We start from the raw sequence: 53,963 nt of genomic DNA on the forward strand, positions 1-53,963 counted from the left end.
CTTCCTTTTAGTTCTTTGTGTGAACTCTTTAGAAACAATCCCCCTGTCGGGCAACCCGGATTTGAACCGGGGACCCCAAGTCCCCCAGACTTGTACGCTGAACCAACTGCGCTATTGCCCGGCAGGGGAATCTGTTTTGTTACAATAACAAAACGGCAGGTTTTTGTCAATGTATCGAAAAATACCGCTTACGCTACATCTTCAACACTGATTTATCGTAATCAGCAGGCGGAATAAATCCTAACAACTGCATGCAGGTTGCCGCTATGGAGCTAATCCCTAAGCCTTCGTTAAGACTGCCGTCTTTTGGCTCACTCTGATATTCGCCCTTGTATTCAGGGTCGTGAATAATGCAGGGTACGGGATTGAGGCTGTGGCTGGTTTTGGGTCTTGGAGTGCCGTCCGCTTTCAGGGAAACAGCGCCCGTCTTTTTGTCATGCTCATACATGTCGTCGCTGTTGCCGTGGTCGGCGGTGATTACCATTACCGCGCCTGCTTCGTCAGCGGCTTTTAAGAGCCTGCCAAGCTGAATGTCCATCGCTTCCATTGAACATACGACCGCCTGATAAACGCCCGTGTGCCCTACCATGTCGCCGTTGGGATAGTTCAGCCTGATAAAATCATACTTGCCCGAACCTACGGCGGCCATTACATAATCGGTAATTTCAGCGCACTTCATCCACGGGCGCTGTTCAAAGGGAAGAACGTCGCTTTTTATTTCAACGTAGTCTTCCAGCTTATCATCGAATTTTCCCGTGCGGTTGCCGTTGAAAAAGTAGGTAACATGACCGTATTTTTGCGTCTCGGAAATGGCGAGCGTTCTTACTCCGCTTGCCGCAAGGTATTCGCCCATCGTGCGGTCGATTGACGGGGGATTGACTAAATACCGCTTTGGAACATGCAAGTCGCCGTCGTATTCCATCATGCCGGAATAGCAAACCTTTGGGCGGCGTTTTCTGTCAAATTTGGTAAAGTTATCTTCTTCAAAAGCCGCCGATATTTCAAGGGCGCGGTCTCCCCGGAAGTTGAAGTATACGACGGAATCACCGTCCTCGATAGTGCCGATTGGTGACGGTTTCCCGTCTTGGCCGTTTTCGACTACAACAAATTCTTTTAAGTCTTGATCGATAATGTCGGGAATTTCTTTTCTGTATGTTTCCACCGCCTCACGAGCCGAGGCAAATTGGCGGGCTGTTCCAAGAACGTGAGTCTGCCAGCCGCGATCCACCATCGACCAGTCAGCGCCGTAACGGTCCATCGTTATCCACATTCGTCCGCCGCCTGAGCCGATTTTTACGTCAAACTTGTCATCACGCAGATCTTTTAAAAATATTTCAAACGGGTCGAGGTATTCAAGGGCGCTTGTCTCTCCTACGTCGCGCCCGTCAAAAAGGGTATGCACCCTTACGCGTTTAACATTTTCTTTTTTAGCGTGGGTAATCATCGCTTTTAAATGATCAATGTGGCTGTGTACGTTGCCGTCTGAAAAAAGGCCGATAAAGTGAAGCGTGGGAATATGCCCGTTTTTTTCAGCGCCGTTTTTTACGTAGGAAACAACCTCTTTCCATGCCGCTCCTTCAAACATCGCGCCCGTATGGATAGAATTGGAAACAAGCGCCGCGCCCTGGTTAAAAACCCGCCCGCAGCCCATCGCGTTGTGGCCGACTTCGCTGTTGCCCATATCGTCGTCTGAGGGGAGCCCTACGGCTTTTCCGTGCGCCTTTAATTTAGTGTGCGGGCTTTTATTAGTAAGCGCCGTAAGATGGTCCATTTTAGAGTCGGCGACAGCGTCGCCCTCTTTGTATTTTCCGTAACCTACGCCATCCATGATGACCAGTACTACGGGTCCGCGTCTGCCTTTCCATGCAGGGTTTTTCTTTAAAGCTTCCATGTTTACTCCTTTTATTGTTATTATAGCAAAGATTTGTAATTTACTCAACGAGCTAATATAGATTTATTCAGTAAAGAATTTTGGTAACAAGTGCGTATACTTTTACTATTGCGTATCCTGCGCCTTTAGTATTTGCACAATATCTCTGCGTGAGTAGATAACCCGGTGAATTTCAATTTTTTTATTATCTACCACATAAAAAAGAGAATAATTGTTAATATGTAAAACCCTGTAATAATATTTCAGTGTTTCTGATAATGGATATAAACGGCAACGAAACGGATTATCCGCTATTTTAAGGACTTCTCTGTCAAGTTTTGAAAGAAAATTTTCCGCCGCCCTCGGCGATTCCAGCGTATTGGCTATGTAGTTTACAATATCCTTTAAATCATCCAACGCCAGAGGAAGATAATGGATTTTATACATTTGGCAGACTTTTCCTGCGGGTTTTTTTTCCTGAAATTGCATTTCGCAGTTCGGTCATTACTTCATCATGGGTGTAACGCTTTTTTACCGCCGCAGCCTGATATTCCGCTTCTTTTAATTTAAGATAAATTTCAGACTCAAAAAGATTCTGTTCATAAGCTGCCAGACTCATCACAACCATATCACCCCGGCCGTTTTTAGTTAAAAAAACCGGCGTATTGGTTTCATGCACCGACCTGGAAATATCGCTGAATTTGTTTCTAAGGTCGGAAACAGGACGAATTTTGGGTATTACCGGCATAGGCTCCTCCTAATGAATGTTTATCATAATCATAGCCGCTATTGTGCTAAATGTCAACATGTCGCTATATTTGAAAGAGTTCACACACGCTCAACAAACGCACGGCGAAGCCGTGTAGATGATTAATGCCGCACAGCGTAGCACCAATGAAAGCCGCTGTCTGTAATAAAAGCAAGGGCACCTTTAGGTGACCGACAGTGCGCAGAACACAAAGAGACAAAGATCACAAAGGGGAATTAGGGGTTTATGTTCGTTAGCTTATCGTGAAGCTTACGCATAACCTTAGGATGCCAAAGGCGTTAACTTGACAGAATATCAATATAAGTCTATTTTAAAAATAGAGGTAATATATGGCTGTTGCTACGATAAACTTGTCATTTGATGATGATTTGGTCAAACAAATGGATTTAATTGCAAACACCGCGTCAATAACTCGAAATCAACTGATATATAATTCTGTAAAAATGTATATAAATGACAGACAAAGATTAAAAGAATTATATGCTTATGGAGAAAGTATAGCCGCAAAAAATAATTTTACGGAAGAAGACGTATTTAATGAAATGTAGATTATATTGTAACCGGCGATAATGATTTATTGGTATTAAAAGAATATAAAACTATAAAAATAATTAATCCAAAGAATTATTTAGAAATAGTCTGAAAAGATGTGGTTATATCTTACTTATTGGACACCTCCTTACTTTTATTACAAACAGCGACATTTATTGGTGTTCTCGCTATGCGGCATTAATCATCTACACGGCTTCGCCGTGCAATTATTTTACGTCCTTAGCGCTCTTTGCGTGAATTTCTTCGCGAATAAAATCACAAATAAACTTTAACAGGCGCTGATATTCCCTTTTCAGAAAACGCGCGGCGCAGAGACGCGGCGCGTTCTTCAAGATAATCGCTTGGCAGTGAAGACGCCAACGGGTCTTCAGGAGCGGAACGCGCTTTGCCGTAAAGCTGTACTTTACGAACACCTGCGTTTAATGTGCCGCTGACACTGTTCGCGCTTTTTTCCGTATTTGCCGCCAATTCGCATACAAGCGATTCCCACGCTTGCTTTTCCGCCTCTGACGGTTGTTCTCCATTTATCGAACAGAGCATTGTCTGTATTGTTACAGCGGCTCAGGAAACAAATTCTTTTATTACCGTAATCAGTTTTTCATAAGGAATAGCACAGCGGTTTATTTTGTTGTACCAGTCCTGAGTCCCGGCGTCAACTTTTAACCAAATATCCGTGGTGGGTAAAAAAGCGTATTCCTTTAAGAGCGAAAAAATTCGCGGTTGTAACAATCCCGCGCCGTTGGTTATAACGACAAGCCGCGCCGAAGCGGCAATTTCCGCGCGGATGTCCTCCGCCAATTTTAGCGCAGAGGGAAAAGCGGGGGAGAGGGTAGGCTCTCCGTTGCCTGAAAAGCAAATGTCTTTAATCAGCGTATTTTGTTTTTGCGCTCCCAAAACGGCGCGGCGCAGATCGTCTTCTAACTGATCAAGAGAAAATTCGGCATTGCTAGAGAAGGGAAACACCTCGCAATACGGACAATCAAATTGGCAACTTTTTTTATCCGTAAATAAATTTATCCCGATAGACAACCCCGCTGAACGCCGCGAATACACCGGGTACACGATTACGCCCTTCTCCCTTTCGCGATGATTTGTAACAGTAGTGATATTTAACATTACAAGTCATTATAATAATACTTTTTAAATTTTTCTATAAGATTTCACACAAAGAACACAAAGTAAGAGAAGATCACAAAGAGGAATCAGAGGTTTTTGTCCGTTATCTTATCGTAAAGCTCACGCATAGCTTTCGGACAATAACCCCCTATTCCCCTTTGTGTTCTTTGTATCTTTGTGATCTTTGTGAGAGGTCTTTAGAATAAATTGTGGTAAGGTCAAGTGATTCATGATATCTTAATGTATGGATAAAACAGCGGTACAGGCGCAGATGTTCGCTAATCGTTTGCAAAAAAGGTTTCGACATCTTAAAAAATGGGCGGCAAGATGCGGCATTGGCGCTTTTAGGCTTTATGACCGTGACATTCCCGAAATACCGCTTGTTTTGGATTTTTACGGTAACTGCGGCATGGTCAATGACGCGGCTCTTTGCGGCGCCCTGTATAAGCGTCCTTATGAAAAAGATGAAAATGAAGAAGATAAATGGCTTTCAGTTATGAGGGAAACCGCATCCGCCGCGCTTGGCATAAACCTTGAGAGAGTGTTTTTAAAACAGCGTCAAAAACAAAAAGGTTTGTCTCAATATGAAAAAATTGGCGAAAAGCGATTTGAAAAGATTGTAAGTGAGGGCGGACTTTCCTTTAAAGTAAATTTATCCGACTACCTTGATACAGGGCTTTTTATTGACAGGCGGCTGTTACGTGAAATGGTACGCAAGGAATCCGGCGGGAAAAGAGTATTAAATCTCTTTTCCTACACCGGCTCTTTTTCAGTATATGCCGCAAACGGCGGAGCGTTGTCAACAGATTCAGTTGATCTTTCAAATACTTATTTAAATTGGGCGCGGGAAAATTTTTCGTTGAATAATTTTTCCGCCGATATGCTTCAGATTTGGGATTTTTTTAAAAGCGATGGCAAGGCTGAGAGCGGAATAAACCGCGCCCACAAACTTATCCGCGCCGATGTTGTTGAGTTTTTAGAAAAAGCGATAATTGCGAAAAAACAGTGGGATATCATCGTGCTTGATCCCCCCTGTTTTTCCAATTCAAAAAAAATGGCGGATGATTTTGACTTACAGCGCGATTTAACGGAATTGCTTTGTAAATGTTTAAAACTGCTTGCTCCAACTGGAAAATTATTCTTAAGCGTAAATATAAAGCGTTCCGCTCCCGCCGCCGCTGAACTTGAAGACAGTTTGCGTCAATACGCGTCAAATTTGCACATAACAGATTTGGGAGAAAAACTAATTGACGAAGATTTTAAAGGTAAGAAACAGCCAAAAGCGTTTCTTATTATGGATTTTATCAGGAATATTCTTTAGACAGATTCTAATATAACCGGTTACTCCACAACAAAAGTGTAGCCGCCGCTTGTACCGCTTCTTGTTGTAATTCTGATAAAGTATGTTGTTCCTGAAGTGGTTTCTTTAGTTAATTTGGCATTATACCCTTCGCCGCTATTATCATCCTCGTTGCCCATATAAGACCAATTATAAGTACTGGCTCCTTCAAAAAATTCCATGTATGTGTCCACAACATTACCCTCAGTCTTAAAGGTTACAGGTTCGCCTGTGCCTTGATAAATAAACCAGTATTCGCCGTTATAACTGATGGTATGGGAAGACGAATATTCCTTAGTAACCTCCATGGCATTGTACCGTGAACTGCCATTGCCGTCGCCATTGCGTACAATAAAAGTGTATGTGCCGCTGTTTCCTGTAATATAGATTAATACGTTGTTCCCAATACTGTAATAAAGTTGACTCCCTTATTACCTTGGGTCTTGCTATAAGAAGATTCCCCGCTGCTTTCAATAAAAATACTTAAGTTTGTGTTTACCACATTCCCCTCGGTTTCAAAAAACACGCGATTGCCTGTTCCCGTGAATATGAACCAATGTTGGCCGCTGGAGTTAATTATTTGGGGAACCGAATATCCCACCGTGACCTGTATAGGATTAGTTCTAATATTTGAAGTAGGAGCCGATATAACAAATGTGTAGTTGCCGTTTGTATCGCTTCTTGGCGTAATTTTTATGTAGTACATTGTATCTAAAGCGGGGGTTTTGCTTAACAGCGCATTATACCCTCCGCCGCTGTTATCGTCCTCGTTGCCCATATAGGACCAATTATAAGTGCTGTCCCCTTCAAATATTTCCATGTATGTGTCTACGACATCACCCGTCGTTTCGAAAATTACAGGATCGCCCGTGCCTAAAAATTTAAACCAGTGTTCACTATTATATCTGATGGTATAAGTTTTTGAATGGCCCACAGTAACCGATATGGCGTTTTCTCTTTTACTGCCGGGATTTTTATTACTGTCTTTTCCGCTGCCATTGTCATTGTTATTATTATTGTTATTATTATCAGAATCATTATCGTTATTACTGGTGAAGCCGCAACCCATTACTGAGAACCCGATTATTGCCGTAATGACGATAATTAAGAGGGAAATCTTCGCGCTACGCGCCCGATTGAGGTTTCTGATGCTCTTAATTAATTTCTTCAATAACAGATATTTACTCCTTAATATTGTATTTCTTCCTGAACCTTTCAATGCGTCCGGCAGTGTCTACAAGTTTTTGTTTGCCGGTAAAGAAAGGGTGGCAGGCTGAGCAAATTTCAACCTTTATGTTCTTTGTGGTGGAACGCGTTTCAATCACGTTTCCGCAGGCGCACGTGATTTTTGTCATCTCGTACTTTGGGTGTATTCCGCTTCTCATATAATCCTCCAAAAAGTTGTCCAACTCCGCCTTGTTTCAGGCAGTTTAAGGACTTAATCCATGCCCCCTGTTCCGGTATTCATGGATTTTAGGAATGCTTCATTATTCTTACTTTTCTTCATTCTGTCAACTAGCAATTCGATAATTTCGATGTCGTCCATAGGATTGATAACTTTGCGTAAAATCCAGATTTTTTGGAGTTCTTCCTCCGTAAGCAGGAGTTCTTCCTTGCGTGTGCCGGATTTCTTGATATTGATTGCCGGGAACAGGCGGCGGTCGGAAATGCGCCTGTCAAGGTTAATTTCCATATTGCCTGTACCTTTAAACTCTTCAAAAATTACTTCATCCATGCGGCTGCCGGTCTCCACAAGGGCTGTGGAAATGATTGTAAGACTGCCGCCTTCCTCAATATTACGCGCCGCGCCGAAAAAGCGCTTTGGCTTGTGAAGGGCGTTAGAGTCAACGCCGCCTGAGAGGATTTTTCCCGACGTGGGGACTGTCTGGTTATACGCGCGGGCAAGGCGGGTAATGGAGTCCAAAAGGATTACCACGTCTCTTTTGTGTTCAACAAGACGCTTGGCTTTTTCAAGCACCATCTCAGTAACCTGAACATGTCTGCTTGCCTGCTCGTCAAATGTTGAGGAAATAACCTCCGCGCGCACGGTGCGCTCCATGTCGGTTACTTCTTCGGGTCGTTCATCTATTAACAGGACGATAAGGTATACTTCCGGGTGGTTTTTTGTAATGGCGTTTGCTATTTTTTGCATCATTATTGTCTTGCCGGTTCTGGGAGGGGCGACGATTAGCGAGCGCTGGCCCTTACCAATGGGGCAGAACAAATTGATGATTCTTTCGCTTACGCCTTCCGTTGACGTTTCTAGGTCTAGTTTGCGGTTGGGGTACAAAGGAGTGAGGTTGTCAAAAGGAATGCGGTTCTGGGCGACGGTGGGGTCGTCGTAGTTTACGGTTTCCACCCTAAGCATGGCAAAGAATCTTTCGCCTTCTTTTGGGCTGCGAATTTGACCGTATACGGTGTCGCCGGTTTTAAGCGCGAAGAGCCTAATCTGGCTTGGGCTGATGTAAATATCGTCGGGACCGGGAAGGTAGGAATTTTGCGGACTGCGGAGAAAACCGTAACTGTCGGGAAGAATTTCAAGGGAACCGTAAGCGTAAATAATACCGCCCCTTTCAGTGTGCGCTTTAAGGAGGGCGAAGACAATTTCCTGTTTTTTCAGGACTACCATGTCGTCGTGCGTGATGTTGTAACAGGCGGCAAGTTCGCGCAGGTCTTTCATGTTAAGCCTGATAAGTTCGTTTATTGTAAGGCGCGGTTTGCCGTTGTCCTGATCCTGCCGGGGAATTGGTTTGCCGTACAGGTCGGGCATGGAGGGCAGTTTTGGCAATGCCGGCAATTCCGCCGGTACGCCTGTCTGCCCATTTGTCTGTTCTTCTGATTCGCCGTTTTTGTAATCAGAACCGTTTTCACCGTATGGCTTTCTGCGGACAACTACGCGTCCCGCTTTACCGCCATTGCCGTTTTCATTGTTTTGTTCCGTTTCTTCTGAATTCACTGTTTCCTCGCCATTGCCCTCTGATGTTGATTCTTCCGGCCTTCTGCCTTTTCTTATAATTGCCATTTTTACCACCCATGGATAGTATATTTTTTGACTGGATTCACATTAATTCTAATTAATAAATTGATTCATTGTTATTGAATGGATACTTCAACTTTAATAATTTCTTTTATTAATGTCAACCCTTAATTTAATTTTTTTTGAATTTCTTCAAGTGCCGCGCAAGCGGCGCGAAGGCGGACTTCATTTCTTGACCCCTTAAAATGAAACGCCTTCGTTTTAATTTCTCCGTCCCGTAAAGCGGCTGCGACCCATACCGTCCCTACAGGGACTCCGCTGCCGTCTCCGCCGGGGCCTGCAAGCCCCGTAACCGCGGCGGCAATATCCGCGCCGCTTTTTTTTAATGCCCCCGCAGCCATTGATTGCGCCGTTTTTTCGCTAACAAGGCCGTCCGCGGAAAGCTGGCTTTTCTTTAACCCGAGCATGGAGACTTTCGCCTCTTTTGTGTAACACACAAAAGAACCCCACAATACAAGCGACGCTCCCGGCACCCGCGCTAATAATGATGAAATTAAGCCGCCGGTACACGATTCCGCCAACGCCAGTTTTAGTGAAACGTCTTTTAGTTTTTTTATCAAGCAGGCCGCCTTTTTTTCGGCCTGTTTAATTAACTTTTCATTTATAGGAGTATCCGCCGAAGTATCCATCGGATACTCCTCCGCGTTATGTTCTGACATTGCTGCGCTGCAAATCCGCTTTTATTTCTTCCGTGGGACGGTGAAAAATTTCCACGTCTTTTTCCACGTTAGTCATCTTGCATTTGCCTTCAAAAAGAACCCCGTCCGCTATACGCAGTCTTGCGGCGCTTACGTCGCCTTGGACTTTCGCGCCGCCCATCATGTCAACCTTGTCCATCGCGTGCACTGTCCCTGAAACATTGCCGTATACCGTAAGAGAATTTACCGTTATGTGATCTGCGTCAACTACCGCCTCTTTATCGACAATTAAATCGCCTGTGGCGTCTATTGTTCCTTTAAAAATTCCCTGAATACGCAGTTTTGTCGCGAATTTAAGAATTCCCGTAAAATTTGTGGTTTTGCCCAGGATTACTGTTTCCGCTTTATCTTTCTTTTTTCCTTCCCGCTTGGACATTTTTATTGCTGCTCCTGATGTAAGAATTTTCGTATTTGGCTTTCAAGCACGGAAAGTCCGATTTCATCTTTCTTTAAATTATCCCATTCGTTTATTGTTTTTTCTATCCTTGCGTCAAGCGCCGCAATATGCTTTCGCACGGAAAGGATTTTTTCGCTCACGGGATTCAAATGCTGAATAAGTGTTTCCTGATTGAAATTTTCGCCGTCTGCCGTATTTTTGCAGATCAGGGCGATAGCCCTGTCCAACTCGTCAATGCTTCCGATAAAGATTGAAAGATTTTCTTTTAAATGCCTGTTTAATTCTTCGGCAAGGGCAAGGCGGGTTTCCCGCGCTTTTATCTGTTCAAATAACGCGCGGTTGCGGAAGACCGCGTTTATGCGCGCCAGAACTTCGGAAAAATTAAATGGTTTTGTTATATAATCATCGGCTCCAGCCTCAAAACCGGCAACCTTGTCTTTTACATCGTCAAGGGCTGAAAGCATGATTATTGAAATATTTTCAAAATTTGGATCGGTCTTAAGGATTTTTGTTACTTCGCGTCCTGTCATTCCCGGCATTATATTGTCAATAATGACCAAATCGGGCATGAATTTTTTAACTTTTTCCAAAACTTCGGGGCCGTTATCGCATTTTTCCACAACAAAACCGAGTTTGGACAGCATTACTTCAAAGAAATCAAGATTAATTGTTTCGTCATCCGCGATCAGTATCTTCTTCTGGACGTTCATGGCTTTATTGTACACCATAGCGCTTTGAAGATCAACAAGGCGGCAGCCATAAAAACAAAGAAAATCGCCAGATAATCGCCGTAAAGCGTGTAAATCGCGGTTTTATTTACAAGCGGTATAGTTACATTAAGATAAGTTTCAGTGAATGACGGCGCCATTGCAGTTACTCTGCCGTTTGGGTCTATGGCGCAGGTTTGGCCCGTGGATGTTGACCTTACCATAGGGCGGTAATTTTCCACGGCTCTGAAGACCGCCATTGAAAGATGCTGGTACTGCGCGGGAAGGCTCTTTGACCACGCGTCGTTTGAAAGGTTTACAAGCGCGTCCGCTCCGCGCCGTACAAAATTTCTTGACAGGTAGCCAAATGTGTCTTCAAAACAAATTGGAGCGGAAAAAGCAAATCCCTGTGCTTTAAAAACGGTTTCCTCCTCACCCTTTTCCCAAAAATGGGTGTCGGCGTTTTCTAGCCATTTATAAATTAACGGAAATTGTTTTTTATAAGGGAAATGCTCGGTAAAGGGAACTAAATGTAATTTCCTGTAAGATGCCGTATTTTGCCCTTTTTCAAAAAGCAATGCCGCGTTGTAGTCTACGCGGAATTTTTCGCTGGGGTCAGGATTTCTTGAACTGTCCATGCGTCCGTCGTCGTTTCCAATTAAGAAGGGAACGTCTTTTGAAGAAAGATACTCTAAAAGTTCTTTTACAATCAGCCATGAATTTTGATCGTCGCGGTATGTCGTATGCCAGTAAATTCTTGGGATAAATGCGGTTTCAGGCCATACTACAAGGAGAGGTTTTGGATTAGTAGATAGGGCTTCATTGGAAAGGCGAATTAATTTTTCAAGGTCATTGCGGTACCCTTGGGTTATTTGCCATGAAGACGGAGATCTGGCTGCTTCCCAAGGGTCGGTGTTGTGCTGGATTAAAGCTACAGGTACATTGGGGTATGAGGAGAAGTCTTTGATGTTTATAAAACCAAAAATTAAAGTCGCGATAAGAGTAGCAAACCAGATAAAAGCGGATATTTTTTCTTTAAAGAAAAACGCCACAAAAGAGGTTTTTAAATCATGCCCTTTTAAATTATTAAGAGCCTGCGCCAACCAGAAAGAGGGAAATGTAACAAGGGCGCTAACACCCCACACGCCCGTGACGCTTGCTATCTGTATTAACGGTATCATGCGCCATTGCGAATAACCTGTTATTCCGTAGGAGTACCCTAAAAATCCTTTTGTACGCAAGTATTCATAGGCAAGCCATACTGCCCATTGAACAATATAACCGCGCTTTGGGAAAAGAATACATGCCAATTTAAGAAATACAAAAGTAACGCATAAATAAACAAGATAGATACTGTAAACGATTATTCCCGCCAGCGGATGAAATTTTCCAAGCCAGTAATTGAATAGGGCATAAGCGATTGTGCCGTAAATTGCGCCAAAGCCCGCGCAAGCCAAAAGATTGTTTTTACTGATGATAATAAGGACTGGTATGTACGCAAACCACGCAAGAAATGGCAAACCGTTTATAAATACTGTGTTTGGAAAAGAGGCGGCAAAAAGAATTGACGCTGAAAAAATAAGCCCCAACTGGATTAAAACATTTTTAATCCGGTTGCTTTTTGTTTCCATTTGTTACTTTTTAGCGGCTTTTTTATCATCGTTTAAAGCCCATACGGCCTGTTTTAATTCACGGCCTGAACGGAAAGAAACTACGCCATGTGAATGTATAACAATGGTTTCGCCTGTTTTGGGGTTTCGCGCCCGCGGACGCGCTTTTCGCACCTTTACTTCAAAAGTTCCAAAACCGCGCAATTCAATAATCTGACGGCGGATAATAGCTTCTTTCATCTCATCAATGAAAAGATCGACAACTCCTCGAATCTCCGTGCGGCTCATTCCCATTTTTTCATAAAGTGCGTCTACAATGTCAACTTTTGTAAATTTTTTCATTGCCATAAAATGTTATTGCGCTGATTTCATCGCGTTATAATAACGCTGCATCCTTGATTTTTTTCTGGCTGCCGCGTTCTTTTTAATTATTCCCTTTCCTGCGGCAGTGTCAATTTTCCTGATCATTTCTTTTAAAGCAGCGTCCGCTCCAGGGTCTTTTTTCTGAGCCAGAACCGTAAATTTTTTTACGCTTGTTTTTACCGCGCTTTTTGCCGATTTATTACGCAAGCGGCGTTCTTCACTCTTGCGGTGCCGCTTTTCCGCTGAATTACTTTTCTTTGCCAAAGAATTCCTCCAAAAAAATTACTTAATTTTAACGCTAGCTCAACGGAAATCGGAAGGGCGCCTTTCCTTTCGTTTGCACTTTTCACATTCCGCTATGCTTTTTAATTTACCGTCTTCAAATAGAGTTTTCATCTTTACTTCTCCGCCGCAACTGGAACACATAAATTTCTGTGTCGTGCTGGAAGTACGGCTGTTTTTACTCTGTGCCATATTTATCTCCTAATAATTAGTATGAGGCAAGAATACTATAAGCACCCTTATAATGTCAATACATTTTGTGCGTTATTGCGCGTCATTCATCTCCGCTTCACCGGGCGGGAAAAGGTATAAATCCGGCAGTTTGAAAGTGCGGTTTAAAGCATAGGACTGCGGATTATGAAATTTACTAATTGATGAAATAGTAAAATGGTGGCTTAAAGGTTCATATTCCGGTGAATTCACCTTTATTGTAAATTTAAATTCTTTTGTAATATCGGGAACATCCGCGACAAAAGGGGTAGGCCAAAAACTGAATATGCTCGGAGTATTAGGAACTATTCTGTACGGGTTTTGCCAGTTGCTGTTCCTCATTTGGACAAGTTCGCCATTGTAGAACAACTCCACGTCAACTCCCACAATCGGCTCAAAACTTATGCCGTGGAAGATTCTGCCCGCGATAGTCGGGATGTCAAACAAGGGGGGCGTGATCTTATGCGTGACGACTCCTGTTCCGTCATGCGGCGCCGTCGGACGCAAATTATGATTTACAAGACGCAAACCCTTGTAAATCAGGGCGTTTATATCAGCCTCGCTTTGCTGTTGATTAATGCCTTCTTGATAAGTTCTTGTAAATCCGCGGTTTGACACTATGTAATTTGGAGAAATGCGGTTAAGCGTGTAACAGATCGTGTCTATTCTGCATTGATAACACATACAGAATTGTTCCGGATTGCCGCTCCGTTGTATTTCGTCAAAAATTTTCTGTACCGATTCAAAGACTAAATCTTCGTTTGTATTATGAATATCCATATCGCTCTCCCCGCTTTTATTACTTAGTGTCCGTTTTTTTAATAGCGGACGCTAATTCATATAGTATACTACATATTTTAGAAAATGTCTTTACTTTTTCTTTATATTTTTGATTAATAAATATTCTGATTGTGTAAAGCGTCCGTATAAAGGCGTTTACCGTCTGAGGCTTAAACGCGCTGGAACTTTCGCTAAAACTGCGTTTTTCATCAATAATAAAAAGCCCTGTTTCAAAAGATACGGGTTCGGGTATATCGATTATTATATCTTCCCCTTTAATTTCAAATCCGCGGCGACGCAGCCCCTCTGCGAGCTTTTCTTCGTACTTTGCCCTGTCCTTGATGCCCCTGATTGCTTGAAAATCGACATTTTCATGAGAAATTTCAGCCGCTGTGGCGTAAAACTTCCCTTCACGCACGGAATTTAAAAGATTTACCCCATTTATTGAAGAATCGCGGTTCTTTTTACTAATTTTTTGCTCAAAAAGGGTAAAAAGGCTTGCGTCGTCAAGGTTATACAGGTCTTCCCCCTTTATTTGACCTGATTCAAGGCCGTTTATCAGCAATTTTTTAAGCATGGCGGTAACCGCGCGTACCTGACGGTGCCAATAAACTGTCCTATACATCAGATATTTAGAAAAAAGCACTGATTCAACGTTGGGAATAAGGCGGGAATCGATGTCTGCGCCGCGTTTTTTATTGGGATGAAGTTTTGAAAGGATAAAATCGACATCCTGGGCACCATAGGGGACTCCGCAATAACGGGCGTCGCGGTTAAGGTAGTCAAGTTTATCAGGATCGAGAGCCCCTGACAGGAGTTTACGGTAAAAATGAAGCTCAGCGCCGGAAACTGCCCTTTCTTTGTCTATTATGGCGGCGGTTAGGGCAGGATCCGCTCCTGTTGCCCCCACAAGGCTTTTCATTGGTTCTTTTAGGATAATTTCGCCTGTAAGCGCCTCATGGGAAGAGAGGGACAGTTCTTTTAAAGAGTGGGTATAGGGAAAGTGACCTAAATCATGGAGCAGGCAGGCGGCAAGGAAGGATTTTATCCCCTCTGCCGTAAGCCAGTCAGCGGCGCCCCGTTCCGCCAAATTCTTTAAAAGCCGCTTGCCCAGGTGGTATACGCCGATTGAATGGCTTGCCCTTGTGTGCGTGGCGCCGGGATAGACAAGGTATACGGGGCCAAGCTGCATAATCCTGCTCAGGCGCATAAAAGGGGCAGATTCTGTCAATTTTGCCTGTTTTTCCGTCATGTAGACGTGTCCCCATAAAACGTCCCTTATGGGGTGGGTAAAATCATCCATCAATGAAATTTTTGTTTTCTTCTTCATTATCTGTGATATTATAGATATAAATTGCTTTTTTTACTAGAATATAAAGTAGTGCGTATTTTTAATATCATGCGCCGGTTGGCGTTAGGTCTATTTTTATTTGTCTCCATCTCCGCCGTGTCTTGGCAGTCGGCGGCCGCTCAAGAGGAGGCTGCTCAAGAGGAGGTTGCTCTGGAGCAAAATGCTCTGGAGCAGAATGCTCCTAGGCAGATGGACGTTGTATCCAGAGGTTCCATACCTGAAGAACTACTGCGTCCAAAAAGGGGAGAATCGCCGCGTTATCCAATTGATACTGTAATTGGAGAGCTTGGCAGGGGAACCGCTTCGGAGGCAGCGTTTACTTTTGCCAATAATATCGGTACCGCTTTGTTATCGGGAGACAAGGCAAGTTCCGCTCTTGCTTCCATTGAAAAGGCTGTAAGAGAGAACCTTTTATCCTCGCTGGAAGCTATTGTTCCGGTAAGTTTTAGGATTGGCGGTGGAAGGGAAGAAGCGGATGGCGCGGTTTCATTTTTAGTGCGGTTTATCGGGAAAGATCAGGGAATTACAGGAGAATTGTATATTAGGCATATAACAAAGCAAACCCAGGGACAGGACGAAGAAGTTAAAACAGTAAGTTACTGGGTATTTGAAGAATTGCTTCTTGAAGAAGCGAAAGATCGTGAGGTTGAGCAAAAGGAGTCGATATACCGTCATGATTTTTATCCGTATGAGAGGTTTTATTGATTTATGGCGACGCCGGTAGGAAGAATAGAAAAGGAATTTCTCTTTAATATTTTATATGAAGAAAAAATTCCTATAATGTATATAAGGGACAGAATAGAATATAAATTTATACTTGAGCAGCCTGCGGGTGAAGAGTTGGTTTTGCGTCCGGAGAAGCCTTTGGGCAAATTAAAAAACCATGTAAAATTGCCGTTTAAATTTAATTACCGGGGGCAGGTGATTGATTTTTCCGCGGAAATATTATCGCAAAAAGAAGAGCTAATTTTCTGCAAGGCTCCAACGACATTATATAAAAATTTGGATCGAAATTATTTAAGGGTTGACACTCCGTCCGACATAAAAATTCTTTTTACTTTCCGCGGAGATCGTTATAATCTCTCGTTTCCAAAAGTTTCAGAATATGAAAGTATCGCAGCCAATGATCTGTCAAAAAATTTTGATCCGCGCAATCTTTCGGGGTTGATAAAGCAAATAACGGGAATGTTGAGCAATTTTGCGGACGGATACAAGATAGTCAATTTTAAAGATAAAAAACCTGAAACGGTAGAGGAGCATATTGTATCAGAGACGGGGAAAACGCTCTTTATTCCCTCAACGGTAGGATTTTTGCCAAAGACGGATCCGTATCCTAAAAAACGCATAATAACCGAGGAATTGTTCCACAGGTACCTTGAAACTACCGGAATCGGCAAAAAATTTCTGGAAGAAAACACGGCGCGTTTTTTAAAAAACAAATTTGACGACAATGTTTTTTCCGACGCGTGGATACCAATTCTGTTTCATGAATATGTTATTGGGTATATCCATATTTGGATTAGCAAGCAGGGAAAACTTCCGTTTGATTTCAGCGTGCTGGATAATGTTTACCAATACACGAAAGTGCTCGCCTTCGCGTTAAAAGAGAACGGATATTTTGAGCATGGGAAAGTCGCGAACCAGCCGTTTGAAGGCAGGGTTCTTGACATAAGCGCGTCCGGTTTATTATTCGCCTATCCCCTTGGCTCCACTCTTCTAGCGACTCTTTTAATTGACTCGGAATTATCGGTAACGATAGAAACTTCAAACCGCACAATTAACGTTCTAGCGAAAATTGTCCGCCGTTTTAAAGATAAAAACGCGTGTTACTTAGGCTGCCGCTTCATAAACATGGCTCCCGAAGATACGCGCTTCCTCTTTGAACACCTGTACGGCAGACAAATCGATGATTCCGAAGCTGCTTTCTTGTCCGGGCAGGTTTGATTAAGCAGTGAGAAGTGAGAAGTGAACAGTTAGCAGTGAGAAGAGGAAATTATTGTCCGAAGGCTATGCATGGAGCTTCACGACAAGATAACGGACATAAACCACTGCTCACTGCTCACTGCTCACTGCTCATTGCTAACTGAATTACTATCTTTCCAGTTTACGATACACGTAGCGGTGAGGGCTATCTGCCGCTGAGCCTAGTTTTTCTCTGCGCCAGTCGGCGTACTCTGACCAGTTGCCGTCGTACCATATTACTTCGCCGTCTTCAAAGGCTAATATGTGCGTGACGATGCGGTCTAAGAACCAACGGTCGTGGCTGATTACTAGGCTCACTCCGGCGAAAGCGTCCAGAGCTTCTTCCAAAGCGCGTAACGTATTCACGTCTAGGTCGTTTGTCGGCTCGTCAAGCAAGAGAACATTCGCCCCTTCTTTAAGCATCATCGCGAGGTTAAGCCTGTTGCGCTCTCCGCCGGAGAGGACTCCTACTTTTTTGGATTGATCGGCGCCTGAAAAATTGTACCAAGCGCAGTAGGCGCGTGAGTTCACTTCCCTCGCGCTTGCTCCCGCGCCGATTTTAATCAAATCCTGCCCGTCGGAAAGCTGCTCCCAAACGCTTTTTTCGCCGTCAAGAGTGGCGCGCATTTGATCGGCGTAGCCGATTTTTACGCTTTCTCCAAGTTTTATAGTACCGGAATCCGGCTTTTCGCCGCCTGTTATCAATTTAAAGAGAGTAGTCTTTCCCGCGCCGTTCGGCCCGATTATGCCAACGCACGCTCCCGGCGGCACTGTAAAACTCATGTTGTCGAATAACAGTTTGTCCCCGAAAGATTTTGATAATCCTTCCGCCTCGATTACAAGTTTGCCTAAATGCGGACCGGCGGGAATTGTAATTTTATTGTTGTTTACCGCTCCCCGCGAGCGTTCCCTCTCATCGTCCTGATAAAGTTTTTCATACTGGGTGATACGCGCCTTGCTTTTCGCGTGCCGTCCCTTGGGACTCATGCGTATCCATTCAAGTTCGCGCTGTAAAGTTTTACGCCTGTCGCTTTCGCCCTTTTCTTCCTGCTCCATGCGTTTTTCTTTTTGTTCCAGCCACCCTGAATAATTTCCCTTCCAAGGGATTCCCTCTCCGCGATCAAGCTCCAGTATCCAGCCGGCAACATTGTCTAAGAAATAGCGGTCGTGGGTTACGGCAATTACGGTGCCTGCGTAATCACGAAGATGGCGTTCCAGCCATGCTACAGTTTCCGCGTCCAGGTGGTTGGTAGGCTCGTCGAGTAACAGGATGTCGGGTTTTTGCAGGAGCAGACGGCAAAGAGCGACTCGCCGCCTCTCGCCGCCTGAGAGGTGATCTACAACTTCGTCGCCCGCGGGGCAGCGAAGGGCTTCCATCGCAAGCTCAAGACGGCTGTCTAAATTCCAGCCGTCCGCTGCCTCGATTTTTTCCTGTAATTCAGCCTGCTTAGCGCCAAGTTTGTCGTAATCCGCGTCAGGCTCTCCAAACGCTTCGCTTACCTTGTCAAACTCCGCAAGAAGAGCGACAAGCTCTTTAGCCCCTTGCGAAACTATTTCTTTAACAGTCTTGCCCGGCTCAAGGTACGGCTCCTGTTCAAGAAACCCGATTGAAAATCCGGGGCTGATTGAAGTTTCTCCCGCGAACTCGGTATCCACGCCCGCCAGTATTTTTAACAGGCTTGATTTTCCCGACCCGTTAAGGCCGATTACGCCGATTTTTGCGCCGTAAAAGTAGGAGATGCTGATATCTTTAAGAACCTGTTTAGTCCCATGCTTTTTTGAAACTTTATGCATGGAGTAAATTATTTTTTTATCATCTGTTGACATAATGGAAGTATAGCATGAATGGGGAAAAGATTACAGGGGCGGGGAATGTGCAATGAAGTTGTCAATATCGTTGATTAGATAGAGCCTTCCAAAGGAATGAAGAATGTCGTAATACGAGGTAATATAATCAAAAACCTTATATTTTTGAAAAACATCAAGCGCCGTTTTTCCGTTTAAATTGTGAGCTGTTTTGTAATTTTCCAGACAAAAAACTTTAAAAGCTATTAATTTATCCATAAACTAATACTCCGGCAGTTCCAATTTACCAGTATTAATCTCTTCATCAAAAAGCCTGAAAAGTTTTTCGGCGCTGTAATGCCATACTTTTGTTTGTTCGTTTTCAAGGTAAAAATATAGCGTGGAATTATATAAACCGAAGAACGCTTCATCTTGCGATATTTTTTTACGTTCTATAATTTTTTGCATAAGAGAAGCGACAATCAGGGGAAGAAGGGCGTCAAATTTATTTTTATCCATTTGATTTATCCTGTATGTTTTCATGCCGTAAATACGCGCAGTACTGTAAAGATTTTTCCGTATGAAAAAGTATTTGGTCAAAAATTTTCTCAACTTTTAACCGTATTATTATTTCAGCTTCAGAAAGCAATCCGGTTTCAAAAAGCTGGATAGTAGCGTATACATTGTCATTTGCGACAGGCCCCATAGCAATATCATATTCAAGCTCGGACTCTTTACCGCTTCGGCAAGCGGAAATAAAATGCAGCCATTCACTGTCCGGAGAATTAAACTTTATTATTTTCAAATCTTTCTCCGCTTTGTCAGCGTCAAATTCATATATACTAACTATTTCTTCTTTTGATTTATTTCTTTCTCTTACCCTTTTTGCCCATCTTTGCGCCTGTTCAAGAGAGGAAGTTGAATAAAAACCTTCGCCAAAATCCAACAAACGATTAGAAATCAAAATCTTTGGAATTTTTACCGGCGTATCGCTTCCGTGATAGATTAGCATTTATATGGATTATAGTAAAAATTGATGTTAAAGGCAAGGCCGGTGTCCAAAAAGAGAAATTTCTACCACGAACCACACGAACATAACGAATTTTTCTTCAGATCTTGTAGAAAAAAATTTATCGGATCAACTCTCGCGGCTCAAATGTTCATTTTTCCATTTAATTGCTTCTTCAATAGTAAATTGAAGCCATATCTCTTCTTTTATTATTTTCTTTTCGTCGGTATCGTAAGTAACTTCCCACATATATACATCTAATCCTTCATTTTCAGTTCCTTCTAATACCGCTTCTTGAAAATTATATTCATTGGCCATCATTGGATTATCAGTAAACCACTTTCCTGACCCTTTACTGTCATATTCATCATAGGCAAGCAATTCTTTTTCATTTCTGCCCAATAAATATACTAACTTTGTTCTTTTCATTGTGTATTTGTTATATCACAGTGAATGGAAAATAACAATTAAGAACCACACGAGCAAAGACAAGTTTTGATGCTATCTATTAATAGCGAAGGTATAAAAATATATGGATAAACAGGCTGAATTGCGGCAATGGCTGACAACGATTTAGCTTATGCGGAATTCGCTTCTCAGTACGGGAATCCATTTTGCAATTTGCATAATCAGTCATAGTTTTTTAAGCATGACCTATGTATCGGTTTATCTTCTATATCAGTATAAACTAATAAATCATGTCAATATTTCATAGCAACATTTCAATGTCAGGCACTAGGAGCAAACCTTTAAACCAAGTGGTAAATAATCATATAGTTTAAATTTCATAAGAAAGCGCACATGGCGGCTGGCACTTTCGAGGAGATCTTTTACTTGTCTTTAATATAAGGAGTTACTATTGCATAAAGAGAAACCGTCCATGGTAAAATTGTTGCGAAATCAACAGGCTTTTCCCAATAAAAACTCCCAATTATTGTCCCAATTAGAACTATTCCTACCATTATTGAAATACTAACAAGCAAACATTTTGAGAACTCATATTTTTTATCCAACCCTAACATTGGTTTGCCACGCTCATTATTATTCATTATTCCTCCTTAAAACATAATAATCATAAAACTTCCCAGTATATGAGCCGATTTCAACAGAATCGTCGAATATAACTATTCTGGTTTTTTCAGAAGTCGAAGAATTTTTATTTCGACCTCTAAATGAAGTTCTAGAATTATCAAAATCATCTTTTTCAATATCTTTGATTTGATTATTCTCGATCTTGAAAATTTCTTTTACTTTTTCAAAGACTTCATTTTTAATATCAAAATTTAAAGAATCGATTCTGATAAAATCAGAAAATTCTTCTTTACCAGGCAAATAAATAATGCATTTGTTAGGTTCATTCGTCGCCGTAACTCTAAAAATTCCTGAAAAAATTTCCCACTTATCCATAGCTACCTCAATACTTTATTTACTAAATCTACGTCCTTCATACGAAGTCCGTCAGTGCGTACCAGAACCGTGCCAATTCCCGCCTTGAATCCTATAATTCCTCATTTTTTCATTCCCATCCCCCCGCCGAACCACTCACACTCGAATCAAGATTCACCTCTGGTCCTGCTGTACACTCTCTACGTTTAACAGGACTAGAATCTATATACACCGCATGGCCCTTGTTGTTCAGAACAACGCCAGAACTATCCTTCACCACATTGCCGTTTACCGTATCGCTGGCATAGCCGGTAATAGTTCCGCTGCCAGATTTGGTGAAGATGAAGGTTTCAGATTCAGATACAGACACCCCACCGCCATTGTCGGATGCAGTATTGCCGAAGATTTCTCCTCCGCTCATCGTGAAGGTTCCGCTTGTCACAAACACCCCGCCACCGGAGGCTCCAGAAACATTGCCGGAGATTTCCCCACCATTTATGGTAATTCCACCATTCATAATAAACACCCCACCTCCCAAGCTGTCGGGAGAAATGGCTTTATTACCTGAAATTTCCCCTCCATTCATGGTGAAGGTTCCGTTCGCAATCACCACCCCCCCGCCACAGTCATTATAGAAAAAAGTAGAATGGATAGTATTACCAATTATCTTCGCTCCTTCATTAATAATAAAATCACCACGGAAAATATAAACAAGAGTAGAATCATTTGCACTTCTGCCAACAAGCGTAATATTTTTATCAAGAGTGAATGTAACGCCAGCCTCTACAAAAAACATCCATCCGTTTGCATTGAGGGTTAATATTCTTTCACTGCCATATCCCAACAGAGTGATACCCACTGTTTTACCTGAATAAGAAAGATTTTTTGGAGAAATAGATTCATCTGCTCCAATAACAATATAAAACTCATCGCCTGCAACCGCATTGGTTGAAATATAGGTCAATGAGTCTGTAAGATTTTGATTGCCTATTTTTACCATATCACGGTACAATCCTGGATTAAGGCTGTCGTTCGTTATACCGCTTGTACTCGGTCCATAATCAGAGAAACCGCTCGCATTTCTAGCCCTTAGACGGATATTATAAGCTGTACCATTGGGTAACCCTTTTATAGTAACCGTAGTACTGGCAGTGGTTACCGCAAGAGTTGTCGGTGTGCCTGTTCCGTAATACACTTCATATTCATCTGCCCCTGCAACTGCTGTCCATGACACCAATAATTGCCCATAACCAGGGGTTATTGTGGGCGTACCCGGTGTACCGAGCGGTTTGCCACTTACTAATACGCTAGTGTTACTTGCCCCGTATGCATTTTTAGCTTTGACCCAAATATAATATGTAGTCCCATTGGTTAAGCTACTAATCGTCGCAGTGGTATTTGTTACAGTTTGCGCCGGGCTTTCTGGAATTGAGTTGCTTATACTGTAATACACTTCATATTTATCCGCACCGGCAACTGCTGACCAGCTTAACGAAAGCTGGCCGTCTCCGGAAATTACTGTAATAACTCCTATGTTGTCTATCGGCATACCGCTTGCGCTTGGTCCATAATCAGAAACACCGTTCGCATTTTTAACCCGCAGACGGACATAGTAAGCTGTGCCGTTGGTTAGTCCTGTAATAGTTGCCGATGTTCCGTCAGTTGTTGTCGCAAGCGTTGTCGGAGAGTCTGTTCCATAATATATTTCATAATGTTCCGCACCGGCAACGGCTGTCCATGTTACCAACAATGAATTATAGTCGGAAATTATAACCGGCATACCAGGCGTACCAAGCGGTTTTCCATTCGCAACAGGACTAAAACCGCTGACACCTATATTGTTCTTTGCCTTTATCCAGACATAATAATTTGTTCCGTTATTTAAGCCAGAAATTATTGTGGACAAACCTGATACATCTTCACCTTGTTTTGTTGCGGTTTGTGTGTCGCTTGTTGTCCCTGCCCAAATTTCGTAAACACTTGCATCCTCAACAGCATGCCAACTTACTTTAAGTTGTCCGTCTCCCGCAATTATTGATGGCACTGTCTGAGGATTGGGCGGTTTTACAGTCGAAGCGGAAGGCGTTCCGGTAGCAATAGGGCTAAAACCGCTTGTACCTATGTTGTTTTTTGCCTTAAGCCAGAAATAATATGTGGTTCCGTTGTTCAAACCGCTTATTGTGGCGGAAAGTGAAGATGCAACATCTGTTCCGTATTTCGTCGCCGAAACCGAATCGTTTACTGTTGCCGTCCAAATTTCATAAGCCGTCGCGCTTTCTACGGCAGTCCATCGTAAGGTTATAGACCCATTTGAAATTATTACCGTTGGCGGGGCAGGCGGTTGCGGTATGGTGAATCCGTTTACATTTTCCAGTTTTAGCTCAATATCATTAACCAGAGAAATACTTCCGTTATAATCAAAGATATATATATGTCCAGCCTCAAAATTGACAATTGAGCCGGGAAATTCTTTATATTCCGAACCAACTAATAATTGGTAATTGGAAACCGATCCCGGATTTATCGTATAATGCGCTTTTTCGCCTTCATTTACCAAAGAAGAAGAAATATTATCAGGCTTGATTTTGGAATTTTTTCGGAGTAATTCAAACGAATAAATTGAATTATTCTGAATAAAAAGATAGCTGTTATTGGAAAACAATGTATCTGACGATGAAATGCTTTCGCTAAGCGCAGGTATTTTAATTGTGGTTGTCTTATCAGCGTCTATACGTACCGTATTTTGATCTCTTCCTGTTTCTGGAACATAGTACAGAGAAAAATCAGTTATACCTTTAATAGTTACACGATATGAAAAATAAAAAGGGACGGAATCGCCAGATGTCCACTTAATTTCAGCGGATAGTTGACCTGCGGGGACTTCGGCTATTTTGTCCTCATCTCTCCGGCGATAATCATCATAAACAGAAGCGGTACAGATTCCCTGGGTATTGTCAAAAATAATCAGCGTTGATTTATTAGTATTGTTTGGATCGATAGGTTTGTTATTCGGATGTTTATTAGACGGATCAGGACATGAGGCCAGCAGACCAATCACCGCTACGATGATAAAAAACCGCTTCATCATAATGAACCCCCTTGTAAAAGAAAAAAGAAAAGAGAAAAAAGTAAGAAGCTGTGAACCCTCTTACTTTCTTCTTTTTTCTCTCTTCTTTTTTCTTTCGTTATTTATCAAGTGCCACCTAATTTGTTGGTTGGAATACCTGTTGTATTGTTGAGACACACTTTAATTCGTCTAATGTTTTTCATAAAAAACTCCTTTCAACATAAAAGATTATCAATACATAAATATGTATTAATACTATTATATTCATAATTATGTGTTTTGTCCACTTTCTTATGACATAATTATGTTATTTTTTGGATATATGCCCGATTTTGCACAGAGGCTTCGTTCTGAAATTGAATATGTTGGCCTAAACCGGAAGGAATTTGCCGCAAAAGCAGGCATAAAAAAACGGGCTTTAGATGCCTATTTAGGGGCGCAACAATCCATGCCTCCGGCTGATGCGGCGGTAAAAATAGCCTCCGCTTTGGGGCTTTCGGTTGAATATCTTGTAACCGGTAAGGAATACAAAAAATCTGTAGACATTTCCGGCTATCTGCAATTCAGGGAAATACTGGATGATTTATCAGTTTTGCCAAATGAAATTCTCGAACCAATTAAAGCAATGATTAAAACCGCCGCAGATAATGAGCGTAAAAATCCTTCGTCTTCTTTGTGATCTTCTCTTCCTTTGTGCTCTTCGTGAGAAATTTTTCGAATAAATTTCATTGACCAAATTACCGTCTTATGCTTATATTTAAATAGGAGTAAAAGATGACCGGCTGGGATATTTTGAACGAAACAATGAGGAACCTCCCCCCTATAGTGGCAATGCTGTTTCTTTTAACAGCGGGAATAATCTTTGCTATAGGCTTTTTTCGGCATGGTGTGAATTTTATCAAATATGGCTTCAAACAGATGGTTTTGGATGCATCGCTTGAAAAGCGTTTTAATGATTTTGAAAAACGTTTTGACAAGTTGGAGGCGAGGATTGAAGCTATAGAGATCAATCACTTTGGACACCTTAAAAACTACCTTGGTATTTTGAACGGCGTTTTACTTGACAAACAAATCATTGACAATGAAACAAAGGCGCGGCTGGATAACGAACTTCGCGGTATGTAACCTAAACGCCTTTTTACAGGTCTCCTTCGAGTAATACTATGCTATACTACCCTCATGTCCCTGAACTGGAAGGAAATTAATCTAATCCTCGAAGAACTCGCTCTTGAGGGGGCGCAAATTCAAAGTGCCGTGCAGAGCGCGTTTGACGTGATAATTTTGCGTCTGCATAAAAAAGGGGAGACAAAACAGTTGCTTGTTTCGCTAAGTCCCGGCGCGTGCAGATTGCACGAGACTTTCCGCGCCGTTCCAAAAAGCGATAAGCCCCTGCGTTTCGCGCAATTTTTGTCGTCAAAGATAGTAAACGGCTGGATAACGGAAGCGGCGCAGATAGGGGATAACCGCATTGTGCGGATAACCGTAAAAAGAACAATAAATACTGATGACGAAAAAGACTCTTCACAGACGGCTATTTACAAACTGTACATCCGTCTTTGGTCAAACGCGGCAAATTTTATCGTTACCGATGACAACGGCGTTGTGTTAGACGCCATGCGCCGTTTGCCCAAGCGCGGAGAAATCACGGGCGGAAGTTATTCGCCGGAAAACATGGATTCAAAACCTGTCAAATTAAAACCTGACGGCGGGAATGACATCCGCGCCCGTGAAGTACGCTCCCAAAAAACTCGCTCCTCTGAAATTCGCTCCCATGAAACTCGCTCCCATGAAACACGCTCCTCTGAAATTCGCTCCCGTGAAGTACGCACTTATGAAATACGCACGCTCCCCGGAGAAGGCTCTTTCAATAAAAAGATCGATGAGTTTTACGCCGCGCAGGGAGGCTCTCTTTCACTTGAAGCGTTGAGGGAACAGGCAAGGAGAAACTGCGAAGGCAGTATGGGCAGAATCAGCGCGGCGCTTGAGCGGCTTAGGGAAAAAGAAGCGTCTTTCGCGGACGCTAACCGCCTAAAAAGTTACGGTGATATTATTCTTTCCAATATAGCGAATATTAAGACGGGCGATAAATGGCTGGAGACTCAGTATTGCGGCGAAAACATACACATCGAGCTTGAGCCGCGCGTAAGCCCTTCGGCGCAGGCGCAAAAATACTATGATAAGTACCGCAAGGCAAAAAACGGGCTTGCCGATGTTCAACGGGAAATTGAAAGCGGGGAGCGGGAACTTATAGAAGTAACGGAAAGGCTAGAACGCTTGTTAGGCGAAACTAATCCGTTAATTCTGGCAAAACTGCTAAAGACGGGCGTTTCCGCGCCGAGAGCGTCTTCCGCGAAAAAGGAAAAGGCGCGTCCGGGGCTTGCGTTTAAACGAGGCGATTGGCTTATCATTGTGGGAAGGGACGCGGGTGAAAACGACGAACTTTTGCGCCGCCATGTTAAAGGGAACGATATGTGGCTGCACGCTAGGGATTATCACGGCTCCTATGTGTTTATAAAACAACGGGCGGGAAAATCGGTTCCGCTTGATATTCTGCTTGACGCGGGCAACCTCGCGATTTTTTATTCAAAGGGCAGGAATAACGGCGAAGGCGATTTATTCTACACTCAGGTAAAATATTTAAGACGCGCCAAAAACGGGCCAAAGGGGCTTGTTATCCCAACTCAGGAAAAAAATCTCCATGTTAAGGTTGAGGAAGAACGTCTGCGCTCGCTTGAAAACTGTAAGGTGACATAATTTATAGAATTATGAAAAGCAATAAGAGCCAAAAAATAAAAATATACTTCAAGGGATAATGATTACCGCAAAGCGCTTATGTTACGCAATTTGTTGACTGTATCTAAAAATGTTATTATCTTTATAATATCTACTATAAAAATAATAACTTGAGTCTTTTAATTTTACATTTTGTTTAGATATTGTCATAATATTCAAATCATGGTATAACGATACAGGGAGAACTTTCTAATTGGAACCATTATTTAATAAACGCATTTTTATTTTTTTCATTTTATGTTTTTGTTTAGCGGGCATTTTGTCCGCCCAGACCGCATCAGAAATTGAATCCTTGTTGAAAGTACCCGCGGTGACATACGGGCAGGCGGCAAGCTTTGCGCTAAGAGCGTCAGAAGCGATGAAATTTTCCAATACAACTGAAGCTTTCAATTTTGCCGTTGAAAAGAACTGGCTGCCAAAAAATGTATCAGCTGATTCACAGGCGCGCCTTGATATTATTTCTCTGCTTTTTATGAAAGCCTTTAATTTAAAGGGAGGGCTGTTTTATTCGCTTTTTAAAAATCCGCATTATGCCTACCGTGAACTGGCGGCGCGAAAGGCATTTAAAGGAAAGAGCGATCCGAGTAATGCCGTTTCAGGCGATCAACTTCTTTTTATGACAAACAGGATTCTTTCCATAATAGAGGATGAGTAGCCGATGAAAAAATTTATTGTCATATTATTGCTTTGTTTTCCGATTTGCCTATGGGCTTTTGACTTTGGCGTCGACCTTAATCAGGAGTTTGATTTTAGCGGAATTAAAGATGATACCACATTGGATTACACGGCCGCCCTCATCCCCCATTTTTCGGCTTCCTTGAGTTCTTCGGCGGACTTGTATATTTCCGCGGCGTTTGAAGCCGTTTATGAATATGAAGAATTTTCTTTTGTGCCTGAACTCCTTCGCACTGAAATTTTATTTCGTTTCGATGATTTTAGAATAAAAGTAGGACGCGTACCATACGCCGATCCTCTTGGCTTTACAGTCGAAGGTTTTTTTGACGGGGTTCAAGTTTTATACGATACGTCGATAGGAACATTTAACGTCGGAGGCTGGTATACCGGACTGCTCTATAAAAGAGACGCCAATATCACCATGACTGCGAATGATTATGATTCGTATTATATCCCCCTTGACTATAGTAAATTTCTCGATACTTATTTCGCGTCACGGCGCGTGTTAGCGGCGGTTGGCTGGGAACATCCCTCTATTGCACAGTCAATCCGGCTCAGAGCCGCCGTTTTTGGGCAGTACGATCTTAATGATACTGATACGCTTTACCATAGCATGTACATATCCGCAAAAGCCGCCGTACCTGTTAAACAATTTATAATAACGATTGGCGGATGTATGCAAATGGCAAAAGTTGTCACAAAAGTTGACGAAGAGACAGGAATTGGGTTAGCGGGCGAGTTGGCGGCTTTATGGATTGTACCCACGTCTTTTTACAGCCAGCTTTCGTTGATCGGACGTATCAGCAGCGGGAAGTCGGACAGTATCGCCCCCTTTGTTCCCATTACTGCCAAGCCCCAGGGGGACGTGCTAGAAGCAAACATTTCCGGCATTTCGGCGTTTTATCTGGATTACGCCGCCCAACTGCACAAAACTGTTTTAGCGGGGCTGACCGCCTCATATTTTATTCGAGACGGCGAAACCTATGCCGGATATCCGCTAACAGGTACAAGTAGCGGCATAGCGTTAGGCGGCGAATTTTTCGCCCGCGTTACATGGAATCCGCTTACCGATGTAAGTTTAAATTTAGGGGCTGGAATTTTTCTTCCCATTATGGGCGATGTAAGTCCTGACGCTGATCCCCAATGGCGCGTTCAATTGGCGCTTAGGTTGGTTATTTATTGAGCGTATTTAGGATGCGGCTTTATGTCGCATATCGTGACAGGTAAATGTTTTTTGGAGGCCATATGAAGAGAGGAGTATTATTTTCACTGTTACTGGCAATAGCCGCTTTAAGCGCTTTTGCCCAGAACGCGAAACAGTTGTCCGGAATAATCAAAGAAATTACTGGCGAAGTGGAACTGAAACGCGCCGGCGCTTACGCCTTTGTCAAAGCTAAAACCGGCGACACAGTTGCCGCCGACACAATTATATCTACAGGTTTTAAAAGTACGGCTATTATAGAAATTGGCAGTTCTACAATAGCGGTACGTCCACTGACCCGTCTTACCCTTACGGAAATCAAATCAATTTCAGATACGGAAACGTTAAATATTAGTCTTCAAACGGGTCGCGTAAAAATAGACGTTAAACCTCCGGCGGGAACAAAGGCAAACTTTACAGTACAAAGTCCCAGCGCCACCGCGTCCGTGCGCGGAACAAGTTTTGAATTTGACACTTGCAATCTTAGAGTAAACGAAGGCAGAGTAGCTTTTCAAGGCAGCAAGGGCAAAGGAATACTGGTTCCATCCGGCATGACAAGCTCGGTAGACGCTGACGGCAGGGCGGTTGATCCGCTTGGCGTCTCCGATATATCGGCTACGCGGAGTTCTCTTAAGGCTCTGTCAACGCCGGCTTATGGCGTTGATATAACAATTGAATGGGAGTAAACAAATGAAAATCAGAAATAATTTATTTTTAATTACCGCGTCAAGCCTCGCTATTTTTTATTTAGGCGCTTGCGGCAATTTTGACGGTTCTAACGGTCAGGGCAATATTATTATCAATTTTGATAACGCCAGAGCGCGTTTTACGGTGTCAGGTGAAGAAAAAGCGGAAATGGTTTACACGATAACGCTGACAAAAGGCAAGGATACCATTTCAGAAACGCTTAAAGACGGCAAAACTTCCGTTTCCATTTCGGTATCGGAAGGAACATGGAAAATTGAAGTTAAGGCCGAAGGAGACAGAGTAAAAGGAAAGGGCAGTGATACTGTTACGGTTACGGCAGGGGACACCGTATCTAAAAACATCATAATAAAAGTTACAGATGTGCGCGTTTCCAATTGGGCAGGACTTAAGGATGTTTTTGACGATTTAAAAAATGGCAAGCTGACTGGATTAGAAAATATTGAAATTATTGCCGATCTCACCGCGACTGCCGGTCTTACGTTCACAACAATACAAACTATTACCTTATGGGCTAAGGATAAAGTAACGATAACGCGTAACACGAATAGCCTCCCTTTGTTTACAATTGAAAAAGGCACTCTTATTCTGGACGGTACGAAAGGCGAAATTACCATTGATGGAGATAAAGGGAACTCCGGCAGTTCTTCTCAAAGGGCGTTAATAAATGTGATAGGAGATAACAGTATCCTAATAATGCGTAATGGGGTAACTATTACAAATAACCGTACCGCAAATTATGGCGGCGGCATATATGTAAAACAAGGAACTTTCAAAATGGAGGGAGGAATTATTTCCAACAATTATGCTGCCAGTAAAGGCGGCGGCGTATATATATGTGACATATCTGACGGCGGAGGAACCTTCATAAAAACCGGCGGTATTATATACGGTTCTGACGAGCAAGACGAAAACAAAAAAAATATTGCTAATAACAATAGCGGAAATGCGGTATATGAAAGCGGTAAAAACTATAACGACACCTTAGGCTTAAATGATAACTGGCCTAGGCCATAGTTATCAGTATTCTGCCTAACAGCTGGGCTGTCCAAGAATTAAGAAAATAACCACGGAGGAACACGGAGTTTTGGTATGAAAATCTTCTCTTCCTCCGTGTAACTCCGAGGTTAAGAATTTTTTAGTAACAGACACCACTCTTTTCTGTAGAAGTTTATTTGTGATTTTTTACCACGAAATTCAGTATCGGTCACTGTTGCGCTTACAATATTTTTCCATCTAATATTTTTTATATAGTATTTCTTCTTTGATCAATTATTGAAATAATTTTCATCTCCTTATTTTCTACTTTATAAAATATTGCCCACGGACTTAAATTGCTTTTAGTTTTTATTGGATTTTTTCCTTTGGTAAGTGTCTATGTTTTTTTATTGTTCTTTGTGAGAGTCTTTGCGAAAGTCTTCGGAATAAATATTTTGAATCTGCTCTTTACCCGGAAGCCTGTAAATGTCAAAGTCCTTGTCTATGCTGATGATTTGGCGGATGCCTGTTTTTTCGGCGGTAATAACAAGGGTGGCGTCGGCAAAATCCATAGGAAGACTGGAGTATTTGTCGGTCAGTTCCAAAAGACGGAGCATGTCATTTTGATTAATATCGCTTATAATTACGCCTTTGTGCATCACCCATTCATAAAAATCCCGTTGAGCGGCAACGCTAAAATCAAGCATGTGGGAAACTTCCGTAAACACGGCAAGCGTGCTTACATACCTGAAGGGATTAGCCTTCAGGAAAGAACGCGCCTTGCTATGGTGGTTGTCGCTTGAGTCAAAAAGGGCAATAAGAGGGCCTGCGTCTATAAGAATCGAATCTGTCAAACATTTATCCTGTCTGAAAGCTTCTTCTTAATCCGTTCTTTGTAAGTTACGGAGCGGTCGCCGTCTCCTGAGCCGTATTTGCCAAAAACCTTCTCTCCAAGAGAAAAAGAATCAATATCGCTTTCCTCGCGGTCGTAGTACATCTCCAGAGATTTTATGATAACCTCGGATTTTGTCATGTTCTTTATCCTGGCAAGGGCAAGGAGCTTATTCCTTGTTTCAAGGGGAAGCCTGGCAGTGGTAATAACCTCGTTAATAATATAATTTGCTCTCATATTACAAATTGTAATATGGAAGGAAGGAAATGTCAAGAGATTTTTAAAAAAAAGTGAAAAATTTGCCTACCCGGACAGCCTTCCTACAATAGCGGGGATCGAGACAAAGGTGCCAATGGAACTGCCTAAACTTGACAGGAAAAACACCAACAGAGCCCTTGTGATCCTATTTTGGTAAAAGCCTTTTAAACTGGCGGCATCCTCTGTTAGCCGTTGGACATCCGAGACACGGGGTTTTTTTAGTACTGCCTGAACAATGCCAGACAGGATGCCAACGCCAATAAAGGGATTCAACGACGTTATTGGAGCGCCAATAAAAGAGACAAGTATAGCAAGGGGATGACCAAGGGCGATGATCGCGCCTAGGGCGGCAAGAGAGCCGTTCCACAGTATCCACTGCGTTATCATGGAAAAACCAATTTCTGTTCCGGCGCGGATAAAGCCGAAAGCTATAAGGGCGATAATGGCGGCGGGGATAATAAAACGCGCTATTTTGGAGAAAATACCAGGCGGCGGAATTTTTTCCAATTCGCTTACATCGGCGGACTCCTCTCCTTTGCTGAGTTTTTCAAGATGTGACTTAATGCCCTGAATATGTCCCGCTCCCATTATGGCGGCTATTCTATAATATGTATCCCGCGGTTCCGTTTCCTTCGGAGCGGAAACCCAGATTTTAGCGGCAAGATAACGGTCTCTTTCATCTATTAAAACTTCTTTTACGGCGGGCAAATAATTTGCAAGTTCGCCCATCATGCCGTCAAGTTCATTTTTATTTTTTAAATCCTCTATTTCTTTTTCACTTAATTTCTCTGTCGTAAAAGCGCTGGCTAAAAGAGAGGCTAACAGCTTGGCTTTGCTTAAAAAGCCGCAACGCGCCCATGCCCGCCTCAGCGTCGTATGCACCTCACGGTCGCAAAGACTGTATGAAATCCCCATTTTCTGTGCGGCTTCCACAGCCGTTTTCATTTCTTCGCCGGGTTTTACTCCCAGTTCATTGCCAAGACGGCGTTGAAAACCGGCAAGCACAAGATTCGCGATTAATAGAAATCCCTTGCCTTCCTTAAAAACTTTCGCCAAATTGAGTTTTTCCCAATCGTCTTTTTGCATGATTGAGTTATACCGCCCCTGATCAAGTTCTACGCAAACCATGTCAGGCAATTCTTCGTAAATAATATTTCGCACTTCATCAATACTTTCGCGCGAAACATGCGCCGTTCCAATTAATTTAAATTCCTTTCCGTTCAACGTGACCATTGTTGTACTCTCGCTCATTTTTCCGCCTTTTTGCCAAGACCGCGTTCCGCCAGCGCCATCTCATTTAGCCGCCATTCAACCGAACCTGACGCATTTTGATCCTGAACCATTAAATAATATCTGTCCGCCAAAGACTTGTTTCCCCTGACATCGTAATAAGAGGCAAGGTAATAAAGCATACGCGACTTTGTAAAAATGTTTTTTTCATTCTCCAAACTTGTAATTACATTTGAATCGCCTGAAAGATCATAATAAAGTTTTATCATCAAATACTCAGGCGCATCTTTTGGAACTGTACGCAATACCTGTGCAAGAAATTGTTTTGGATCGGTTTGTCTGCCTGAGCGCATCCAGTTTACGGCGGCTAAAAGCGCGTAAGTATACTCTTTTGGCGCCTGTTTATACGCGTCAAGAAAAGCGTCCCTAGCCGCCGCCCACTGTTTATTCCTCATTCTAATAACGCCTAAAGCCTCAAAGCCAAAGTAATAATCCGGTTTTAATTTTGTCAGGGAAAGGTAGTCTTTTTCAGCGCCGACATAATCGCCGGTTTCATCTTTAATAGCGGCGCTGTATACATACGCCATAAAAACATTAGGTTCAATCTCGATAGCGCGGTTTAAATATTTTAAAGCTTCCTGTAACCGGTTCATTTCCATTAAAAGCTGCCCACAATCCACAAGCGCCCAATAATTATTCGGTTCCAATGAAAGAGCGGCGTTTAAATCTTCAAGCGCGTCCGCGTAAAGACCGGCGCTTTTGTAAAGCCTTGCCCTCTCATGAAGAGGTCTTGCCCAATCGGGATATAAAGTCGCGGCGCGGTTTAAAAGCCGTTCCGCGTTCCGATTCTCTCTTGTATAACGGTATACTGTCGCGCGGCCTACCAAGGCTTCTCCATTACTAGGTTCTGCGGCAAGCGCTCTGTCAAAATAATTTGCCGCTACCCGTAAATTTTGGTTTTTAAGACTGATATTCGCCAAATCATTCAGCGCCCTTACATTGTTTGGATCAATGGCAATTACTCTGTCAAGAAACGCCCGCCTTTCTCTTTCTTTGCCTTCAACCGCAGCGGCGTCGGCTAATATCATTAAAGCTTCCGTATTCTTACTGTCGGCTGATAAAATACTGTTTGCGATATTCTTCGCTTCGGCGGTTCTGCCCGCGGCGTTCAATATTGACGCCTGCATAACGCGAATCTCAATCCTTGCTTTTTGATCCGCCGGCAGCGCGTCAAATAATTCCAAAGCGGAAGCATATTCCCTGCGGGCAAGACGGGCGGCAACCTCCGTAAGAATGGCCTCAGCATTATTTCCCTGACACCAAATAACGGGAGATAACTTAAAAACAAGAAAAAACAACAAAATTACCCGCAGAAAAAAACCGCTTCCATAGAATTCTATTTTCATGCTAATATATAGTATACAATAATTAATAAACCGGCAAGTTACTCAACAGCCGTGTTTGTTACAAGGGGTTGATTTATTTCATGAGAAAACCTTTAACATCGCGTATTATCGTCCTTACCGCCCTGTATTGCGTAATATTCTGTCTGTTGGTAATTTTGCAATTTTCCAACAGGGGAAATTTCTCTATTTCCGCAGGAGCAATGACTGTAAAAGGCCGCTACCTGCAAAAGTCACAGCCAACTGAACAGAAAACCGAACAGGAAACTGAACAGGAAGCAAAAGAAATTACAGGCGGGGTAAAAGTTTTCTATGGCGGCCTTGATTTCTCATTAAAAGAAGAACGTGGAAAAGGATTAACATTGACAAACGCTAACGGCGTAAATACGCCGGTAAATCCCCTGATGATGACCATTACCGATAACTCGGCGCATTTTATTTTACCGGGAGGAACAACGCTTACTTTCAGTTCGATTGATTCCGCAAAAGGGCAGGAGTTGCATATCGACGCGGACTTTGAAGGGGACGTTTCAGAAGTTACAATACCCATCGTTCCGCGCCGTTCTTCAATTGTCAGGGACGCGGAACAGCTTGGCATCATGTACGGCGGCTCGCGTTTTGTTTTTAGCAGTCTGGGGCATGAACTGGAAAACGGATACGTGAGCCTGTCAAAGGACAGCTCATTTATCTCATACCGTTCCAGAGGCAAACAAAGGGCGTTTGACCCTGAGGATTACATAATAGCGCAGGTGTCAAATTACGATAGTATTTTAAAAAACTGGCAAAATACAAGTTATGCCCAGTGGAATCAAAATGCGGCTTCTTTACAGTCAGAAGACGACATAATCGCATACGGCGCGCAGGCTCTTTCTCGCGGCAATTACCCTGCGGCAATAGGATCAATCTCCCGCGATTTTATAAACAGCCCAAGACATAGTTTCAGGTCGGCGGCGTTTGTCGGAGGAATGACAAGCGCATATTCTTCGTTTGCCTCTTATGAGAATGAAAAAAATAATTTAATTACCCGATTAATCAGGGAAAGATCGCTTAACATTTTAAAAGAAGAGCATATTCTTGATTTTTTGTTTACGCGAAGTAATCTTGTCATGGCAAACGAAGTTATTGATATTATTATTAACGCAAGCCCTGATCAGCTGGTATCGGATCATTGTCCGGGCCTATTGGAAATATTTTACGACATAAAACGATGGAGGCCGGAAGCAAATAACCCCATTGAACACCTGACAGACCAGATGCTTTCGCTAATTTCAGATAACTTAAACCATGATCCGGAAAATGACGCGGTTTACGCTTCAAGCTCCGAGAGCAATAATTCCGAATTCAGCATGAGGCTTGGAAAAGCGCTTGTTTTTTGGGCTGACGCGACTAAAAATACCGAATGGTCGGGAATAGGCCGCTCTTTGATTTTATCGGCAGTCGCAAACGGCAACGCCGGAAGACTCCACAATATACTTAATCCCACGGATTATTACCCGCGGGCGACATGGCTTACAAATGAAGGCCATTGGACATGGACTGTGTCTCCGTCCGCCAGAGCGTCATACATAGACAGCAACCTGAATATAACAGTTTCCTTTCCGGCGGGTCTCGCGCATTTTTTAATAATCCGCGGAGTGCGGCCTTTTAACAGAATCCAGATTCACGGGATGGACTGGAGAACGGACAGTCAGTTTGAACGCTATGATTCGTCAGGCTGGTTATACTACCCATCGGAACAAATTCTCATATTAAAAATCAAGCATCGCGTAACTGTGGAAAGCGTTAGAATTATCTACAGGGTGTATGAACCGCCGCCAGTTACTAATGAAGCTTCAGAAACAGAGGGCATTTTTGAATAGGCGAATTTTATTTTTAATAACAATTGTTTTAGCGGTATTATTAATAGCCGTATTATGCGTTATTATTTTTAAATGCAATAAAAAAGATGCCCAAACTCAAGTAGAGCAAATTGAAGAGCCTGCGGCAGTTGAAGAAGAAACAATAGAAGAAGAACAAGAAGAAGTTCCCTCCGTAGAACCTGAAAGTAAAACTGAAGCGCGGGTATCGTATCAGGTTTCGCGTCCGTTATCCTCGTTATCAGGTTTAAAAAAGATAAGGGGGATGGGCGTGCTTGTTTCGGAAATTGATCCTTTAAATTATGAAAATCCCGATCTTGACGTATTAAAGCAGATGGGCGCCGACCCTTCTTTAATTTCCTATCTTGCCGGCGAACAATTTTACCGTAAAGGCGATTTTGATAAAGCTATTTCAGAATATACGGCGGCAATTAATCGTAACAATGAATTCCTTCAAAGTTATATTTCACGCGGAAACGCATGGATGAAAAAACGCGAATACAGCCGCGCCATTGACGATTACACGCGAGCGATAAGGCTGGACGGAAACAAAGCCGAAGTTTACAACTACCGCGGTTTCGCAAGAGCGGAAATGGCGGCAAGAAACAACTTTAACGGGATGTCTCTTGCCATCGAAGACTATTCGCGCGCTATTTCGCTTAATAAAAATTATGTTGACGCGCTTATCAACCGTTCATACGCGTATTATCAAATAGGAGATTTCGCGCGTGTAATTGAAGACTGCGACAGAATTATCGCCCTTGAACCGTCAAACGCCGTTATCTGGAACAGGCGCGGCAGCGCGTGGTATTCAAGAGAAAACGACGACAAAGCGATAACTGATTTTACGGAAGCTGTAAGGCTTAAAAGCGATTACGCCATCGCATGGTACAACCGCGCAAACGCATGGTACAACAAGCGCGAATTGGAAAAAGCTCTTGCGGACTTAAACAAATGTATTGCAATAAATCCCTCATTCGCGGACGCGTATCTAAGCAGGGGAAAAGTCTATCAGCTAATGGAGAACGAAGAAAAAGCCGAAGCGGACTTCGCTGCGGCTCAAAAATTGCAACGCTAAAATTATTTTCAAATTTCCTCTCGCAGAGGCGCGAAGGCGCAAAGTTGTTGTTCGCAGTATTGTCGTTTTTCCTTCAAGATTTGTAGTTATACTAATATATCTAGATCAACAATGGGCTATCGGACAGGAACTTTGCGCCTTCGCGCCTTTGCGAGAACCTCTTTTCCGAGGTTTTCTTACAGTCTCCCACACCTTTGTGAGAGGTACTATCGTATTTCCCTGCACTCTAAATAGAAACGCTTTTCTGCGGAATGGCCCATTGAAAAACTTTTTCTCGGGAGGGGGCCAAGGCGGGCTACTGTTTCAAAGAGGACTGACTTTTGGAAGGGGGGCAATAGGATTCCCGCCCTCTTGCGATTTGCGCCGGATTGCCCGCCATCGCCCGATACGCGGAATACCTCTTCTTCGTCGTGGATGTAGTCTATTAGCTGAGGATTGTCCCCGGCGTATTTGTCCAATAGCGGCTGAAGGCAGGCGGTGGCGATTCCAGAAGCGGAAGTTTCTATTAGCGCATAACGGTTTTGCGAGATAACTCCAAAGCGGTTTGCGAAGGGAACTTGCGGCTGTTTAGCGCATAACTCTGACAGTTCCCGTGCGCTGTTTACGGGACGGCAGGAAAAATCAGGCAGAGCGGAGAGAATTTTTACTATTTCATCATAGCCAACGTCAAAAACAACGCGGTGTATCGGCTCAAACTGAATCGCGGGGTCGTAGATGTTTTCTATCTCTACAAGCGCGTAACGGCAGGGATGGACGGGAAGGCTATCTCCTGCCATAGGCTGCATAACAGCCTTAGGCTGCACGCTTGCCTTGTACTCCTCCCAAATGCCTTTTGCCGCGGCAATAGAATGGTTGCCGTCTCCTACGGCAAACAGAAAAGGCTTCCCTTCCCCGCCATACCGTCCTGTGGAACGATTATAAAGAGCGTCAATTTTTTCCGTAATTATAGAAACTGCTTTTGTTCCTTCGCCGCTTTTAATGTCTAAAAACCAGCCTGTCACGCTGCCGGAATCCATCATTAACTGCGTACTGTAACAGGGAGCCGTATTTTTTACTTTCTCGCCAATGGCGGGCAGCAAGGCGTCAGCCTCATCGTCAATGAGCAGTATAACGTGGGGAAGTTCCAACGGCGCGCCTCGGCGAATGTCCATTCGCGGTGGAAGGCGTTCAGGCACCGCGCCTTCCGTACAGCGGATTAACGGGCGCGATTCGGGACGCCAGTCGTACTGTTCCAAATCAACCGCGACGATTAAACCGCGCCGTTTTTTTTGATAGGGAGTGTCCCGCTCAATGTAAATAAATCCCTGCCGCGCCTGAGCAAAAACATTTTCTTGCAGATAACGCCTCATGGTTGAATGTATATCAGCAATCCTTTTATCAACATCGTCGTCACAAAGATATATTTCGGGGAAAATTAAATTTAAAGCCGAGGGAGAGCCTGCAGTGAAGGCTTTTGCCTTCTCCCAATAATCGTGGTCCTGAGTAAATTGATCGCACGCGATCACAGGCCACTTTACAAGCTCTGACGGGGAAGTTCGCGCTGTCTTCGGCAACAGTATAAAAGGAACTTCAAGTCCCAACCGGTTAAGCTTCTGTTGATAACTCATAATTGTATTTTACAGATAATTTCAAACAATGTCAGTCATAATTGATAAATACCGTATCACGTGATACAATTAATTATGCAGTACCAGCGTCCGTCTTTCGCGCAGGAACAACGCCTCAAGATGAATCCGCAGCTTCTTCAATCCATTAAATTAATGGAATTGCCGGCTGTTGAACTGCGCGAAAGAATTACGCAGGAATTGGATAGCAATCCGGCTTTGGAAATAGTCGAAGATAAAAGCACTGTCGCCTTAAATGACGAAGATGACAAGCAGCAAAAAGAAATAGTATATGAATATTTTGAAACTTCCTCAGACCCGGGAAGGAGGGGCGCTCAGGCCGCGGAGGAACATAACCGTTTTATTGAAGGCGCTCTTACCCGGCCTGAAACTTTACAGGAGCATTTATTGCGCCAATTACAGCTTGAGCCCGTCGATGAAGAGTTACGGGAAATTGCCGAGACTTTGATCCAAAATTTAGATGACGACGGCTTTCATAAGGAAAAACCTGAAACTTTATTCGCGTCCCCCAAGCAAAGACTAAAAGAAGCTATGGAGTTGGTAAGAGGGCTTGAACCCGTTGGGTGCTGCACAAGCGGCTACCGCGAATCGCTACTCACGCAAATAACGCTGTTAGGTGACGCTCCCTGTGAAATATCAGTAATAGAAAAAGTATTAGATAATCTTGACCTTGTTGACCGTGAAAAATACGATCCCCTTTCAAAAAAAATCGGCATTGATGACGAGGAAGAAACCCGCATTATTTGCGAATACATAAAAAAACTTTACCCGTTTCCAGGCCGCGCATTCGCTTCCGCAGATGTGCGTTTTGTCGTGCCGGACATCAAAGTCATCAGAAATAACGACGGGTTTACAATCAACCTTAACGACGAGGCTTTTCCAGTACTTGGCATAAATAAAAATTTTGAAGTCTTCTCTGAAAGTTCGGACAAGGCGGCAAGGGATTTCGCGCGGGAAAATATAAGGGAAGCGAAGCTTTTTATCAGTCATTTAAGCCAGCGTAACCAGACATTGATCAGAGTCGCAAACGCAATCCTTGAGTTCCAGCGGTCTTTTTTTATAAATGGCCCGAAATACCTTGCTCCGCTTACCCTCGCGGACATCGCAAAGGAGCTTGATGTCCACGAAACAACCGTTTCCCGCACAGCAAACGGCAAATATATGCAAACGGAATGGGGAATTTATGAAATTCGATACTTTTTCACAAATTCAATAAGCGGCACGGGCGCGAACAGATCGCAATTTTCAAAAGAAAGCGTAAAAGAGATAATAAAAGAGATAATTTCCAAAGAAAACCGCCTTCTTTCGGATCAGGAGATTTCGGCTCTTTTAGGTCAAAAAGGAATTGCCTTAGCGCGCAGAACTGTGGCAAAATATAGAAAGGAACTGGATATGGGTTCCTCATACAATCGCAGATTGTAATAATCGTAGATTATAATAATCGTAGATTGTAATCAAACTTTGGAGGTTCAGAATGAACTTAGATATTAAAGCAGTACATTTTACACTGCACGAAGACGCAAAAGAGTATCTTAATAAAAAAATTGAAAGGCTAAGAAACGCCGAAAATATGATTGTTGATTTGATAATTACCATAAAAAAAGAAAAAGATTTTAATGTTGAGGCAACGGTAAATTTCCGCTGGGGAGTTTCCGTTCATGTCGCGGAAGAAGATTTTGATCTTATTAAAGCCATAGACAAGATGATTGATAAACTTGATTCAAAAGTAACCAAAGAAAAAGAAAAGATGAAAGAAAAAAGATAGGTTTTTTCATGGAAAAAAATCCTTCTGTCTTTTCGGCCTTTACGGCACGGCTGGAAAAAATTTATGAATGGATGGCCGCTGAAGGCATAGCCCTCCTCATGCTGGAAGATACCGAATCAAGGCGCGATCAAAATATCCGCTGGCTCACCGGTCTTCCGGCGGACGCTCTTCTTTTTCTTTCCGTAGAAAAAAAAGCAATCCTCACCGCATGGGATATCAACCTTGCCAAACTTTTTGCCTCACATTCACCCGTAATGATCGCCTCTTACAATGATTTTGACCGCAGACCGATAAAAGCTATCTCCCTTATCGCGAAGAAATTGGGTGTTCCTTCAGGCGCAAAAATAGAGATTCCTCCCGTAACGCCCTATCCCGCCTTCCTTGACTATGTAGGCGAACTTGCGGATTACGACATTCTTTGCAGGGAAAACGGCGCCGCCGCGGAAATTAGAAAAATGCGCGCCGTCAAAGATGAGGAAGAAATCGCTATCATCCGTAAAGCCGCGAGCATTACAAACGAATTAATTGATCAACTGGAAAAAAATGTGGTATCGGGAAAAATAAAAACAGAAGCCGACGCGGCGTTGTTTATCGAGGTGGAGGCGCGAAGACGCGATTGCGAGGGAACAAGTTTTGGAACTCTTGCCGCGGGACCGGATCGGAGTTTCGCTATTCACGCCTTCCCGAATTGGACATGCGCCCCTTTCGGCGGGCAGGGGCTTTCCATCCTTGACTTTGGAGTAAAATACGGCGGATACTGCACCGACGTAACCCTCACTTTTGCCCGCGACTTGGACACAAAACAGGAAAAGCTTGTCAATCTTACTGAAAAAGCGGCGAAGCTTGCTATTTCAATGGCACATAACGGATGCATGGCAAGAGACATCGCCGAGGCGGTAGATTTACTTTTTTCCAAATCAAGAAAAAAAATGCCCCACGGTCTTGGACACGGCATAGGTTTACAGGAACACGAGTACCCGCTGATCAGAAACTCAAACGACAATGAGTGGGTACTCCAGCCGGGAATGATCTTTACGATAGAGCCGGGACTCTACGACCCGTTACTCGGAGGCTGCCGTCTTGAAAATGACGTGCTTATAACTGAGACAGGACACGAGGTTCTTACTACGGCGCATATTATCAGGCTCTAGTACTCTGTAACAACTAAATATTTACAAAAAGACCTCTCGCAAAGGCGCGGAGGCGCAAAGGGCGCAAAGTTCCTGTTCGATAACCTATTATTGACTAGATATATTAGTTTAACTACAAATCTTGAAGGAAAAACGAAGATACCACAAACAACAACTTTGCGCCTCTGCGCCTCTGCGAGATAAAATTTGAGAATATTGCTTTCTGACTGTTCAATACCGCCGCTAACATCGCTACCCCTTCTTCCGTAAAAGCATAAGGCAGAGTAGACATGAATTTAAGGCTTTGGAGGTGGTCACAATTTGTGACCACCTCTGTAAATTCATTTTTTGTCAATCGGAACATAAAATCTTTTGGAAACCATACATCCAGAAAATTTCACACAAAGAACACAAAGGACGCTAAATAATAGCACGGCGAAACCGTATAGATGATTAATGCCGCATAGCGTAGCACCAATAAATTCCGCTGTCTGTAATAAAAGTAAGGGCACCTTTAGGTGACCGACAGTGCGAGAAGAACACGAAGAGGAAATAAGGTGTTGTTGTCTGATGGCTATGTGTAGGCTTCACGATAAGATAACGGACAAAAACCACTAATTTCTCTTTGTGATCGCGAACCAAAGGTTCGATGTATCTTTGTGTCCTTTGTGTGAAGTCTTGGGGAAAAAATCCAAATTAACAATAAATTTCTAGTTGTTACAGACCACTAGGATAAATTCTCAAAATACGCTAATCTACAATCATGAAAGTATGGGTAAAATTCTTAGTTGGTTCGGTTTTGGGCATGATAATAGGCTTCCTTTTGCCGGACAATGAGAGTGTTTTTGCGGCGCTCTCTTGGTTTGAAAAATTGGCTATTGGCATAGGGCGTTACACCGTCATCCCTGTTTTAGTGTTTTCTCTGACAATCGCAGTCTATGAACTGCGTATGGATGAGCAATTTTGGCCGATAATTTTAAAAAATATCCTGTTTATTATAACAGCGGCTATTTTTGTGATTTTTACGGGCATTGCTGCGACAATGATTTTTACGCCGGGCAGGATTCCGATAGAAACAGTCGAGCAGGTGGAAGTGTTAAACTTGAATATTGGTGACAATCTGCTCGACATATTCCCATCCAATATGCTCAGCGTAATCGCGACGGGGGGAATATACCTCTTTCCGGTGTGCGTATTCGCGTTCTTTTTCGGTATGGGTTTAAATTATGACCGTAACTATTCCAAGCCAGTTATCTCACTAGTAGATTCTCTTTCGCGTATTTTCTACCATGTCGCTTCATTCTTCTCTGAAATTTTGGGATTCATATTAATTGTACTTGCAGCGTTTTGGGCAGTCCGTTTTAACGGCATATTACAGGCAAAAGTTTACAAGGATTTGGTCGTTCTTTTGGGAGTATTCAGCATTGTTTTGTGTTTTGTAGTAATGCCCCTGTTTCTTTATTTGTTAAAACCAAAAACAAATCCATGGCGCGTCCTTTACGGTTTTCTGGGACCGGCAATCGCGGCGTTTCTTTCGGGAGATATAAATTTTACAATACCGATACTCCAACGTCATTCAAAAGAAAATTTCGGCATTAGGAGAAGGTCAAGCGCCATTTCCATCTCGTTATTCGCAACTTTCTGCAGATGCGGAAGCGCGATGGTGGCGGCGGCGGCATTTATAGTTATCATAAAATCATATTCTTATTTAACAATCAGTACTCTGGATTTATTCACTATCGGTTTATACGCCTTTTTAATATCTTTTGCACTTGCTCACCATCCCGGCGACGGAGCGTTCATCGCGTTAGCCGCCCTATGCCTTACTTACGGCGGCGGAGAATACCGCGCGGGTTACCTTATTCTAAAACCATTGGCCTTCTATCTTATAGCCATCGGCTCTTTTATTGACATAATGCTTAATGCTTTTGGCTCTTATATAATAGCGCGTACCAACGGCTTTATAGAAGAAAAAAATCTGGTGCATTTTATCTAAATGAAAGATTGGACGACCCTTCTGTCGGAAGGAATTGAAATTTTACGCGGCGCCGACAGGGAAATCGACAGAATTATCGCCCCGCGCAGCGATGAATTCATTTTTCACCTTAAACGCTACATAAAAGAAATTGAACTTTTTAATTCCGCATACGGCCTTGTGGGGACAAACGACACAAACGAGCTGATAACAAAACATATACTAGACTCTCTTGCGCCTCTTGGAATAATTATTAAACTGCTTAAAGATACGGGCGCCGGAAAAGCCGCGAAAATAGCGGATGTAGGATCAGGCGCGGGACTGCCTGGCATACCGCTGGCAATTGTCCTGCCTCAATACGCTTTTACCCTTATTGAGCGCATGGGACGCAGGGCGGGATTTTTGCTTAACACAAAGGCGGTATTATCCCTCTCCAACGTAATTGTTGAGGAAGGCGAATTGGAAAAAGTGGAAAACGGTACTTTTAACCTTATCACCTTTCGCGCCTTAAAATCCATGGAGCCGAAATTAATTAAAACCCTTTTAAAAAAATGCGCTCAAGGCGGAGTTATCGCCGCTTACAAGGGAAAGCGTGAAAAAATAGAAACAGAAATGGCATCATTGCAAAAAATTTGCGAAAATTGGGAAGCAATCCAGTACACAACCCCCTTCCTAGATGAAGAACGCCATCTTTTAGTAATAAAACCAAATTAATCGAAAAGACTTCACACAAAATTTATGTCATGATTGCAAAGAAAACAGCCGATAATTGACAAAGGGGAATAATGGCATATAAAGACGTTTCATCTTCATATAAAGAAGCTAAGGTAAAAACTGCCGGTCAGGGGCAGCTTATCGTCATGTTGTACGATGAGGCGGTAAAACAACTGACCAAGGCGACGGAACTTCTGCAATTGAATAACAAAGAGAAAAAAGATCCCGGCAGAATAGAACAAATATCCAAGGCCGTAATGAAAACCGAGGAAATTATTACCGAATTAACAGTTTCTTTGGATTTTGATCAAGGCGGAGAAATTTCCAAAAATCTGTTTGCGCTGTACACATGGTTTAACAGAGAACTTGTAGAGTCGAATATCAATCATGATATAAACAGAATGTTAACAGTAAAGAATATGCTTTCTGATCTTCGCAACACATGGAGTACGGTCGCTAACCAAAAGATAACCGAAAAACCAAACCGCGAAGTTATAGGCCTTAACATTGCCGGTTAACTGTATTATGGAGGGACTATGGCGATTATAGCGGATGAAGTAAACACGACGACGGACATTGATTCTGCGGAACTTGCCCAAAGAGTGGCAATTTTAAAACGTTTTAAAACGCTATTATCGCAACAAAGAGATCGTTTTCGCTCATACCTTAATTTGCTTGACAAACAGCAAAATGTAATTGAATCGGGCAGTGCCGAAGACCTTTTAACTTATGTAGAAATAGAAGAAAAAATAGTCGCCGATATTTTCTCCATTCAAAAAGTTATTGACCCCCTTGAAGAAATGTACAATGCCGTCGTCACTGATCACAACATGGCAAAATCTACTCTTAATATTGAAAGCTCAAGCTCTCAGGAAGAAGTGCCAAGCATTAAAGCGTCACTTGAAATATTAAAGAATGAAGCCGTTATCAGATCAACAAAGAACAAGGAATTGCTCTCAAAACGAATGTTGGAACTCCGCCAGGAAATTAAAACATTGCGAAACAACCCCTACGCCGCAAGCGGCAAGAGCGCCTACAGCAATTCAAACAAAGCCTCATTAGTGGACATACACGGATAAACAAAGTTAAATTGTGGACGATACTGGGATTGAACTCCACAAAGCTGATTTTGTGGGCGATACTGGATTCGAACCAGTGACTCCTACCGTGTGAAGGTAGTACTCTCGCCACTGAGTTAATCGCCCACAAAATCAACTTTACAAACATTTCAGTGACTTCTACCGGGTGTCACTGCCGCCAATCACCTAATGTAATTAGGTGATTGGCAGTAAATCCTTCCTTACAGTGTGCGGCCGCAAGGCCGCTTGGTAGCACTCTCCCGCTGAGTTAATCGTCCTAAATCCTTCTTTCTTTATTTTACCACGAACCACATCACTCCGTTTTTTGCGCGTCATCAAGAGCCGCGTCTGAGGGTGAGAAATTTATGTTCTTTACAAAGTCGCATGCTTCTTTCGCGCCTGTTTCCCTGTTCATTCCGCTGTCTTCCCATTTAACGGAAAGCGGCCCTTTGTAGTTAATAGCGTTTAATTCGCGGATAATGCTTTCAAAGTCAACGTCTCCGTGTCCGGGCGAGCGGAAATTCCAGCCGCGTTTGACATCGCCAAAGTTAAGGAAAGAACCAAGGAGCCCAGCCTTGCCGTCTAAGGTCACGGCCGCGTCTTGTATCTGGACGTGTAAAATTTGTTTGTGGAAATCCCTTATAAAAATATGCGGGGAAATACCCTGCCAAACAAGGTGGGACGGATTAAAATTAAAACCCAAGGTTCTGCGGTTCTTGAATTCTTTTAACAGGCGCTCGGCGGTATAATAATCAAACGCTATTTCCGCCGGATGAACTTCCAGCGCGAACTTTATCCCGCTCTTGTCAAACTCGTCAAAAATGGGCGTCCAATTCTTGATTACCGCAGCATACGCCTCATTGATCATCTGTTCCGTGGTTGGCGGAAAAGAATACCAGTAAGCCCAAATGGGACTGCCCATAAAACCGGTGACTATTTTTACGCCCAAATTTTTCGCGGCGACTGCGGCATATTTCATCTCCTGAATTGCCCATTTGCGGATATCATCGCCCTTTCCGGCAAGATTAGCAGGCGCAAGGGCGTTTAACCGCGGATCATGGTTATCGCCTACACACTGTCCGATTAAATGAGTTCCAATTGCCAGCACTTTAAGACCGTAATTTTTTAATATATTTTTCTTTTCCTCCACATATTTAAGATCAGTCGCGGCTTTTTTTAAATCCAGATGATCGCCCCAACAGGCAATTTCAACCCCTTCATAACCAAAGGATTTTGCTTTTTCACAAAATTTTTCAAAGGGTATATCAACCCACTGTCCTGAAAATAACGTTACAGGTCTTGACATTTATTCCTCCTAACTGATTAATACCTTTGACTAAAGCTATTTGGCTATAATAGAATAATAATAAATAAATTTCAAGAGAAATGACTATGAAAATTGAAAATTGCCGGTATTTGCTCCCGTTTTTGCCTGTAATATCAGCCTGTTTACTCCTTATTCTGGTCTGCGGGTTATTATCAGGCTGCTACACATTAAAACAGGGCGTAACCTTGCTGGGGTACCTTAACAGCGCAGTCCCACTAGAACAGATTGATAACAAAGACTTTATACGGCTTGTAAAGGATATTCGCGTATTCGCTATGGACGAATTGGGACTTAAAGAAAGCAGAAACTACACGCGTTTTGTAAAGCTTGACAGAAACTACCTTGCGGCGGTTGTTTCCGCCTCGGCAAAAGATTCTTTCCGCCGTTATGAGTGGAATTTTCCCATTGTGGGAAAGATGCCCTACAAAGGTTTTTTTAATGTGGAAGACGCGCGTAAAGAACGGGCAAAACTGGAAAAAAAAGGACTTGACGTTTGGATTCGGGGGGTAGACGCTTTTAGCACGCTGGGCTGGTTTAAAGACCCTCTTTATTCCTATATGCTGGATTATTCTCCTGCAAGACTGGCGGATTTAATTATTCACGAACTTGTTCACGCCACGGTATTCATCAAAGGGCAGGTCAAGTTTAACGAGGAACTGGCGGAATTTATAGGCGGCGAGGGAGCAAGGCTTTTTATAGCGTCGCGTTTCGGGGAAGATTCCGACGAATACAGGGAAATTTTTACATCGGACAAAAACGGCCAAAAATATGTCGAGTTTATTCAAGAATTGATCGCGGAACTTGACGTTCTTTATAACAGTGAAATTGGCAGGGAAGAAAAACTAGCGGAAAAAGAGCGGATAATTAACGCCGCGAAAGAGCGGTATATAGCTGAGTATGACAGCCGTTTTTCCAACGATGATTACAGGGGATTTGTAGAATTACCGGTAAACAACGCGTATCTTGAACTTTACAGGCTATACCACACGGAGGATAATTTTTACGGGGAACTGTATGAGCGTTCAGGAAGGAATCTTCCCGCCTTTATTTCAGCCGCAAAAAAAATAACCAAAAAAGGCGATCCCCGCCAACAGCTTGAAAACGCCCTATTTCAATGATATATTAAGATCATGGCTTGGCTATTCGGCGATAAAAAATTTGGTCAGTACACTTATGAGCATTGGTATGATGATGATGAACACATTGTGGTAAAAGATAGCGCCGAAAACACAAAAGCTGGAACAGCCAAAGCTGGAACAGCTAACGATCCTTGTAGTATAACTCCTGATAAACCCTCGCCGCAGCCGGAACCCTCTTGCCATAATCCCTGTTCTCAAGATTCGTAATGGTTTCCACAAACAAATCAATAGGCAGTTTGCTTGCGTTGCGTAATCTGCGTACCCTGTTCTGCCCGCCGTTATAAGCCAATAACGCCAGTATTGTATCCTTAAAATAATCCTGTAAATACTTAAAATAATAAGTGCCAATATGAATGTTCAGCGAAGGGTTTCTGGAATCAACAACGCCGTCTTCGCTAAAATAATCAGGCCCTCCCGTGCGCCGAAGACGCTCCGCCATATCCTTCGCCGTCTTAGGCATTAATTGCATCAGTCCTACCGCTCCCGCTCGCGAAACTACCGCTTCCCTAAACGCGCTCTCCGTGCGAATAAGCCCGTAAAGGAGCGAAGGCGCGATACCGTATTCTTGCGAGTACTTTTCCACCAATTCAAGATACGGACGGGGAAACATTAATTCCCAATCGCGCCTATCCCTGCTGTAACCGTCCCTGTAAACATACAAAGAGGCAAGATGTATAGATTGCCAATGTATGCCCTCTTTATCAAAAGCTTGCGCCGCGACGCGCAATTCATCGGCAGTCAGCTCTCTTTCCATCTCTTTGATATACGGATACGAAAAATCAACCACTCCATAATTAAAAAAGCCAAGAATAAATTGCAAGGCTTGCGAATATTCTATGTTTTCCGGTTCTATAACTTCTTCGGTAAATTCAAAAAACGGCTCCTTCAAAGCGTCGGCGCACTTTGAACGGTACAAAAGAGACGGTAAAAAATTAACAATGCCGACATCATAGGCAATACGGTAAAACGCGGCCGCGTTCGCCGATTTTGCTCCAATAGCCTGCGCGGCAAGACGAGTATCCGCCGCAGTAAGATATTTGTTTTCTATCGCGCGGCCTATTACCCATGCGTAACCGATTTTTGAAACAGCCGCACCGGTATTCTTAATCAGATCATAGGTTTTTATTACTTTATTCCAATCGCGTTCAGCGACAAGTTTGTGTAAAAATCTCTCTAAAAGATCATTATAATCGCTGCCTTTGCGCCACTGCGGAATATATTTTGCCAGCCTGTCAATAAAAGTTTTAGTCGGCCCTGTAATCGTTAAATCCAGAATATACCAGATGCAGGCGTCTAACTGATCCGTGTCGGGAGCAAGGGTTAACGCATGTTCAAACAGCGCAATTCCCTGGGCGTTTTTCCCGCCTATGCGTCGGGCAATTCGTCCGGCATAAAAATTAAGCCTGTACTGCAGATCAAAAGACAATTCCTTATTTTTCAGCCACTGTAAAAACAGGGTAAGCCCTTCCGCGCTCGATTTAGTGTATTGAAAAGTTTTACCCAAATCATTTATCAATATGGGATACTCAATAAAAATATTGGGGAGCAGTTCCGGCCAATGGTCTTCAAACTGAAAAATACGAAAAAAATCCAGCGCTTCATTGTAACGCAGGCAGGAAACGGAATAATGCCCCTCAATGGCGGCTATTTCCCGTTCTGAAAAAGTTATCCCTTTTTTCACGCATTCCCTAATAATAAACTGCATGGCTTCACTAAAAGAAGCTGAGTTATTATCATGATTAAAAAAGAACGAAAGCGCCTTCTCTTTATCCGGCGCGGATACGATATGAAAAGCTTCCGCCCAAAAACCGCGCAATTCGCCCCGGACGCTTTCCATTGTTTTACGTGGAATCTCCGCGCCGCCAGCCATTAAAACAACAAGTTTTTCAGCCGCGGCCTGTCTTATATATCCATTGGGACTTGCAAGAGCTCTTTCAAACAGTTTGATTTTTTCGGCGATCGAATCATTCAATAAACCAAAATAAAAATCACTTGGCTGATTCTGAACCTGTATCTGCGACACGCAGGATAAAATCAACAGGGAAATTAGGAAAAAAGTTGAAATTTTTAACAAGCGAAACAACATCAATTCCTAGGAGGAATACGGATTGTTCTTCCGGATATAATCAAGTTAGGATTCCTAATGTTATTATACTTCGCAATTTTAGGATAAAGCCAGGGATTACGGTAAAAAGCTTCCGCAATATCCCATAATGTATCACCCCAGCGAATCTTATAATTTACACCCTCTCTTGGAATAGTTGTTGGAACCTTGTATGACGCAACCGGCGGATTACGCGTTCTTCCAGTCTGACTCTGCTTAGGCTCAGGCGCGGTAGCAGGCGCTTGAATCACAGGCGCGGGCTCGATTTTTTGCTGAACAGGCTCGGTCTGCTTGACAGGCTCGGTTTGTTTAACAGGTTCCGGTTCCTTTACTGCCGGTTCCGGTTCTTTAGCAGGCTTAGGTTTAAAAAATTTCTCGGTAACCGTATTGCTAATACCGCTTACCGTATTGCTGATACCAGTGACCGCCTTGTTAAAAATAGGACGCACAACATCCATACCGCCATAGTAGAACAGCCATCCCGCAAGAAGCCCTAAAATAACCAAAATAATAAGCAGGACTAAAATCCATGACTTGGAAGCGCTTTTTTCCCTTATTTTTTTAGCGTGTTGATACAAGCTTGAAGGCGGCTCTTCATTTGATTCAAGTTCAAAATCGGGAACGCCAATGTCGTGGGAACTATCATCCATAGATTTTAAGGAAACATTCAACATATAATGTTCGCCGTTTGAGCCGGTATCGAGATCAACGGCCTCGGCGGCAATTTCCCCGTTAGAATCGGAGGAAATAACCATTTCGATAGAAGGGTCACCCTTGGGTTTTGGTTTAATATTTTCAACAACCAGACTGCCAATATACTGGGCGTCAGGCATTGTACTAGCCGGACTCCTGTAAAGATCAATTTGCATGCTAGGCTGATTGTCGTGAACTGTGGTAAGTATTATTCTTTTCTTTATTGAAGAATTCTCCTCCATTATGGGGTAGAATTCTCCGTTGGCGATCTTAATACCAATATTTGATGCCATTGGATCAGCTCCTCTCAAGAACCTGAAAACAGTTCTTTTTTAAGTTTATATGCGAAATTTGCCTTCTGTCAAGGGGAATTTTCCCCTTAAACGCCGACATATTACAAATTTGCCTGATAATCAAGTCATTTTTTATTATCATTAATATATTTATCGGTAAAAACTGTATCAAAAAAGATAAAAATATCCGATAATATGTAATATGAGTCCTATTTTTATAGGGGTAATTGCTCTTGTTCTTGTTGCGGCCATCATTTTAATTGTAATGAATGGCGCCCACGGTCTTTCATTTGGCGGTGGAAAATCATCCAAAGATCACGAATACATGATCAAGGAAGCAAACAAACGGCTTGCGCAAAACCCGAATGATCCGGAAGCTTTATTTATGTTAGCCACCGCGTATTTTGAAGAGGAAAACTGGGAAAAAGCGATGCCGGTATATGAAAACCTGACAGAACAAATATCTTTAAATAAAAACATAAAGGGCATCGATAATTTTGAGGTTTTCCTGCGGTACGGCTTATCGGCGAAAAAACTAAATATGACGGAACAGGCCTACAAAGGTTTTTCTACGGCAAGAACCTACAGGATGGATAATTTTGAAGTAAATTTTGAATTAGGTTCTCTGGAGTTTGAAAGAAAAAATTATGAAAAAGCTATTCAACTTTTACAGCAGGCGCGTATCCAGGAGCCCGATAACCCCGCCGTTCTGCGTACTTTAGGACACTCTCTTTTCAGGATAAAAAAACCCAAAGAGGCGATGAACTTTATCCGTAAGGCTATTGACCTTGCCCCGGATGACAAGGAATCGCTTTATACTCTGGCGGAGTGTTATCAAGAGGCCAATCAGATCGAACAGGCGTTGCGTATTTATAACCATTTACGCGCCGACCCCAATATGGGGCCGACCTGCTGTCTCGCCGCGGGAAATATACATCTTGAGACAAGACAGTACGAATTGGCAATTCAGGATTTTGAAATCGGTTTAAGGCATACCAATATCAAACCTGAGACTTTAACCGAACTGCGCTATAAACTTGCCACAACGCTGATTAAGATGAATGATATTGGCAAAGCGATCCCATACTTAAAACAAATACAACGCGATAATTCTTCATATAAGGACGTAACTGCCCTGTTAGGTAAATATATCGAACTAAACGCCAACCGTAATTTGCAGGCGTTCCTTATGGGTTCATCCGCTGACTTCATCGCTCTTTGCAGAAGAATTGTCATGACGTATTATAACAAGGCAAAGGTTAAAATAGTAAATATCGCGGTAAACAAAACCGAATGGGCCGACATTCTAGCCGAGATTGATACGACAAAATGGTCGGATGTTATAATGTTCCGCTTTATCAGAACTCAAGGCTCCATTGGCGAACTTATTGTCAGAGATTTTAATTCCCATCTAAAAGAAGTTAAAGCCGGCAAGGGCGTTTGCATCACCGTCGGCCAGTTCTCGGAAGAAGCCAAAAGGTACACGGAAGCCCGCCTTATTGATTTGATAGAAAAAGACAGGCTTCAGGCGATACTTAATTCGTTGGACGCGAAGACGGCGGCGTTAAAGAAATAAATTATTCATAAATTTAGAACGATGTATGCCCGAAGAATTTAATAGCGAAAAATATTATCATTCTATATAAAAGCCGAGCATACGCAAAGCCCTTCCGGTGATTAGTGGCGTGACGTTTATCTACGCACGCTTTGGCGTGGCATGGTAGGCGATCCACGCCAAGATCACCGGCAGGGCTTTGCGTATGCCCGGCTATTACCTAGCGAGGAATTTTTTCAGTATTTTTGTTTTAGGCATACATCTTCAAGCGGTAATGAGTATTTTCCCCTTGCTGTAACCTTCCAAAAGCTAGTAAAATGAGAATAAGGAGATATTTATGCCGCAAGCGCAAACCATGACCATAGAAGAAAAACTAGCCATTGGCTGTAAAGCCGTAGAATTAAGAAAAGCCGGAGATGAAGAAGGTTATGACCGTCTTATGAGGACAGTCCCCATGCCCCCATATTTGGCAAAAATAATGAAAGAAAAAATGGGTGTAGACTATCTAATAAATGGTGGTTGGAATTTGTCAGAAGCAGAGGTGGAATTTGGAAATAATTGGCTTAATAGATAGCATTAATAAGTCAGTTATAAGTATTGATTTTGGCCGCAAAGGTTTTGCCATCGAAGGAAAAGAACGCGAAGGGCGAATTAATTATGAAGACGGTATAGCTAAAGCCCTATCCACATTTCAACAAGCACAAACCGCCGCCGATCCCCATACAATTATTTTAGCAGAGTACACCTTCTTATCGCAGGAGCTAGTATTTTTGGATAAATCAGACAAAGAAAGCATAAGCAGCTTAACCAGAGCCATTCGATTTTTCGATGACGCTTTCCTTGCCCTTGAAGTTATAGGGGATAAGCCCCTTTATCAATGCGCTGAAAAAATCATCCCCCACGATTCAAAATACCGTGTAAAAGGCTTTCCGAAGGACTCCTTCCACATTGCCTGTAGCGGACACAAAGCCCGCATACAAAATATACTTAAAACCCCAGGATTAGACCCTATCGAAAAAGCATTACTCAAACAGAGGCTTATCAATATGTCTACAGCGCAAACGGCGTATACAGAAAAACAGAAGGAAGCATTGGCAAAATAATTAGGAATACTCCTAGTAGTCAGTAACAATTAATACTTTACAAAAATTACATCTAGAAGATTTCACACTAAGAACACAAAGAAACATAAGAACACAAAGAGG

59 protein-coding genes and 2 tRNA genes are annotated in these 53,963 nt (G+C 42.9%); 24 read left to right on the forward strand and 37 right to left on the reverse strand.

Annotated features, from left to right (window positions below; genetic code table 11):
• Positions 1-46: 46 nt before the first annotated feature.
• From ACYVRA_RS02745 to ACYVRA_RS02760, 4 genes are all read right to left on the reverse strand, one after another.
• A tRNA-Pro gene (locus ACYVRA_RS02745) sits at positions 47-121 on the reverse strand.
• Positions 122-193: 72 nt separating this feature from the next.
• Positions 194-1,891 (reverse strand): 2,3-bisphosphoglycerate-independent phosphoglycerate mutase, encoded by a 1,698-nt coding sequence (gene gpmI, locus ACYVRA_RS02750; RefSeq protein WP_461251219.1) that lies wholly within the window; start codon positions 1,889-1,891, stop codon positions 194-196.
• Positions 1,892-1,996: 105 nt separating this feature from the next.
• Positions 1,997-2,317 carry a type II toxin-antitoxin system RelE/ParE family toxin gene (locus ACYVRA_RS02755; protein ID WP_461251220.1) on the reverse strand — a complete coding sequence of 107 codons (321 nt, stop codon included), beginning with the start codon at positions 2,315-2,317 and terminating at the stop codon, positions 1,997-1,999.
• Positions 2,310-2,618 carry a type II toxin-antitoxin system Phd/YefM family antitoxin gene (locus tag ACYVRA_RS02760; protein ID WP_461251221.1) on the reverse strand — a complete coding sequence of 103 codons (309 nt, stop codon included), beginning with the start codon at positions 2,616-2,618 and terminating at the stop codon, positions 2,310-2,312. Before ACYVRA_RS02760 ends, ACYVRA_RS02755 begins: the two co-directional genes overlap by 8 nt.
• A gap of 350 nt (positions 2,619-2,968) precedes the next feature.
• Here ACYVRA_RS02760 and ACYVRA_RS02765 point away from each other — a divergent pair, with 350 nt between their 5' ends.
• Positions 2,969-3,187 carry a hypothetical protein gene (locus ACYVRA_RS02765; RefSeq protein ID WP_461251222.1) on the forward strand — a complete coding sequence of 73 codons (219 nt, stop codon included), beginning with the start codon at positions 2,969-2,971 and terminating at the stop codon, positions 3,185-3,187.
• A 259-nt stretch (positions 3,188-3,446) separates the two neighbouring features.
• On the opposite strand, the gene ACYVRA_RS02770 is transcribed toward ACYVRA_RS02765, so the two are convergent.
• Both ACYVRA_RS02770 and ACYVRA_RS02775 read right to left on the reverse strand, forming a co-directional pair.
• Positions 3,447-3,731: a hypothetical protein gene (locus ACYVRA_RS02770; protein ID WP_461251223.1), complete on the reverse strand. Its 285-nt coding sequence runs from the start codon at positions 3,729-3,731 to the stop codon at positions 3,447-3,449.
• Between the two features lie 21 nt (positions 3,732-3,752).
• Positions 3,753-4,307: a radical SAM protein gene (locus ACYVRA_RS02775; RefSeq protein WP_461251224.1), complete on the reverse strand. Its 555-nt coding sequence runs from the start codon at positions 4,305-4,307 to the stop codon at positions 3,753-3,755.
• Positions 4,308-4,551: 244 nt separating this feature from the next.
• On the opposite strand from ACYVRA_RS02775, the gene ACYVRA_RS02780 reads away from it, so the two are divergent.
• Positions 4,552-5,628, forward strand: coding sequence for a class I SAM-dependent methyltransferase (locus ACYVRA_RS02780; RefSeq protein WP_461251225.1), 1,077 nt, complete (start codon positions 4,552-4,554; stop codon positions 5,626-5,628).
• 20 nt (positions 5,629-5,648) lie between these two features.
• Here ACYVRA_RS02780 and ACYVRA_RS02785 read toward each other — a convergent pair whose 3' ends face one another.
• The 13 genes from ACYVRA_RS02785 to ACYVRA_RS02845 form a co-directional block, all read right to left on the reverse strand.
• On the reverse strand, positions 5,649-5,954 hold the full coding sequence (locus tag ACYVRA_RS02785) for a hypothetical protein (RefSeq protein WP_461251226.1): 306 nt from the start codon (positions 5,952-5,954) through the stop codon (positions 5,649-5,651).
• A gap of 80 nt (positions 5,955-6,034) precedes the next feature.
• Complete coding sequence (locus tag ACYVRA_RS02790) at positions 6,035-6,817, reverse strand: hypothetical protein (RefSeq protein ID WP_461251227.1); 783 nt, start codon at positions 6,815-6,817, stop codon at positions 6,035-6,037.
• Positions 6,818-6,827: 10 nt separating this feature from the next.
• Positions 6,828-7,031 carry a 50S ribosomal protein L31 gene (gene rpmE, locus ACYVRA_RS02795; protein ID WP_461251228.1) on the reverse strand — a complete coding sequence of 68 codons (204 nt, stop codon included), beginning with the start codon at positions 7,029-7,031 and terminating at the stop codon, positions 6,828-6,830.
• A gap of 53 nt (positions 7,032-7,084) precedes the next feature.
• Positions 7,085-8,668 (reverse strand): transcription termination factor Rho, encoded by a 1,584-nt coding sequence (gene rho, locus ACYVRA_RS02800; RefSeq protein ID WP_461251229.1) that lies wholly within the window; start codon positions 8,666-8,668, stop codon positions 7,085-7,087.
• Between the two features lie 122 nt (positions 8,669-8,790).
• Entirely contained in the window at positions 8,791-9,312 is a 522-nt protein-coding gene (locus ACYVRA_RS02805; protein WP_461251230.1) for a CinA family protein, read from the reverse strand.
• Positions 9,313-9,328: 16 nt separating this feature from the next.
• Positions 9,329-9,757, reverse strand: a complete 429-nt coding sequence (locus ACYVRA_RS02810) for a bactofilin family protein (RefSeq protein WP_461251231.1) — start codon at positions 9,755-9,757, stop codon at positions 9,329-9,331.
• Between the two features lie 2 nt (positions 9,758-9,759).
• Positions 9,760-10,488, reverse strand: coding sequence for a response regulator (locus ACYVRA_RS02815; protein ID WP_461251232.1), 729 nt, complete (start codon positions 10,486-10,488; stop codon positions 9,760-9,762).
• On the reverse strand, positions 10,485-12,116 hold the full coding sequence (gene lnt / locus ACYVRA_RS02820; RefSeq protein ID WP_461251233.1) for an apolipoprotein N-acyltransferase: 1,632 nt from the start codon (positions 12,114-12,116) through the stop codon (positions 10,485-10,487). The genes ACYVRA_RS02815 and lnt overlap by 4 nt, the downstream gene beginning before the upstream one ends.
• 3 nt (positions 12,117-12,119) lie before the next feature.
• Positions 12,120-12,443 (reverse strand): HU family DNA-binding protein, encoded by a 324-nt coding sequence (locus ACYVRA_RS02825; RefSeq protein WP_461251234.1) that lies wholly within the window; start codon positions 12,441-12,443, stop codon positions 12,120-12,122.
• 6 nt (positions 12,444-12,449) lie between these two features.
• Complete coding sequence (gene rpsT / locus ACYVRA_RS02830) at positions 12,450-12,722, reverse strand: 30S ribosomal protein S20 (RefSeq protein ID WP_461251235.1); 273 nt, start codon at positions 12,720-12,722, stop codon at positions 12,450-12,452.
• Between the two features lie 39 nt (positions 12,723-12,761).
• Positions 12,762-12,932, reverse strand: coding sequence for a hypothetical protein (locus ACYVRA_RS02835; protein WP_461251236.1), 171 nt, complete (start codon positions 12,930-12,932; stop codon positions 12,762-12,764).
• Positions 12,933-13,004: 72 nt separating this feature from the next.
• Positions 13,005-13,730 (reverse strand): late competence development ComFB family protein, encoded by a 726-nt coding sequence (locus ACYVRA_RS02840; RefSeq protein ID WP_461251237.1) that lies wholly within the window; start codon positions 13,728-13,730, stop codon positions 13,005-13,007.
• A gap of 19 nt (positions 13,731-13,749) precedes the next feature.
• Positions 13,750-15,060, reverse strand: a complete 1,311-nt coding sequence (locus ACYVRA_RS02845) for an HD domain-containing protein (protein WP_461251238.1) — start codon at positions 15,058-15,060, stop codon at positions 13,750-13,752.
• Positions 15,061-15,084: 24 nt separating this feature from the next.
• Here ACYVRA_RS02845 and ACYVRA_RS02850 point away from each other — a divergent pair, with 24 nt between their 5' ends.
• Both ACYVRA_RS02850 and ACYVRA_RS02855 read left to right on the forward strand, forming a co-directional pair.
• Positions 15,085-15,786 carry a hypothetical protein gene (locus tag ACYVRA_RS02850; protein WP_461251239.1) on the forward strand — a complete coding sequence of 234 codons (702 nt, stop codon included), beginning with the start codon at positions 15,085-15,087 and terminating at the stop codon, positions 15,784-15,786.
• Positions 15,787-15,789: 3 nt separating this feature from the next.
• Positions 15,790-17,025, forward strand: coding sequence for a PilZ domain-containing protein (locus tag ACYVRA_RS02855; RefSeq protein WP_461251240.1), 1,236 nt, complete (start codon positions 15,790-15,792; stop codon positions 17,023-17,025).
• Between the two features lie 147 nt (positions 17,026-17,172).
• On the opposite strand, the gene ettA is transcribed toward ACYVRA_RS02855, so the two are convergent.
• The 8 genes from ettA to ACYVRA_RS02895 form a co-directional block, all read right to left on the reverse strand.
• A complete protein-coding gene (gene ettA, locus ACYVRA_RS02860) occupies positions 17,173-18,870 on the reverse strand; it encodes an energy-dependent translational throttle protein EttA (RefSeq protein ID WP_461251241.1) in 1,698 nt (565 codons plus the stop codon).
• 30 nt (positions 18,871-18,900) lie between these two features.
• Entirely contained in the window at positions 18,901-19,107 is a 207-nt protein-coding gene (locus tag ACYVRA_RS02865; protein ID WP_461251242.1) for a DUF3791 domain-containing protein, read from the reverse strand.
• Positions 19,108-19,110: 3 nt separating this feature from the next.
• Entirely contained in the window at positions 19,111-19,347 is a 237-nt protein-coding gene (locus tag ACYVRA_RS02870) for a hypothetical protein (protein WP_461251243.1), read from the reverse strand.
• The gene (locus ACYVRA_RS02875; RefSeq protein WP_461251244.1) at positions 19,340-19,840 is read right to left on the reverse strand and encodes a DUF3990 domain-containing protein; all 501 of its coding nucleotides are present in this window, start codon (positions 19,838-19,840) and stop codon (positions 19,340-19,342) included. Before ACYVRA_RS02875 ends, ACYVRA_RS02870 begins: the two co-directional genes overlap by 8 nt.
• A gap of 126 nt (positions 19,841-19,966) precedes the next feature.
• Positions 19,967-20,266, reverse strand: coding sequence for a hypothetical protein (locus ACYVRA_RS02880; RefSeq protein ID WP_461251245.1), 300 nt, complete (start codon positions 20,264-20,266; stop codon positions 19,967-19,969).
• Between the two features lie 401 nt (positions 20,267-20,667).
• Positions 20,668-20,886, reverse strand: a complete 219-nt coding sequence (locus tag ACYVRA_RS02885) for a hypothetical protein (protein WP_461251246.1) — start codon at positions 20,884-20,886, stop codon at positions 20,668-20,670.
• A complete protein-coding gene (locus tag ACYVRA_RS02890; RefSeq protein WP_461251247.1) occupies positions 20,879-21,244 on the reverse strand; it encodes a hypothetical protein in 366 nt (121 codons plus the stop codon). The genes ACYVRA_RS02885 and ACYVRA_RS02890 overlap by 8 nt, the downstream gene beginning before the upstream one ends.
• A gap of 109 nt (positions 21,245-21,353) precedes the next feature.
• Positions 21,354-24,311, reverse strand: coding sequence for a fibronectin type III domain-containing protein (locus ACYVRA_RS02895; protein ID WP_461251248.1), 2,958 nt, complete (start codon positions 24,309-24,311; stop codon positions 21,354-21,356).
• Positions 24,312-24,612: 301 nt separating this feature from the next.
• On the opposite strand from ACYVRA_RS02895, the gene ACYVRA_RS02900 reads away from it, so the two are divergent.
• The 7 genes from ACYVRA_RS02900 (at position 24,613) to ACYVRA_RS02930 (ending at position 30,681) form a co-directional block, all read left to right on the forward strand.
• Complete coding sequence (locus ACYVRA_RS02900; RefSeq protein WP_461251249.1) at positions 24,613-24,969, forward strand: helix-turn-helix domain-containing protein; 357 nt, start codon at positions 24,613-24,615, stop codon at positions 24,967-24,969.
• 95 nt (positions 24,970-25,064) lie between these two features.
• Positions 25,065-25,415 carry a hypothetical protein gene (locus ACYVRA_RS02905; protein WP_461251250.1) on the forward strand — a complete coding sequence of 117 codons (351 nt, stop codon included), beginning with the start codon at positions 25,065-25,067 and terminating at the stop codon, positions 25,413-25,415.
• 54 nt (positions 25,416-25,469) lie between these two features.
• Positions 25,470-27,044, forward strand: coding sequence for an NFACT RNA binding domain-containing protein (locus ACYVRA_RS02910; protein ID WP_461251251.1), 1,575 nt, complete (start codon positions 25,470-25,472; stop codon positions 27,042-27,044).
• Positions 27,045-27,342: 298 nt separating this feature from the next.
• On the forward strand, positions 27,343-27,738 hold the full coding sequence (locus ACYVRA_RS02915; RefSeq protein ID WP_461251252.1) for a hypothetical protein: 396 nt from the start codon (positions 27,343-27,345) through the stop codon (positions 27,736-27,738).
• A gap of 3 nt (positions 27,739-27,741) precedes the next feature.
• A complete protein-coding gene (locus tag ACYVRA_RS02920; RefSeq protein WP_461251253.1) occupies positions 27,742-28,941 on the forward strand; it encodes a hypothetical protein in 1,200 nt (399 codons plus the stop codon).
• A 62-nt stretch (positions 28,942-29,003) separates the two neighbouring features.
• On the forward strand, positions 29,004-29,645 hold the full coding sequence (locus ACYVRA_RS02925) for a FecR family protein (RefSeq protein ID WP_461251254.1): 642 nt from the start codon (positions 29,004-29,006) through the stop codon (positions 29,643-29,645).
• A 4-nt stretch (positions 29,646-29,649) separates the two neighbouring features.
• Positions 29,650-30,681, forward strand: a complete 1,032-nt coding sequence (locus ACYVRA_RS02930) for a hypothetical protein (RefSeq protein WP_461251255.1) — start codon at positions 29,650-29,652, stop codon at positions 30,679-30,681.
• Between the two features lie 368 nt (positions 30,682-31,049).
• On the opposite strand, the gene ACYVRA_RS02935 is transcribed toward ACYVRA_RS02930, so the two are convergent.
• The 4 genes from ACYVRA_RS02935 to ACYVRA_RS02950 all read right to left on the reverse strand — a co-directional run bounded on the left by ACYVRA_RS02935 (position 31,050) and on the right by ACYVRA_RS02950 (position 34,428).
• On the reverse strand, positions 31,050-31,496 hold the full coding sequence (locus ACYVRA_RS02935) for a type II toxin-antitoxin system VapC family toxin (protein ID WP_461251256.1): 447 nt from the start codon (positions 31,494-31,496) through the stop codon (positions 31,050-31,052).
• On the reverse strand, positions 31,493-31,771 hold the full coding sequence (locus tag ACYVRA_RS02940; protein WP_461251257.1) for a CopG family transcriptional regulator: 279 nt from the start codon (positions 31,769-31,771) through the stop codon (positions 31,493-31,495). The genes ACYVRA_RS02935 and ACYVRA_RS02940 overlap by 4 nt, the downstream gene beginning before the upstream one ends.
• A gap of 66 nt (positions 31,772-31,837) precedes the next feature.
• A complete protein-coding gene (locus ACYVRA_RS02945; RefSeq protein ID WP_461251258.1) occupies positions 31,838-33,043 on the reverse strand; it encodes a TraB/GumN family protein in 1,206 nt (401 codons plus the stop codon).
• Positions 33,040-34,428, reverse strand: coding sequence for a tetratricopeptide repeat protein (locus ACYVRA_RS02950; RefSeq protein WP_461251259.1), 1,389 nt, complete (start codon positions 34,426-34,428; stop codon positions 33,040-33,042). Before ACYVRA_RS02950 ends, ACYVRA_RS02945 begins: the two co-directional genes overlap by 4 nt.
• 80 nt (positions 34,429-34,508) lie before the next feature.
• Here ACYVRA_RS02950 and ACYVRA_RS02955 point away from each other — a divergent pair, with 80 nt between their 5' ends.
• Positions 34,509-36,284 (forward strand): hypothetical protein, encoded by a 1,776-nt coding sequence (locus ACYVRA_RS02955; RefSeq protein ID WP_461251260.1) that lies wholly within the window; start codon positions 34,509-34,511, stop codon positions 36,282-36,284.
• Positions 36,277-37,359 (forward strand): tetratricopeptide repeat protein, encoded by a 1,083-nt coding sequence (locus ACYVRA_RS02960; protein WP_461251261.1) that lies wholly within the window; start codon positions 36,277-36,279, stop codon positions 37,357-37,359. Before ACYVRA_RS02955 ends, ACYVRA_RS02960 begins: the two co-directional genes overlap by 8 nt.
• Before the next feature lie 206 nt (positions 37,360-37,565).
• Here ACYVRA_RS02960 and ACYVRA_RS02965 read toward each other — a convergent pair whose 3' ends face one another.
• A complete protein-coding gene (locus tag ACYVRA_RS02965; protein WP_461251262.1) occupies positions 37,566-38,966 on the reverse strand; it encodes a DUF1015 domain-containing protein in 1,401 nt (466 codons plus the stop codon).
• Between the two features lie 60 nt (positions 38,967-39,026).
• On the opposite strand from ACYVRA_RS02965, the gene rpoN reads away from it, so the two are divergent.
• Genes rpoN through ACYVRA_RS02980 form a run of 3 tightly spaced genes read left to right on the forward strand, consistent with a single transcriptional unit; the run spans position 39,027 to position 41,900 of the window.
• Complete coding sequence (gene rpoN, locus ACYVRA_RS02970) at positions 39,027-40,406, forward strand: RNA polymerase factor sigma-54 (RefSeq protein WP_461251263.1); 1,380 nt, start codon at positions 39,027-39,029, stop codon at positions 40,404-40,406.
• Positions 40,407-40,458: 52 nt separating this feature from the next.
• Positions 40,459-40,749, forward strand: coding sequence for a ribosome hibernation-promoting factor, HPF/YfiA family (gene hpf, locus ACYVRA_RS02975; protein WP_461251264.1), 291 nt, complete (start codon positions 40,459-40,461; stop codon positions 40,747-40,749).
• An 8-nt stretch (positions 40,750-40,757) separates the two neighbouring features.
• Positions 40,758-41,900, forward strand: a complete 1,143-nt coding sequence (locus ACYVRA_RS02980; RefSeq protein WP_461251265.1) for a M24 family metallopeptidase — start codon at positions 40,758-40,760, stop codon at positions 41,898-41,900.
• 112 nt (positions 41,901-42,012) lie between these two features.
• Here ACYVRA_RS02980 and ACYVRA_RS02985 read toward each other — a convergent pair whose 3' ends face one another.
• A complete protein-coding gene (locus tag ACYVRA_RS02985; RefSeq protein WP_461251277.1) occupies positions 42,013-42,270 on the reverse strand; it encodes an ORF6N domain-containing protein in 258 nt (85 codons plus the stop codon).
• A gap of 372 nt (positions 42,271-42,642) precedes the next feature.
• Between ACYVRA_RS02985 and ACYVRA_RS02990 the strand changes: the two genes are divergently transcribed.
• The 4 genes from ACYVRA_RS02990 to ACYVRA_RS03005 all read left to right on the forward strand — a co-directional run bounded on the left by ACYVRA_RS02990 (position 42,643) and on the right by ACYVRA_RS03005 (position 45,647).
• Positions 42,643-43,875, forward strand: coding sequence for a dicarboxylate/amino acid:cation symporter (locus ACYVRA_RS02990; RefSeq protein WP_461251266.1), 1,233 nt, complete (start codon positions 42,643-42,645; stop codon positions 43,873-43,875).
• A complete protein-coding gene (rsmG, locus tag ACYVRA_RS02995) occupies positions 43,876-44,568 on the forward strand; it encodes a 16S rRNA (guanine(527)-N(7))-methyltransferase RsmG (protein WP_461251267.1) in 693 nt (230 codons plus the stop codon).
• A 71-nt stretch (positions 44,569-44,639) separates the two neighbouring features.
• Complete coding sequence (gene fliS, locus ACYVRA_RS03000; protein WP_461251268.1) at positions 44,640-45,086, forward strand: flagellar export chaperone FliS; 447 nt, start codon at positions 44,640-44,642, stop codon at positions 45,084-45,086.
• Between the two features lie 18 nt (positions 45,087-45,104).
• Positions 45,105-45,647 (forward strand): flagellar biosynthesis protein FlgN, encoded by a 543-nt coding sequence (locus ACYVRA_RS03005; RefSeq protein ID WP_461251269.1) that lies wholly within the window; start codon positions 45,105-45,107, stop codon positions 45,645-45,647.
• Between the two features lie 53 nt (positions 45,648-45,700).
• Here ACYVRA_RS03005 and ACYVRA_RS03010 read toward each other — a convergent pair.
• Both ACYVRA_RS03010 and ACYVRA_RS03015 read right to left on the reverse strand, forming a co-directional pair.
• Positions 45,701-45,773: transfer RNA gene (locus ACYVRA_RS03010), tRNA-Val, on the reverse strand.
• Positions 45,774-45,960: 187 nt separating this feature from the next.
• The gene (locus tag ACYVRA_RS03015) at positions 45,961-46,953 is read right to left on the reverse strand and encodes a sugar phosphate isomerase/epimerase family protein (protein WP_461251270.1); all 993 of its coding nucleotides are present in this window, start codon (positions 46,951-46,953) and stop codon (positions 45,961-45,963) included.
• An 86-nt stretch (positions 46,954-47,039) separates the two neighbouring features.
• On the opposite strand from ACYVRA_RS03015, the gene ACYVRA_RS03020 reads away from it, so the two are divergent.
• Positions 47,040-48,092, forward strand: a complete 1,053-nt coding sequence (locus ACYVRA_RS03020; RefSeq protein ID WP_461251271.1) for an aminopeptidase — start codon at positions 47,040-47,042, stop codon at positions 48,090-48,092.
• A 142-nt stretch (positions 48,093-48,234) separates the two neighbouring features.
• On the opposite strand, the gene ACYVRA_RS03025 is transcribed toward ACYVRA_RS03020, so the two are convergent.
• Together ACYVRA_RS03025 and ACYVRA_RS03030 are read right to left on the reverse strand one after the other, a co-directional pair.
• Positions 48,235-50,187, reverse strand: coding sequence for a flagellar assembly lytic transglycosylase (locus ACYVRA_RS03025; protein ID WP_461251272.1), 1,953 nt, complete (start codon positions 50,185-50,187; stop codon positions 48,235-48,237).
• A gap of 11 nt (positions 50,188-50,198) precedes the next feature.
• Positions 50,199-51,203, reverse strand: a complete 1,005-nt coding sequence (locus ACYVRA_RS03030; protein ID WP_461251273.1) for a LysM peptidoglycan-binding domain-containing protein — start codon at positions 51,201-51,203, stop codon at positions 50,199-50,201.
• 202 nt (positions 51,204-51,405) lie between these two features.
• On the opposite strand from ACYVRA_RS03030, the gene ACYVRA_RS03035 reads away from it, so the two are divergent.
• From ACYVRA_RS03035 to ACYVRA_RS03045, 3 genes are all read left to right on the forward strand, one after another.
• Positions 51,406-52,779, forward strand: a complete 1,374-nt coding sequence (locus tag ACYVRA_RS03035; protein WP_461251274.1) for a tetratricopeptide repeat protein — start codon at positions 51,406-51,408, stop codon at positions 52,777-52,779.
• A 316-nt stretch (positions 52,780-53,095) separates the two neighbouring features.
• The gene (locus ACYVRA_RS03040) at positions 53,096-53,332 is read left to right on the forward strand and encodes a hypothetical protein (protein ID WP_461251275.1); all 237 of its coding nucleotides are present in this window, start codon (positions 53,096-53,098) and stop codon (positions 53,330-53,332) included.
• Entirely contained in the window at positions 53,307-53,861 is a 555-nt protein-coding gene (locus tag ACYVRA_RS03045; RefSeq protein WP_461251276.1) for a hypothetical protein, read from the forward strand. The genes ACYVRA_RS03040 and ACYVRA_RS03045 overlap by 26 nt, the downstream gene beginning before the upstream one ends.
• The last annotated feature ends 102 nt before the right edge of the window (positions 53,862-53,963 follow it).

This window comes from Treponema sp. R8-4-B8, from assembly GCF_054786175.1.

What these genes read in the sequence shown, in the direction of transcription:
- ACYVRA_RS03040 (WP_461251275.1), top strand. Translation starts at nt 53,096, where the DNA reads ATGCCGCAAGCGCAAACCATGACCATAGAAGAAAAACTAGCCATTGGC.
- ACYVRA_RS02890 (WP_461251247.1), bottom strand. Translation starts at nt 21,244, where the DNA reads ATGGATAAGTGGGAAATTTTTTCAGGAATTTTTAGAGTTACGGCGACG.
- ACYVRA_RS02760 (WP_461251221.1), bottom strand. Translation starts at nt 2,618, where the DNA reads ATGCCGGTAATACCCAAAATTCGTCCTGTTTCCGACCTTAGAAACAAA.
- ACYVRA_RS02945 (WP_461251258.1), bottom strand. Translation starts at nt 33,043, where the DNA reads ATGAGCGAGAGTACAACAATGGTCACGTTGAACGGAAAGGAATTTAAA.
- ACYVRA_RS02855 (WP_461251240.1), top strand. Translation starts at nt 15,790, where the DNA reads ATGGCGACGCCGGTAGGAAGAATAGAAAAGGAATTTCTCTTTAATATT.
- fliS (WP_461251268.1), top strand. Translation starts at nt 44,640, where the DNA reads ATGGCATATAAAGACGTTTCATCTTCATATAAAGAAGCTAAGGTAAAA.
- ACYVRA_RS02775 (WP_461251224.1), bottom strand. Translation starts at nt 4,307, where the DNA reads ATGTTAAATATCACTACTGTTACAAATCATCGCGAAAGGGAGAAGGGC.
- ACYVRA_RS02940 (WP_461251257.1), bottom strand. Translation starts at nt 31,771, where the DNA reads ATGAGAGCAAATTATATTATTAACGAGGTTATTACCACTGCCAGGCTT.
- ACYVRA_RS02980 (WP_461251265.1), top strand. Translation starts at nt 40,758, where the DNA reads ATGGAAAAAAATCCTTCTGTCTTTTCGGCCTTTACGGCACGGCTGGAA.
- ACYVRA_RS02950 (WP_461251259.1), bottom strand. Translation starts at nt 34,428, where the DNA reads ATGAAAATAGAATTCTATGGAAGCGGTTTTTTTCTGCGGGTAATTTTG.
- ACYVRA_RS02955 (WP_461251260.1), top strand. Translation starts at nt 34,509, where the DNA reads ATGAGAAAACCTTTAACATCGCGTATTATCGTCCTTACCGCCCTGTAT.
- ACYVRA_RS02925 (WP_461251254.1), top strand. Translation starts at nt 29,004, where the DNA reads ATGAAGAGAGGAGTATTATTTTCACTGTTACTGGCAATAGCCGCTTTA.
- ACYVRA_RS02965 (WP_461251262.1), bottom strand. Translation starts at nt 38,966, where the DNA reads ATGAGTTATCAACAGAAGCTTAACCGGTTGGGACTTGAAGTTCCTTTT.
- ACYVRA_RS02810 (WP_461251231.1), bottom strand. Translation starts at nt 9,757, where the DNA reads ATGTCCAAGCGGGAAGGAAAAAAGAAAGATAAAGCGGAAACAGTAATC.
- ACYVRA_RS03005 (WP_461251269.1), top strand. Translation starts at nt 45,105, where the DNA reads ATGGCGATTATAGCGGATGAAGTAAACACGACGACGGACATTGATTCT.
- ACYVRA_RS02870 (WP_461251243.1), bottom strand. Translation starts at nt 19,347, where the DNA reads ATGGATAAAAATAAATTTGACGCCCTTCTTCCCCTGATTGTCGCTTCT.
- ACYVRA_RS03035 (WP_461251274.1), top strand. Translation starts at nt 51,406, where the DNA reads ATGAGTCCTATTTTTATAGGGGTAATTGCTCTTGTTCTTGTTGCGGCC.
- ACYVRA_RS03020 (WP_461251271.1), top strand. Translation starts at nt 47,040, where the DNA reads ATGAAAATTGAAAATTGCCGGTATTTGCTCCCGTTTTTGCCTGTAATA.
- ACYVRA_RS02880 (WP_461251245.1), bottom strand. Translation starts at nt 20,266, where the DNA reads ATGAAAAGAACAAAGTTAGTATATTTATTGGGCAGAAATGAAAAAGAA.
- ACYVRA_RS02910 (WP_461251251.1), top strand. Translation starts at nt 25,470, where the DNA reads ATGTCCCTGAACTGGAAGGAAATTAATCTAATCCTCGAAGAACTCGCT.
- ACYVRA_RS02990 (WP_461251266.1), top strand. Translation starts at nt 42,643, where the DNA reads ATGAAAGTATGGGTAAAATTCTTAGTTGGTTCGGTTTTGGGCATGATA.
- ACYVRA_RS02840 (WP_461251237.1), bottom strand. Translation starts at nt 13,730, where the DNA reads ATGGATATTCATAATACAAACGAAGATTTAGTCTTTGAATCGGTACAG.
- ACYVRA_RS02900 (WP_461251249.1), top strand. Translation starts at nt 24,613, where the DNA reads ATGCCCGATTTTGCACAGAGGCTTCGTTCTGAAATTGAATATGTTGGC.
- lnt (WP_461251233.1), bottom strand. Translation starts at nt 12,116, where the DNA reads ATGGAAACAAAAAGCAACCGGATTAAAAATGTTTTAATCCAGTTGGGG.
- ACYVRA_RS02780 (WP_461251225.1), top strand. Translation starts at nt 4,552, where the DNA reads ATGGATAAAACAGCGGTACAGGCGCAGATGTTCGCTAATCGTTTGCAA.
- ACYVRA_RS02930 (WP_461251255.1), top strand. Translation starts at nt 29,650, where the DNA reads ATGAAAATCAGAAATAATTTATTTTTAATTACCGCGTCAAGCCTCGCT.
- hpf (WP_461251264.1), top strand. Translation starts at nt 40,459, where the DNA reads ATGAACTTAGATATTAAAGCAGTACATTTTACACTGCACGAAGACGCA.
- ACYVRA_RS02805 (WP_461251230.1), bottom strand. Translation starts at nt 9,312, where the DNA reads ATGGATACTTCGGCGGATACTCCTATAAATGAAAAGTTAATTAAACAG.
- ACYVRA_RS02895 (WP_461251248.1), bottom strand. Translation starts at nt 24,311, where the DNA reads ATGATGAAGCGGTTTTTTATCATCGTAGCGGTGATTGGTCTGCTGGCC.
- rho (WP_461251229.1), bottom strand. Translation starts at nt 8,668, where the DNA reads ATGGCAATTATAAGAAAAGGCAGAAGGCCGGAAGAATCAACATCAGAG.
- ACYVRA_RS02905 (WP_461251250.1), top strand. Translation starts at nt 25,065, where the DNA reads ATGACCGGCTGGGATATTTTGAACGAAACAATGAGGAACCTCCCCCCT.
- ACYVRA_RS02875 (WP_461251244.1), bottom strand. Translation starts at nt 19,840, where the DNA reads ATGCTAATCTATCACGGAAGCGATACGCCGGTAAAAATTCCAAAGATT.
- ACYVRA_RS02815 (WP_461251232.1), bottom strand. Translation starts at nt 10,488, where the DNA reads ATGAACGTCCAGAAGAAGATACTGATCGCGGATGACGAAACAATTAAT.
- ACYVRA_RS02770 (WP_461251223.1), bottom strand. Translation starts at nt 3,731, where the DNA reads ATGCTCTGTTCGATAAATGGAGAACAACCGTCAGAGGCGGAAAAGCAA.
- ACYVRA_RS02825 (WP_461251234.1), bottom strand. Translation starts at nt 12,443, where the DNA reads ATGGCAATGAAAAAATTTACAAAAGTTGACATTGTAGACGCACTTTAT.
- ettA (WP_461251241.1), bottom strand. Translation starts at nt 18,870, where the DNA reads ATGTCAACAGATGATAAAAAAATAATTTACTCCATGCATAAAGTTTCA.
- ACYVRA_RS02845 (WP_461251238.1), bottom strand. Translation starts at nt 15,060, where the DNA reads ATGAAGAAGAAAACAAAAATTTCATTGATGGATGATTTTACCCACCCC.
- ACYVRA_RS02765 (WP_461251222.1), top strand. Translation starts at nt 2,969, where the DNA reads ATGGCTGTTGCTACGATAAACTTGTCATTTGATGATGATTTGGTCAAA.
- ACYVRA_RS02865 (WP_461251242.1), bottom strand. Translation starts at nt 19,107, where the DNA reads ATGGATAAATTAATAGCTTTTAAAGTTTTTTGTCTGGAAAATTACAAA.
- ACYVRA_RS02835 (WP_461251236.1), bottom strand. Translation starts at nt 12,932, where the DNA reads ATGGCACAGAGTAAAAACAGCCGTACTTCCAGCACGACACAGAAATTT.
- ACYVRA_RS03030 (WP_461251273.1), bottom strand. Translation starts at nt 51,203, where the DNA reads ATGGCATCAAATATTGGTATTAAGATCGCCAACGGAGAATTCTACCCC.
- rsmG (WP_461251267.1), top strand. Translation starts at nt 43,876, where the DNA reads ATGAAAGATTGGACGACCCTTCTGTCGGAAGGAATTGAAATTTTACGC.
- ACYVRA_RS02785 (WP_461251226.1), bottom strand. Translation starts at nt 5,954, where the DNA reads ATGGAGGTTACTAAGGAATATTCGTCTTCCCATACCATCAGTTATAAC.
- ACYVRA_RS02755 (WP_461251220.1), bottom strand. Translation starts at nt 2,317, where the DNA reads ATGTATAAAATCCATTATCTTCCTCTGGCGTTGGATGATTTAAAGGAT.
- ACYVRA_RS03015 (WP_461251270.1), bottom strand. Translation starts at nt 46,953, where the DNA reads ATGTCAAGACCTGTAACGTTATTTTCAGGACAGTGGGTTGATATACCC.
- gpmI (WP_461251219.1), bottom strand. Translation starts at nt 1,891, where the DNA reads ATGGAAGCTTTAAAGAAAAACCCTGCATGGAAAGGCAGACGCGGACCC.
- ACYVRA_RS02920 (WP_461251253.1), top strand. Translation starts at nt 27,742, where the DNA reads ATGAAAAAATTTATTGTCATATTATTGCTTTGTTTTCCGATTTGCCTA.
- ACYVRA_RS02885 (WP_461251246.1), bottom strand. Translation starts at nt 20,886, where the DNA reads ATGAATAATAATGAGCGTGGCAAACCAATGTTAGGGTTGGATAAAAAA.
- rpmE (WP_461251228.1), bottom strand. Translation starts at nt 7,031, where the DNA reads ATGAGAAGCGGAATACACCCAAAGTACGAGATGACAAAAATCACGTGC.